This is a genomic window from Paracoccus luteus (assembly GCF_004522155.1).
GTDB lineage: Bacteria > Pseudomonadota > Alphaproteobacteria > Rhodobacterales > Rhodobacteraceae > Paracoccus > Paracoccus luteus.
This window is the reverse complement of record NZ_SDEA01000005.1, coordinates 56,968-113,371: the sequence shown is the minus strand read 5'-3', so window position 1 is coordinate 113,371 and position 56,404 is coordinate 56,968. Positions and strand designations below refer to the sequence as shown.

At 69.9% G+C, this 56,404-nt stretch carries 50 protein-coding genes and 2 tRNA genes (1 of these 52 cut by a window edge); 26 read left to right on the top strand and 26 right to left on the bottom strand.

Annotation, left to right across the window (positions count from 1 at the left end):
- Positions 1 to 96: 96 nt before the first annotated feature.
- On the bottom strand, positions 97 to 1,215 hold the full coding sequence (gene proB / locus EPA64_RS08700; protein WP_134725866.1) for a glutamate 5-kinase: 1,119 nt from the start codon (positions 1,213 to 1,215) through the stop codon (positions 97 to 99).
- On the bottom strand, positions 1,203 to 2,231 hold the full coding sequence (gene obgE, locus EPA64_RS08695; protein WP_134725865.1) for a GTPase ObgE: 1,029 nt from the start codon (positions 2,229 to 2,231) through the stop codon (positions 1,203 to 1,205). Before obgE ends, proB begins: the two co-directional genes overlap by 13 nt.
- A 131-nt stretch (positions 2,232 to 2,362) precedes the next feature.
- Between obgE and EPA64_RS08690 the strand changes: the two genes are divergently transcribed.
- The 5 genes from EPA64_RS08690 (at position 2,363) to EPA64_RS08670 (ending at position 7,159) form a co-directional block, all read left to right on the top strand.
- Entirely contained in the window at positions 2,363 to 3,787 is a 1,425-nt protein-coding gene (locus EPA64_RS08690) for a protein adenylyltransferase SelO (RefSeq protein ID WP_134725864.1), read from the top strand.
- Positions 3,788 to 3,839: 52 nt separating this feature from the next.
- Entirely contained in the window at positions 3,840 to 4,541 is a 702-nt protein-coding gene (locus EPA64_RS08685) for an endonuclease/exonuclease/phosphatase family protein (protein WP_134725863.1), read from the top strand.
- A gap of 61 nt (positions 4,542 to 4,602) precedes the next feature.
- A complete protein-coding gene (eno, locus tag EPA64_RS08680) occupies positions 4,603 to 5,880 on the top strand; it encodes a phosphopyruvate hydratase (protein ID WP_134725862.1) in 1,278 nt (425 codons plus the stop codon).
- 182 nt (positions 5,881 to 6,062) lie between these two features.
- On the top strand, positions 6,063 to 6,509 hold the full coding sequence (locus EPA64_RS08675) for a DUF983 domain-containing protein (RefSeq protein WP_134725861.1): 447 nt from the start codon (positions 6,063 to 6,065) through the stop codon (positions 6,507 to 6,509).
- Positions 6,506 to 7,159: an NUDIX hydrolase gene (locus EPA64_RS08670; RefSeq protein ID WP_134725860.1), complete on the top strand. Its 654-nt coding sequence runs from the start codon at positions 6,506 to 6,508 to the stop codon at positions 7,157 to 7,159. Before EPA64_RS08675 ends, EPA64_RS08670 begins: the two co-directional genes overlap by 4 nt.
- Here EPA64_RS08670 and EPA64_RS08665 read toward each other — a convergent pair.
- From EPA64_RS08665 to EPA64_RS08635, 7 genes are all read right to left on the bottom strand, one after another.
- Positions 7,147 to 7,611 (bottom strand): cytochrome c-type biogenesis protein, encoded by a 465-nt coding sequence (locus EPA64_RS08665; protein WP_134725859.1) that lies wholly within the window; start codon positions 7,609 to 7,611, stop codon positions 7,147 to 7,149. The two genes, EPA64_RS08670 and EPA64_RS08665, sit on opposite strands and share 13 nt — an antisense overlap.
- Complete coding sequence (locus tag EPA64_RS08660) at positions 7,608 to 9,563, bottom strand: heme lyase CcmF/NrfE family subunit (protein ID WP_134725858.1); 1,956 nt, start codon at positions 9,561 to 9,563, stop codon at positions 7,608 to 7,610. The genes EPA64_RS08665 and EPA64_RS08660 overlap by 4 nt, the downstream gene beginning before the upstream one ends.
- An 81-nt stretch (positions 9,564 to 9,644) precedes the next feature.
- Positions 9,645 to 10,250, bottom strand: a complete 606-nt coding sequence (locus EPA64_RS08655) for a holin family protein (RefSeq protein ID WP_134725857.1) — start codon at positions 10,248 to 10,250, stop codon at positions 9,645 to 9,647.
- Positions 10,241 to 10,852, bottom strand: coding sequence for a holin-associated N-acetylmuramidase (locus EPA64_RS08650; protein WP_134725856.1), 612 nt, complete (start codon positions 10,850 to 10,852; stop codon positions 10,241 to 10,243). The genes EPA64_RS08655 and EPA64_RS08650 overlap by 10 nt, the downstream gene beginning before the upstream one ends.
- Positions 10,853 to 10,927: 75 nt before the next feature.
- Positions 10,928 to 11,371 (bottom strand): cytochrome c maturation protein CcmE, encoded by a 444-nt coding sequence (ccmE, locus tag EPA64_RS08645; protein WP_134725855.1) that lies wholly within the window; start codon positions 11,369 to 11,371, stop codon positions 10,928 to 10,930.
- Between the two features lie 18 nt (positions 11,372 to 11,389).
- A complete protein-coding gene (locus EPA64_RS08640; protein WP_134725854.1) occupies positions 11,390 to 12,202 on the bottom strand; it encodes a glutamate racemase in 813 nt (270 codons plus the stop codon).
- Positions 12,203 to 12,322: 120 nt separating this feature from the next.
- Positions 12,323 to 15,745, bottom strand: coding sequence for an indolepyruvate ferredoxin oxidoreductase family protein (locus EPA64_RS08635; protein ID WP_134725853.1), 3,423 nt, complete (start codon positions 15,743 to 15,745; stop codon positions 12,323 to 12,325).
- A 142-nt stretch (positions 15,746 to 15,887) separates the two neighbouring features.
- Between EPA64_RS08635 and EPA64_RS08630 the strand changes: the two genes are divergently transcribed.
- The 3 genes from EPA64_RS08630 (at position 15,888) to EPA64_RS08620 (ending at position 19,573) form a co-directional block, all read left to right on the top strand.
- Complete coding sequence (locus tag EPA64_RS08630) at positions 15,888 to 16,781, top strand: LysR family transcriptional regulator (RefSeq protein WP_134725950.1); 894 nt, start codon at positions 15,888 to 15,890, stop codon at positions 16,779 to 16,781.
- Positions 16,782 to 17,084: 303 nt separating this feature from the next.
- Positions 17,085 to 19,265 (top strand): phosphoribosylformylglycinamidine synthase subunit PurL, encoded by a 2,181-nt coding sequence (gene purL / locus EPA64_RS08625; protein ID WP_134725852.1) that lies wholly within the window; start codon positions 17,085 to 17,087, stop codon positions 19,263 to 19,265.
- A 113-nt stretch (positions 19,266 to 19,378) separates the two neighbouring features.
- On the top strand, positions 19,379 to 19,573 hold the full coding sequence (locus EPA64_RS08620) for a hypothetical protein (RefSeq protein WP_134725851.1): 195 nt from the start codon (positions 19,379 to 19,381) through the stop codon (positions 19,571 to 19,573).
- A 25-nt stretch (positions 19,574 to 19,598) separates the two neighbouring features.
- Here the strand turns inward: EPA64_RS08620 and EPA64_RS08615 are convergent, their stop codons facing one another.
- From EPA64_RS08615 to gmk, 3 genes are read right to left on the bottom strand one after another with little or no spacing between them, the layout of a single operon-like run.
- Positions 19,599 to 20,726 (bottom strand): sensor histidine kinase, encoded by a 1,128-nt coding sequence (locus EPA64_RS08615; RefSeq protein ID WP_134725850.1) that lies wholly within the window; start codon positions 20,724 to 20,726, stop codon positions 19,599 to 19,601.
- Positions 20,727 to 20,741: 15 nt separating this feature from the next.
- Positions 20,742 to 21,263, bottom strand: a complete 522-nt coding sequence (locus EPA64_RS08610; protein ID WP_134725849.1) for a gamma carbonic anhydrase family protein — start codon at positions 21,261 to 21,263, stop codon at positions 20,742 to 20,744.
- Entirely contained in the window at positions 21,260 to 21,889 is a 630-nt protein-coding gene (gmk, locus tag EPA64_RS08605) for a guanylate kinase (protein WP_134725848.1), read from the bottom strand. Before gmk ends, EPA64_RS08610 begins: the two co-directional genes overlap by 4 nt.
- 209 nt (positions 21,890 to 22,098) lie before the next feature.
- Here gmk and EPA64_RS08600 point away from each other — a divergent pair, with 209 nt between their 5' ends.
- Positions 22,099 to 22,878, top strand: a complete 780-nt coding sequence (locus EPA64_RS08600) for a PAS domain-containing protein (protein WP_134725847.1) — start codon at positions 22,099 to 22,101, stop codon at positions 22,876 to 22,878.
- Between the two features lie 132 nt (positions 22,879 to 23,010).
- Here the strand turns inward: EPA64_RS08600 and EPA64_RS08595 are convergent, their stop codons facing one another.
- Entirely contained in the window at positions 23,011 to 24,435 is a 1,425-nt protein-coding gene (locus EPA64_RS08595; RefSeq protein ID WP_134725846.1) for a class II 3-deoxy-7-phosphoheptulonate synthase, read from the bottom strand.
- Positions 24,436 to 25,077: 642 nt separating this feature from the next.
- On the opposite strand from EPA64_RS08595, the gene EPA64_RS08590 reads away from it, so the two are divergent.
- The 6 genes from EPA64_RS08590 (at position 25,078) to EPA64_RS08565 (ending at position 31,637) form a co-directional block, all read left to right on the top strand.
- The gene (locus EPA64_RS08590; RefSeq protein ID WP_246026680.1) at positions 25,078 to 26,079 is read left to right on the top strand and encodes a GlxA family transcriptional regulator; all 1,002 of its coding nucleotides are present in this window, start codon (positions 25,078 to 25,080) and stop codon (positions 26,077 to 26,079) included.
- Between the two features lie 166 nt (positions 26,080 to 26,245).
- The gene (locus tag EPA64_RS08585; protein WP_134725844.1) at positions 26,246 to 27,430 is read left to right on the top strand and encodes an ABC transporter substrate-binding protein; all 1,185 of its coding nucleotides are present in this window, start codon (positions 26,246 to 26,248) and stop codon (positions 27,428 to 27,430) included.
- Positions 27,431 to 27,581: 151 nt separating this feature from the next.
- On the top strand, positions 27,582 to 28,364 hold the full coding sequence (locus EPA64_RS08580) for an ABC transporter ATP-binding protein (protein ID WP_134725843.1): 783 nt from the start codon (positions 27,582 to 27,584) through the stop codon (positions 28,362 to 28,364).
- Positions 28,361 to 29,182 (top strand): ABC transporter ATP-binding protein, encoded by an 822-nt coding sequence (locus EPA64_RS08575; RefSeq protein WP_167626633.1) that lies wholly within the window; start codon positions 28,361 to 28,363, stop codon positions 29,180 to 29,182. The genes EPA64_RS08580 and EPA64_RS08575 overlap by 4 nt, the downstream gene beginning before the upstream one ends.
- Before the next feature lie 99 nt (positions 29,183 to 29,281).
- Positions 29,282 to 30,283, top strand: a complete 1,002-nt coding sequence (locus tag EPA64_RS08570; RefSeq protein ID WP_134725842.1) for a branched-chain amino acid ABC transporter permease — start codon at positions 29,282 to 29,284, stop codon at positions 30,281 to 30,283.
- 10 nt (positions 30,284 to 30,293) lie between these two features.
- Entirely contained in the window at positions 30,294 to 31,637 is a 1,344-nt protein-coding gene (locus EPA64_RS08565; protein WP_134725841.1) for a branched-chain amino acid ABC transporter permease, read from the top strand.
- Positions 31,638 to 31,687: 50 nt separating this feature from the next.
- Here the strand turns inward: EPA64_RS08565 and purN are convergent, their stop codons facing one another.
- Together purN and purM are read right to left on the bottom strand one after the other, a co-directional pair.
- Entirely contained in the window at positions 31,688 to 32,275 is a 588-nt protein-coding gene (purN, locus tag EPA64_RS08560) for a phosphoribosylglycinamide formyltransferase (RefSeq protein WP_134725840.1), read from the bottom strand.
- Positions 32,272 to 33,321 carry a phosphoribosylformylglycinamidine cyclo-ligase gene (purM, locus tag EPA64_RS08555; RefSeq protein ID WP_134725839.1) on the bottom strand — a complete coding sequence of 350 codons (1,050 nt, stop codon included), beginning with the start codon at positions 33,319 to 33,321 and terminating at the stop codon, positions 32,272 to 32,274. The genes purN and purM overlap by 4 nt, the downstream gene beginning before the upstream one ends.
- Before the next feature lie 158 nt (positions 33,322 to 33,479).
- Here purM and EPA64_RS08550 point away from each other — a divergent pair.
- A tRNA-Ile gene (locus EPA64_RS08550) sits at positions 33,480 to 33,555 on the top strand.
- Positions 33,556 to 33,746: 191 nt separating this feature from the next.
- A complete protein-coding gene (locus tag EPA64_RS08545; protein WP_167626632.1) occupies positions 33,747 to 34,373 on the top strand; it encodes a DsbA family protein in 627 nt (208 codons plus the stop codon).
- Positions 34,374 to 34,384: 11 nt separating this feature from the next.
- On the opposite strand, the gene EPA64_RS08540 is transcribed toward EPA64_RS08545, so the two are convergent.
- From EPA64_RS08540 to EPA64_RS08510, 7 genes are all read right to left on the bottom strand, one after another.
- The gene (locus tag EPA64_RS08540; RefSeq protein ID WP_134725837.1) at positions 34,385 to 34,744 is read right to left on the bottom strand and encodes a YigZ family protein; all 360 of its coding nucleotides are present in this window, start codon (positions 34,742 to 34,744) and stop codon (positions 34,385 to 34,387) included.
- A 46-nt stretch (positions 34,745 to 34,790) separates the two neighbouring features.
- Positions 34,791 to 36,455: a formate--tetrahydrofolate ligase gene (locus EPA64_RS08535; protein ID WP_134725836.1), complete on the bottom strand. Its 1,665-nt coding sequence runs from the start codon at positions 36,453 to 36,455 to the stop codon at positions 34,791 to 34,793.
- Positions 36,456 to 36,723: 268 nt separating this feature from the next.
- Positions 36,724 to 40,356 (bottom strand): vitamin B12-dependent ribonucleotide reductase, encoded by a 3,633-nt coding sequence (locus EPA64_RS08530; RefSeq protein WP_134725835.1) that lies wholly within the window; start codon positions 40,354 to 40,356, stop codon positions 36,724 to 36,726.
- Between the two features lie 408 nt (positions 40,357 to 40,764).
- Positions 40,765 to 41,313, bottom strand: a complete 549-nt coding sequence (locus EPA64_RS08525) for a 5-formyltetrahydrofolate cyclo-ligase (RefSeq protein WP_134725834.1) — start codon at positions 41,311 to 41,313, stop codon at positions 40,765 to 40,767.
- A complete protein-coding gene (gene mgtE / locus EPA64_RS08520; RefSeq protein ID WP_134725833.1) occupies positions 41,298 to 42,680 on the bottom strand; it encodes a magnesium transporter in 1,383 nt (460 codons plus the stop codon). Before mgtE ends, EPA64_RS08525 begins: the two co-directional genes overlap by 16 nt.
- A 69-nt stretch (positions 42,681 to 42,749) precedes the next feature.
- Entirely contained in the window at positions 42,750 to 43,544 is a 795-nt protein-coding gene (hisN, locus tag EPA64_RS08515) for a histidinol-phosphatase (RefSeq protein ID WP_134725832.1), read from the bottom strand.
- 80 nt (positions 43,545 to 43,624) lie between these two features.
- Positions 43,625 to 43,981 (bottom strand): helix-turn-helix domain-containing protein, encoded by a 357-nt coding sequence (locus tag EPA64_RS08510; protein ID WP_134725831.1) that lies wholly within the window; start codon positions 43,979 to 43,981, stop codon positions 43,625 to 43,627.
- Positions 43,982 to 44,135: 154 nt separating this feature from the next.
- Between EPA64_RS08510 and EPA64_RS08505 the strand changes: the two genes are divergently transcribed.
- Together EPA64_RS08505 and EPA64_RS08500 are read left to right on the top strand one after the other, a co-directional pair.
- Positions 44,136 to 45,101 carry an NADPH:quinone oxidoreductase family protein gene (locus tag EPA64_RS08505; RefSeq protein ID WP_134725830.1) on the top strand — a complete coding sequence of 322 codons (966 nt, stop codon included), beginning with the start codon at positions 44,136 to 44,138 and terminating at the stop codon, positions 45,099 to 45,101.
- 120 nt (positions 45,102 to 45,221) lie between these two features.
- Positions 45,222 to 45,968, top strand: a complete 747-nt coding sequence (locus tag EPA64_RS08500; protein ID WP_134725829.1) for a Bax inhibitor-1/YccA family protein — start codon at positions 45,222 to 45,224, stop codon at positions 45,966 to 45,968.
- A 53-nt stretch (positions 45,969 to 46,021) separates the two neighbouring features.
- On the opposite strand, the gene EPA64_RS08495 is transcribed toward EPA64_RS08500, so the two are convergent.
- The 3 genes from EPA64_RS08495 to EPA64_RS08485 form a co-directional block, all read right to left on the bottom strand.
- Positions 46,022 to 46,098, bottom strand: a tRNA-Arg gene (locus EPA64_RS08495).
- 77 nt (positions 46,099 to 46,175) lie between these two features.
- Entirely contained in the window at positions 46,176 to 48,044 is a 1,869-nt protein-coding gene (locus tag EPA64_RS08490) for a Hint domain-containing protein (RefSeq protein WP_220443728.1), read from the bottom strand.
- 317 nt (positions 48,045 to 48,361) lie between these two features.
- Complete coding sequence (locus EPA64_RS08485; protein ID WP_134725827.1) at positions 48,362 to 48,838, bottom strand: GNAT family N-acetyltransferase; 477 nt, start codon at positions 48,836 to 48,838, stop codon at positions 48,362 to 48,364.
- A 360-nt stretch (positions 48,839 to 49,198) separates the two neighbouring features.
- On the opposite strand from EPA64_RS08485, the gene EPA64_RS08480 reads away from it, so the two are divergent.
- The 5 genes from EPA64_RS08480 to EPA64_RS08460 all read left to right on the top strand — a co-directional run bounded on the left by EPA64_RS08480 (position 49,199) and on the right by EPA64_RS08460 (position 54,253).
- On the top strand, positions 49,199 to 49,681 hold the full coding sequence (locus EPA64_RS08480) for a DUF411 domain-containing protein (protein ID WP_134725826.1): 483 nt from the start codon (positions 49,199 to 49,201) through the stop codon (positions 49,679 to 49,681).
- Between the two features lie 185 nt (positions 49,682 to 49,866).
- Positions 49,867 to 50,637, top strand: a complete 771-nt coding sequence (locus tag EPA64_RS08475) for a 5-oxoprolinase subunit B family protein (RefSeq protein ID WP_342773361.1) — start codon at positions 49,867 to 49,869, stop codon at positions 50,635 to 50,637.
- Positions 50,634 to 51,665, top strand: a complete 1,032-nt coding sequence (locus EPA64_RS08470; protein WP_134725825.1) for a 5-oxoprolinase subunit C family protein — start codon at positions 50,634 to 50,636, stop codon at positions 51,663 to 51,665. The genes EPA64_RS08475 and EPA64_RS08470 overlap by 4 nt, the downstream gene beginning before the upstream one ends.
- Positions 51,662 to 52,441, top strand: coding sequence for a LamB/YcsF family protein (locus EPA64_RS08465; RefSeq protein ID WP_134725824.1), 780 nt, complete (start codon positions 51,662 to 51,664; stop codon positions 52,439 to 52,441). Before EPA64_RS08470 ends, EPA64_RS08465 begins: the two co-directional genes overlap by 4 nt.
- 237 nt (positions 52,442 to 52,678) lie before the next feature.
- Positions 52,679 to 54,253: a 2-isopropylmalate synthase gene (locus EPA64_RS08460; protein WP_134725823.1), complete on the top strand. Its 1,575-nt coding sequence runs from the start codon at positions 52,679 to 52,681 to the stop codon at positions 54,251 to 54,253.
- A 38-nt stretch (positions 54,254 to 54,291) separates the two neighbouring features.
- On the opposite strand, the gene EPA64_RS08455 is transcribed toward EPA64_RS08460, so the two are convergent.
- Complete coding sequence (locus tag EPA64_RS08455; RefSeq protein ID WP_134725822.1) at positions 54,292 to 54,672, bottom strand: rhodanese-like domain-containing protein; 381 nt, start codon at positions 54,670 to 54,672, stop codon at positions 54,292 to 54,294.
- Between the two features lie 214 nt (positions 54,673 to 54,886).
- Between EPA64_RS08455 and EPA64_RS08450 the strand changes: the two genes are divergently transcribed.
- The gene (locus tag EPA64_RS08450; RefSeq protein ID WP_134725821.1) at positions 54,887 to 55,921 is read left to right on the top strand and encodes a rod shape-determining protein; all 1,035 of its coding nucleotides are present in this window, start codon (positions 54,887 to 54,889) and stop codon (positions 55,919 to 55,921) included.
- A gap of 11 nt (positions 55,922 to 55,932) precedes the next feature.
- Positions 55,933 to 56,404 carry the 5' end (the start) of a rod shape-determining protein MreC gene (mreC, locus tag EPA64_RS08445; protein ID WP_134725820.1) on the top strand. The gene runs 494 nt beyond the window's last position, so the window shows 472 of its 966 coding nt (coding positions 1-472); its start codon is at positions 55,933 to 55,935; the stop codon falls past the right edge of the window.

Sequence of the window (56,404 nt, the reverse complement as noted above, 5' to 3'; positions counted from 1 at the left end):
TTGGCCGACACCCGCCGGTTGCGGTGGGGGGGACGGGACGGATCAGGCAGCGGAGCGATTCCCGATCCCCGCCGCCGGCACCCCGATCCGGCGCTGTCAGCGCCCCACGGCCATGTCGTCGCGGTGGACCAGCGCGCTGCGGCGGTCGTGGCCAAGGATCGCGCCGATCTCGTCGCTGCGGCGGCCCGCGATCTGCTGGGCCTCGGTCGAATCATAGCGGGTCAGGCCCTGCGCCAGCGCCGCCCCCTGCGGGCCGCGGATCGTCACCGGGTCGCCGCGGTGAAAGACGCCGGCGATGCCCGTGACACCCGCCGGCAGCAGCGAACGCCCCGCGGCCAGCGCGGCGGCGGCGCCCGCGTCGATCACCACCTCGCCCCGCGGCTTCATCGCGGCGATCCAGCGCTTGCGCGCCGCCCGCGGGTCGCTTTCCGGCAGGAACCACGTCACTTGCGCGCCACCCGCCACCGCCGACAACGGCCGCAGGACCGATCCTTCGGCAATCGCCATCGCGCAGCCGCCGCCGATGGCGGTGCGGGCGGCCATCAGCTTGGTCTTCATGCCCCCCTTGCTGAGGCCGCTGACCGGGTCGCCGCCCATCGCCTCGATCTCGGGGGTGAGGCGGTCGATCACCGGCAGGTGGCGGGCGTCCGGGTCGGTCTTGGGGTTGGCGGTGTAAAGCCCGTCCACGTCGGACAGCAGAGCCAGCTGGTCGGCCCCGCAGGTGACGGCGATGGCTGCCGCCAACCGGTCGTTGTCGCCAAAGCGGATCTCGTCGGTGGCGACGGTGTCGTTCTCGTTCACGATGGGCACGACGCCAAGGCCCAGCAGCGTCTCCATCGTCGCGCGGCTGTTGAGGTAGCGGCGGCGGTTCTCGGTATCCTCGAGCGTGACCAGCACCTGCGCGGTGGTGACGCCGTGGGGGGCCAGCATCTCCTCGTAGGCGCGGGCCAGGCGGATCTGGCCCACGGCGGCGGCGGCCTGCGACTGTTCCAGCGTCAGCGTGCCCGCGGGCAGCGCCAGCACCCGCCGCCCCAGCGCGATGGACCCGGAGCTGACCAGCACCACATCGGCGCCGCGCCGCCGCCAGTCGGCCACGTCGGCGCAAAGCCCGCGCAGCCAGTCGTCGCGCAGCCCGTCGGGGCCGACCAGCAGCGCGCTGCCGATCTTGACGACCAGCCGGCGCGCGGCCGCGATGTCGGGGGTCAGGGCTGCCACGGCGCGGGGTTTTCCACCTTGCGCACGCGGGTCGGCGCGACCTTTTCCCAGACTGCGCGCAGCACCTCGGTCACGCCGGTTCGGGCGACGCCCGACATGACCATGACCGGCGCGCCCAGCTCGGCCTCAAGCGCGGCGCGGCGTTCGGCCAGCATCTCGGGCGTCAGGGCGTCGATCTTGTTCAGGACGGTGATGCGGGGCTTGTCGGCCAGCACGGCGGAATAGGCCGCAAGCTCGGTCAGGATGGTGCGGGCGTCGGCGGCGACGTCCTCGGCCGTGCCATCGACCAGATGCAGCAGCACGTTCGACCGTTCGACATGGCCCAGGAACTGGTCGCCGAGACCCCTGCCCTCGCTTGCCCCCTCGATCAGCCCCGGAATGTCGGCCATGACGAATTCATGCCCGTCGATGCCGACGACGCCCAGGTTCGGGACCAGCGTGGTGAAGGGATAATCCGCGATCTTGGGCCGGGCGTTCGACACCGCCGCAAGGAAGGTGGACTTGCCCGCGTTGGGCAGCCCGACCAGCCCCGCGTCGGCGATCAGCTTAAGCCGCAGCCACAGCGTCCGTTCGACCCCCGGCAGGCCGGGGTTGGCGTGGCGCGGCGCGCGGTTGGTCGAGGATTTGAAGTGCAGGTTGCCAAAGCCGCCGTTGCCGCCCTTGGCCAGCAGGACGCGCTGTCCCGCCTCGGTCAGGTCGGCGATCACCGTCTCCTGATCCTCGTCCAGGATCTCGGTCCCGGCCGGCACCTTCAGCACGATGTCATCGCCCGACGCGCCGGTCATCTGGCTGCCCATGCCGTGCTGGCCGGATTTCGCGAAGAAATGCTGCTGATAGCGGAAATCGATCAGCGTGTTCAGCCCGTCCACCGCCTCGGCCCAGACATCGCCGCCGCGGCCGCCGTCGCCGCCGTCGGGACCGCCGTATTCGATGAACTTCTCGCGCCGGAACGACACCGACCCCGCGCCCCCGCCGCCCGAGCGGATATAGACCTTGGCTAGATCGAGGAACTTCATGGCACTCTCCGCGCAGCAAGGGGCAGGGATACGCGCGCGCGGCCCGCGCCGCAAGCGGGCTGGTCGTTGCGGAAGGTCATCGCTGGCGCGCGGGTCTTTCATTTGCCGCCGCCCTTCCCCACATCGCTGTGATGACCCAAAGCCACGCCCCCATCGCCTTCGACAATTCCTATGCCCGGCTCGGGCCGGGGTTCTTTGCCCGCACCGCGCCCACGCCGGTCGCCCAGCCGGGGCGGATCGCGCTGAACCGGCCGCTGGCCGAACGGCTGGGGCTGGACGCGGACTGGCTGGACAGCGACGCCGGGCTGGCGATGCTGGCGGGCAACGCGTCGCCGCAGGGCGCCGACCCCATTGCGCAGGCCTATGCCGGCCACCAGTTCGGTGGCCTGTCGCCCCAGCTGGGCGACGGGCGCGCCGTGCTGCTGGGCGAGGTCGTGGCACCCGACGGGGCGCGCTTCGACATTCAGCTGAAGGGTTCGGGACCGACGCCGTTTTCGCGCCGCGGCGATGGGCGGGCGTGGCTGGGGCCGGTGCTGCGCGAATACGCGGTCAGCGAGTTCATGGCCGCCGCCGGCGTGCCCACGACCCGCGCGCTGGCCGCCGTCACGACGGGCGAGCCGGTGTGGCGCGAAACCGCCCTGCCCGGCGCGGTGCTGACGCGGGTCGCGTCCAGCCACATCCGCGTCGGCACCTTCGAATATTTTGCCATCCGCGGCGACATCGACCGGCTGCGGACGCTCGCCGACCATGTGATCGCCCGCCATTATCCCGATGCGGGCGACGCGCTGGGGATGCTGCGCGGCGTCATCGCCCGTCAGGCCGAGACGGTCGCGCAATGGATGGCGCTGGGATTCATCCACGGGGTCATGAACACCGACAACATGGCCGTCAGCGGCGAGACCATCGACTATGGCCCCTGCGCCTTCATGGATGCCTATCATCCCGACACCGTGTTTTCGTCCATCGACCGGGGCGGGCGCTATGCCTGGGCCGAACAGCCGCAGGTGGCGGTCTGGAACCTGGCGCAGCTGGCAAGCTGCCTGATCCCGCTGATGGGCGATGACACGGACCGCGCGGTGGCGCAGGCGACCGAGGCGGTCCACGGATTCCCGGCGCTGTATCAGGCCGCGTGGCTGCGCCGCTTCGCGGCCAAGCTGGGGCTGGCGAACCCGCGCTCTGACGACCGGGCGCTGGTGGAACGGCTGCTGACGATCATGGCGAACGCGCGCGCCGATTTCACCCGCACGTTCCGCGGGCTGGCCACGGGCGAGGCCGCGGCCGGGTTCACCGACCCCGCGCCTTATCGCGCGTGGGAACGCGACTGGCAGGCCCGCAGGCCCGACCTTGCCGTCGCGGCCGCCGCGAACCCCGCCCGCATCCCGCGCAACCACCGCATCCAGGCGGCCATCGACGCGGGCGTGACCGGCGATTTCACCCCGTTCCACCGGCTTGTCGCCGCGACCGGCGCGCCCTTTGACGACCGGGCCGACTGGCGCGACCTGTCGCAGCCCCCCGGCGACGGCGAGGCGGTCCGCGTCACCTATTGCGGCACCTGAGCGCGGCTGCCCGGACTGGAAACGCGGGCGCAGCCGTGGCAGCAATCACCCCATGACCCCGACCCGAACCCTGCGCGTCGCCAGCTATAACCTGCACAAGTGCCGCGGCATGACCGGGCCGCACGCGCCCGAACGCAACCTGCAGGTCATCGCCGATCTGGGCGCCGATATCGTGGCCCTGCAAGAGGTCGATTTCCGCTTCGGCGCCCGCCCCGAGGCGCTGCCCCGGCGGCTGATCCAGGACATGACCGGCATGGTCCCCGCGCCGCATCTGACGACCAGCGAACAGTCGCTGGGCTGGCACGGCCAGACCATCCTGCTGCGCCCCGACCTGGCCGAGGGCGCGACCGTCCGCCGCCTGCCCCTGCCGGGGATCGAGCCGCGGGGCGCGCTGGCGCTGCGGCTGGCGGAGCTGACGGTGGTGGTGGTCCATCTGGGGCTTGCCCGATCCTCGCGCCGCGCGCAGCTGGCGCGGCTGGCGGCCAAGGTGGCGCGCATCGGCGGCAACCGATTTGTCCTGACCGGCGATTTCAACGAATGGCGCGACGAGCGCGGGCTCGAATCACTGTCGGGGCTTGAGGTGCTGGCGCCGGGGCCAAGCTGGCCCGCGCCGTTCCCGCAGCTGCGCTATGACCGGATTGCCCTGTCGGCGGGGATCGAGGTCACCGACAGCGGCGTCCACGACAGCCCGCTGGCGCGGCGCGCGTCCGATCACCTGCCGATCTGGGCGGATATAGCGCTATCAGCGCCCTGACCGGGTTCCCCCCTGCCCGCCGCGGGGCTATGACGCAGCAACCTTCGGCAAAGGAGCCCCCATGACCGCCATCATCGACATCTTCGCGCGCGAAATCCTGGACAGCCGTGGCAACCCCACCGTCGAGGTCGACGTCACGCTGGAGGACGGCACGATGGGCCGCGCCGCCGTGCCGTCCGGCGCATCGACCGGCGCGCATGAGGCCGTCGAGAAACGCGACGGCGACAAGGGCCGCTATCTGGGCAAGGGCGTGCTGGACGCCGTCGCGGCCGTCAACGGCGAACTGGCCGAGGCGCTGATCGGCGAGGACGTGACCGAACAGCTGGCCATCGACGGCATGATGATCGAACTGGACGGCACCCCGAACAAGAGCCGGCTGGGCGCGAACGCGATCCTTGGCATCTCGCTGGCCGTGGCCAAGGCCGCGGCGGACGCGACCAGCCAGCCGCTTTACCGTTACGTCGGCGGCACCGGCGCGCGGCTGCTGCCGGTTCCGATGATGAACATCATCAACGGCGGCGAGCACGCCGACAACCCCATCGACATCCAGGAGTTCATGATCATGCCGGTCGCCGCGGAAAACATCCGCGACGCGATCCGCATGGGCTCCGAGGTGTTCCACACGCTGAAAAAGGAACTGTCGTCCGCCGGTCTGGCGACCGGCGTGGGCGACGAGGGCGGGTTTGCCCCGAACCTCTCGTCCTCGCGCGATGCGCTGGATTTCATCCTGCGGTCCATCGAGAAGGCAGGCTACAAGCCCGGCGACGACATCATGCTGGCGCTGGATTGCGCCTCGACCGAATATTTCAAGGGCGGCAAGTATGAGATGACGGGCGAGGGCAAGTCGCTGACCCCGGCCGAGAATGTCGATTACCTCGCCGCGCTGTGCGCCGACTATCCGATCCTGTCGATCGAGGATGGCTGCGCCGAGGACGACTGGGACGGATGGAAGCTGCTGACTGACCGCCTGGGCGGCTCGGTCCAGCTGGTCGGCGACGATCTGTTCGTGACCAACCCCGAACGGCTGGCCGAAGGCATCGCGCGCGGCTGCGCCAACAGCCTGCTGGTCAAGGTCAACCAGATCGGCACGCTGTCGGAAACGCTGGATGCCGTGCGCATGGCCGACCGCGCCGGTTATACCAGCGTGATGTCGCACCGCTCGGGCGAGACCGAGGACGCGACCATCGCCGACCTGGCCGTCGCCACCAATTGCGGGCAGATCAAGACGGGATCGCTTGCGCGCTCGGACCGGCTGGCGAAATACAACCAGCTGATCCGCATCGAGGAGATGCTGGGCGCGACGGCCGAATACGCCGGGCGTTCCATCCTGCGCGGCTGATCGCGCGCGCGCCGTCGCACCCGGGGGCTGCCGGCCCCCGGACCCCCCGGGGATATTTGCCGCCAGAAGATCGGACCTTTGCGGCGACCCGCGGCTTTCGGCGCAGTTTGCGCGCCGGGCGCTGGCAAAACGGGGCGGCAGTTCCTATCTATGGGCTGTCGCATTCAGTGCCGAGGTTTCCCATGCCCGTGTCCACAGCCATCCCGACGCCCTCGCAGGACCGCCACGCAGGACAGGCCATGCGCCGCGGCGCGGCCGGCCGCTGCCCTTCGTGCGGCGAGGGGCGGCTGTTCACGGGATATCTGCGGGTCAAGGACGAATGCCCGTCCTGCGCGACGGAACTGCACCATCATCGCGCCGACGACGGGCCGGCCTATGTCACGATCCTGATCGTGTCGCATCTGGCGACGGTGGTGATGCTGGCGATGTTCACCATGTATCGCCCGTCGACCACGGTGATGCTGACGGTGCTTTGCGGCGGGACGCTGGTCCTGTCGCTGCTGATGCTGCCGCGCATCAAGGGCGCGTGGGTCGGGTTCCAGTGGGCCAAGAGGATGCACGGCTTCGGCCACGGGCACGAGGATCGTTCCACCGCGGACGACCCGCAGGCCACCGGGGCCGCGCGGTGACGGCAGCGGCGGCTGCGCTGGCGCCCGACCGGCTGCGCGATGCGGCGACCGTGATCCTGCTGGACCGCGACGCCCCCGGCGGGCCTGCGGTGCTGATGGGGATGCGGGGCGCGGCCGCGGCCTTCATGCCGTCGAAATATGTCTTTCCCGGCGGCGCCGTGGACCCCGAGGATCGGGACGGCGGCCCCGCCGCGCTGTCGCCCGCCTGCGCGGCCCGGCTGGCGGCCGAGGCGCGGCCCGAATCCGACGCGACCCCCGCCGCGCTGGCCCGCGCCGCCCTGCGCGAGATGGACGAGGAAACCGGCCTGCGGCTGGACCCCGCCGCACAGGATTCGCTGATCTTTGCCTTTCGCGCAATCACCCCGCCGGGCCGCCCGCGCCGGTTCGACGCACGGTTCTTTCTGGTCGATGCGCGTCACATCGCGGGCGACCGGCATGATTTCTCGCGCGCCTGCGACGAGCTGAGCCACCTGCACTGGGTTCCCCTTGCGCAGGCGCGGGCGCTGGACCTGCCCTTCATCACCGAGGTCGTCCTGGCCGAGATCGAGGCGCTGGCCACGGCCGCGGGCGACGGTCCCCTGACCGCGCCGTCCACCGTGCCGTTCTTTGACAACCGCGGGACCGAGCCGCGGTTTGTTCAGCTGTCCTGATCCATCAGCCTGCTGAGGCGCGCCCGCTCGTCCCCCGTCAGCGCGGCGGGTGCGGCGGCCTCGCGCCGGCGGCCGCGCAGGAAGCCCCATGCGCCAAGCGCCGCGACCAGCGCCATCAGCGGCCCCGCCGCATACAGGATCAGGTTGCCCCCTTCGGCGCGCGGCTCGAACAGGACATATTCGCCGAACCGCGTCGTGACCGCGTCGATCACCTGCGCGTCGCTGTCGCCACCCACCAGCCGTTCGCGGACGTAAAGCCGCAGGTCGCGGCTGATCGGGGCGTTCGATTCGTCGATGTTCTCGCCCTGGCAGACGGGGCAGCGCAGGGACTGGCTGATCTGGCGCGCGCGGGATTCCAGCGCGGGATCGGCCAGCACCTCGTCGGGCTGCACGGCCAGCGCCGGGGACGACGCCAGCAGCATCATTGCAAGGGCAAACGCGGTCCGGTTCATTCCGCGGCCACCAGGCCGGGCTTGCGCCGGGCGGCCGCGGCGACGCGCCAGCGGCGGTCGGACAGGCTGATCAGCCCCCCCAGCGCCATCAGCCCGCTGCCCAGCCAGATCCAGAAGGCGAAGGGCTTGATATAGCTGCGCACCGCCCAGCCGCCGTTCTGCTGCGGATCGCCGATGACCAGATAGATGTCGCCGAACGGCCCGCTGTGGATCGCGGCCTCGGTCGTGGGCATCGCCTGCACGGGGTAGACGCGCTTTTCCGGGTGCAGGGTCGCCACCTGGCGGCCGTCGCGGGCGACCTGCATCACGGCGGTGGTCGAGATATAGTTCGGCCCGGGCATTTCCTCGACCTCGGCCAAAGTGATGTCATAGCCGGCGACGGTGAAGGTCTCGCCGACCTGGGCCACGCGGATATCCTCGACCTGCCAGGCCATCAGCAGGCTGATCCCGATGAACGTGACGCCCAGCCCCGCGTGCGCGGTCACCCGGCCCCAGTCGGCGCGTGGCAGGCGCGTCAGCCGGCCCGCCTGGCGTCCGGCGCGCTGCCAGATGTCGATGGCGGCCCCGCCGATCAGCCACCCCCCCAGCGCCGCGCCGACGACGGCAAGCGCGGAATGCCCCGTCGAGACCGCGAAGGTCAGCGCAGCGACTGCGACCGCCAGGATCGCGGCCGGGCGCAGCGTGGCGACCGCCCGGCCGACGCGGCCGCGCTTCCACGGCAGGATCGCCCCGATGGGCAGGGCCACGGCCAGCGCGATCATGAACGGGGTGAAGGCCTGTTCAAAGAACGGTGCGCCGACCGACAGCTTGCGACCCCACGCCATTTCCGCGACCAGCGGCCAGATCGTGCCGACGAACACGACGAACGCCGCCACCGCCAGCAGCAGATTGTTCAGCAGCAACGCGCCCTCGCGCGAGACGGGGGCGAAGACGCCGCGCGCCGTCATGCTGCCGGCGCGCGCGGCGAACAGCGTCAGCGCGCCGCCGACGAAGAACGCAAGGATCGCCAGGATGAACACGCCACGCGACGGGTCCGACGCAAAGCTGTGGACCGAGGTGATGACGCCCGAGCGCACGATGAACGTGCCGATCAGCGAGAACCCGAACGCCATGATCGCCAGCAGGATCGTCCACGCCTTCAGCGTCTCGCGCTTTTCCACCACGATGGCGGAATGCAGCAGCGCGGCGGCCAGCAGCCACGGCATGAAGGATGCGTTTTCCACCGGATCCCAGAACCAGAACCCGCCCCAGCCAAGCTCGTAATACGCCCACCACGACCCCAGCGCGATGCCGACCGTCAGGAACATCCACGCGGCCAGCGTCCACGGCCGCACCCAGCGTGCCCATGCGGCGTCCACCCGCCCCTCGATCAGGGCGGCGACGGCAAAGCTGAACGACATCGAAAGCCCCACATAGCCGAGGTAGAGGAACGGCGGATGGAAGGCGAGGCCGGGATCCTGCAGCAGCGGGTTCAGGTCGCGGCCGTCAAAGGGCGCGGGGCTCATCCGCAGGAACGGGTTCGAGGTGAAGATGATGAAGATCAGGAACGACGCCCCGATCGCGCCCTGCACCGCCAGCACGCGGGCGCGCAGCGCGGGCGGCAGGTGTTCGCCAAAGCTGGCGGCCGCCGCGCCGAACAGCGCCAGGATCAGCACCCACAGCAGCATCGAGCCTTCGTGGTTCCCCCAGACGCCGGTGATCTTGTAGAGCATCGGCTTGGCCGAATGGCTGTTTTCATAGACCAGCGCGAGCGAGAAATCCGAGGTGACAAAGGCCACCGTCAGCGCCGCGAAACTGATGCCGACCAACCCGAACTGGGCCAGCGCGGCGGGCCGGGCCGAGTCGATCCAGGCGGGCCAGCCACGCGCCGCGCCGACCAGCGGCACCACCGTCTGGAACAGCGCCACTGCCAACGACAGGATCAGCGCGAAATGGCCAAGCTCGGCGATCATGTGAAAAGCCCCCCGGAACGTCCGGGGGGCAAGTTAATCCTTTGGGCGGCCGGGGGCCAGTCCTCGCGCTGCGGCGTGCCGTCACGGGGCCGGCATCGCGGCCCTCCAGTCGCGCAGGGCGGCGTTGTCGGACAGATCGTCGTCCGGGTCGGGTGCGGGCGTTGCCGGGACACCGGCCGGTGTCACCGCAGCACCCGCCTCGGCCAGCGGCGGCGGGGCGGGGGCGCGCCAGCCGCCATCGTCGGCGGGCGCCGCGGCGACGGCGGTGGACACCCGGGCGCGCGGCCACACCCGGCCGCGAAAGTAATGGGCCTCGCGCGCCCCGAAATAAAAGCTGACGATCGCCCCCATCAGCCACCACAGGGGCTCGGGCACCAGCGCCAGCCCCTGCATCCGCTGCGAGAAGCCGACCGGCTCGACCATCGAATAGACGAACAGGCCGATGGTCCCCAGCGTCAGCAGGGGCCGCGGCAGGCGGTTCAGCCCGTTCATCAGCTCGTCGAACCAGCCGCCGGGGACGCGGCCGAACTCGGCCTGCAACTGCGACATGGCCACCGCAAAGGCCTCTTCGTCCAGCTCCATCCGCCGGGTCGAGTTCGGGGTGAACACCTCGGCCACGCCGGTCGCGGCGTTCGACACCGCGGTGACTGTCGGGGCCATGTTCAGGAACCGGTCGATCATGCCCATGCTGCGGTCCTTTCGCGATGCTCGGCCGATGTCAGGTGATAGCGCGGCGCGATGAACTCTTCGGCGCGGGTGATCCAGCCGCCTTTGCCCCCGTCCTGCCGACGGGCATATTTGCGGCTGGCGGGACGCGCGTCCGCCAGCGCGTAGTAATAGTTGCGCCGGGCGATCCCATAGGCGTCGGCGAGGTGCCCGGGCGCCGCCAGCGCGGCCGCCCGCGCCGCGGCAACGGTGCGCGGGCCGACGATGCCGTCGTCGGCGCAGGCGAACCCCATGCGGGTGACCAGCCGCTGCAACAGCTTGACGGCGTTCCCGCCCGCATTCACCTGCATGTCGAAGACGCTGGCCTGCACCGCCTGCGGCAGGTGGTCCAGCCGGGGCGCACGGAAATAATGCTGCACATAGATCGAGGCGGCGCGATCCCCGGTCAGCAGCCGCAGGTCATCCCTGCCGACCGCGCCGTCGCCGTTCAGGTCCACCCCAAGCCGGCGCAGCGTGCCCAACGTGACGCCGTGTTTCGTGGCCCCGCCGGGATCGTCGGGGTCATCGACATACCCTCCCTCGCGCGCGACGATCTGCGCCGCGATCTGTTCGACCGTCTGCATGCCTGCCCCCTTTTCGCCTGAGGGGACACGGTGCATCCGGGTCGTTAACCGCCCGTTAACCGGGCGCGCGTTGCGTCACGAGCTTGGCCCCTTGTAAAGCCCCTGTTCCTTCAGCGAATCGGCCACCTCACGAGGCATATAGTTCTCGTCGTGCTTGGCCAGGATCTCGTCCGCGACGAACACGCCGTCCTGCATCCGGCCGGTGCCGATCATGCCCGCGTCCTCGGAAAACAGGTCGGGCAGGACGCCGGTAAAGCTGACCGGGACCGCCTCGGCGCCGTCGGTGACGGTAAACGTCACGGTCTCGCTTGCGCCGCGCACGATCGAGCCCGCCTCGACCAGCCCGCCCAGGCGGAACGTCTCGTCGGCGGCGGGCGGCTCGGACGCGATCTGGCTGGGCGAGCGATAGAGGTTGATCCCGTCGCGAAAGCCATAGCCGATCAGCCCGGCCGACAGCGCAAGCGCCACGGCGGCGACGGAAAGGATCTGAATGCGACGTTTTTTCTTCAGCGATTTCATGGGTTCGCCCCTTTGGTTTCAGGCGGATTCAAAGACGATGGGCCGGCGCAGGAACTGCGTGGCCTTGGCCGACACGCGGGCCGGATCGCCCGTGGTCAGACAGCGCGAGACGGTGCCCGGGCCCCTGAACTGCGGGCGGCGGATCAGATAGTCGGCCAGGCTTTCCGCGACCAGATCGGCCTGCGAAAAGACCCGGACGCCTTTCCCCAGCGCGGATTGAAAAGTCTTTTCCATCAGGGGGTAATGGGTGCATCCCAGAACCGCCGCCTCGGGGTGGGGCATCCGGCGCTTCAGCGCCTCGACGTGGGAACGCACCAGCGCCTCGGCCAGCATCTCGTCGCCGTCCTCGATCGCATCGACGACGCCGCCGCAGGGCTGCGCCTCGACATCGACGCCGATGGCGCGGAACGCCAGCTCGCGCTGGAACGCGCGGCTGGCGACCGTGGCGGGGGTGGCGAACAGCGCGACATGCTTGATCGCGACCTCGCGCGGGGGGGTGTTGTCGCCCCAGTGCCGTTCGGTCAGCGCCTCGATCAGCGGGACGAACACGCCCAGCACGCGCCGGTCGGGCGGGATGAAATGCTCCTGCATCCGGCGCAACGCGGCGGCGCTGGCGGTGTTGCAGGCCAGGATCACCAGGTCGCAGCCCTCGGCCCACAGCCGCTCGGTCGCGGCGCAGGTCAGCTGATAGATGTCGTCCGCCGTCCGCACGCCATAGGGCGCATGGGCGTTGTCGCCCAGATAGACCAGCGGCAGGTCCGGCAGCCGCGCGGCGATCGCCTGATGAACGGTCAGCCCGCCCAGGCCCGAATCGAACACGCCGACAGCCATGCACACCCCCATCCTTGCTGCGGGTTATCTAGGTGTTGGGGCCGCCAAGCGCCATGACTTCGATCAGGTTGCGCCATCAAAGTCCTGCGTGCCGGGGAAATGACGCCCCGGCACGCAAGGTCATTCGGCGGCGATCCGCATCGCCTCGGTCCCCTGCCCCTGCGGCCAGCCGCCGGCGCGGAACGCCGCCATCAGTTCGTCGCGGCGCACCTGCGCCCGGTCCGCGGCGGCGTCCTTGATGAAACCATAGCCGCGGATGCCCTGCGGCAAGGCCGCCAGCTCGCGCGCAATGTCCATCGTGGCCGGGGTCACGGCGGGCAGCACCTCGGCCATGTCACGCTCGAACCCGGCGATCTGGGCGCGTTCGCGCCGGCGTTCAGCCTGCCAGCCGAACACGTCCAGCGGCGTCCCGCGCAGGCCGCGCATCGCGGCGAGTCCGCGGAACACCGGCAGCATCCACGCGCCGAACGCACGCTTTTTCGGGCGGCCGTCCGCGTCCTTGCCGCCCAGGAAGGGCGGGGCCAGGTGGAAGGTCAGCGCCGTGTCGCCCTCGAAGGTGCGGGCGACGCCTGCGACGGTGGTCAGATGCAGGCGCGCGACTTCGTATTCGTCCTTGATCGCCAATAGCTTGTAATAGCTTTCCGCGACAGTTTCGCGCAGTTCGGCGGGGGCGCTGTCGACCAGCTTGAGGAATCGCCGCTTCAGCCGCTCGCCCTGATAGCCGACCAGCCGGTTCGCGCGATAGGCGACCGGGTCCGGCGCCTCGGCCAGCACCGGCACGGGCTGCGCCTGCTCGGGGAACAGCACCGCCCAACGCCCGATCTGGAAGGCACGCTTGTTCTCGTCGGCCTTGGCCCCGTTCAGCTCGATGGCGCGCATGATCGCCGCCTCGGACAGCGGGATCAGGCCCTGCTGCCACGCGGCCCCCGTCACCAGCATGTTGGAATAGATCGAATCGCCCAGATAGCGTTCCGCCAGCCCCGAGGTGTCGAGGAAGGCCACCCGCTGGCCCAGCCGCGCCTGCAGCGACAGCTTAAGCCGGTCGGAGGGCACGGCAAAGTCGCGCTTGCGGGTGAATTCGCCGGTGATGATCTCGTGGTCGTTGACCACCGCGCCGGTGCGGCCGTTGGTCATCAGGCCGATGGTCTTGGCCCCTGCCGTCACAACCAGATCGCCGCCGATCACCGCATCGGCCTCGCCCACCGCGACGCGGATCGCGCTGATGTCGCCGGGCGCGTTCGCCAGCCGCAGGTGGATGTGGACGGCGCCGCCCTTCTGGGCAAGGCCCGCCATCTCCATCATCCCGGCGCCCTTGCCGTCCAGTTGGGCTGCCTGCGCCAGCACCGCGCCGATGGTCACGACGCCGGTGCCGCCGACGCCGGTGATCACAAGGTTGTGGGTGCCGTTGATTGCGGGCAGCGCGGGCGCGGGCAGGTCGGGCAGCGCCAGCGCCTCGGCCGTGGGACGGCGCAGCTTGCCGCCCTTGACGCTGACAAAGCTGGGGCAAAAGCCTTTGACGCAGCTGTAATCCTTGTTGCAGGACGACTGGTCGATGGCGCGCTTGCGGCCCAGTTTCGTGTCGAAGGGCACGACCGAGACGCAGTTCGACTGGACCGAGCAGTCGCCGCAGGCCTCGCAGACCTCGGGGTTGATCCAGACGCGGCGGTCGGGATCGGGGAACGCGCCCTTTTTCCGGCGGCGGCGCTTTTCGGCGGCGCAGGTCTGGATATAGACGATGGCGGTCACGCCCTGCACCTCGGCCAGTTCGCGCTGAACGGCCATCATGCTTTCGCGTTCCTCGAACCGCAGGCCGGACGGGAACTGGCCGCGGTCGATGTCTTCCTTTTCGTCATACACGACGACGGTCGGCACCCCGATCGCCTGCAGCTCGCGCACGATCTGGGGGGCGGTCAGCTCGCCCTCGTTCGGCTGGCCGCCGGTCATGGCGACGGCGTCGTTGAACAGGATCTTGTAGGTGACGTTGGTGCCCGACGCCTTGGCCGCGCGGATCGCCAGCGATCCCGAATGGTTATAGGTTCCATCGCCAAGGTTCTGGAACACATGGGAAGTGTTGGAAAACGGCGCCTCGCCGATCCAGTTCGCGCCCTCGCCGCCCATCTGGGTGAAACCGGTGGTTTCCCGGTCCATCCACTGCACCATATAGTGGCAGCCGATCCCCGCATAGGCGCGGCTGCCCTCGGGCACCTTGGTCGAGGAGTTGTGCGGGCACCCCGAGCAGAACCACGGCGTCCGCACCGCGATTTCCGGCGCGTTGTCGTTGCGGCGGGTTTCGGTGATGCGCGTCATGGCCGCGTCCAGACGGTCGGTGCGGCGGCCTTCCTCGATCAGGATCTCGCCCAGGCGGGTGGCGATCAGCACCGGATCCAGCGCATAGCGGGTCGGGAACAGCTCGACCCGGCGGCCGTTTTCCCAGGTGTCGCCCTTGTGCCAGCCATAGACGCGGCGGCCGCGGCGGTCGTCGAAGATCGCCTCCTTGACCTGCACCTCGATCAGCTTGCGCTTTTCCTCGACCACGACGATCAGGTCCAGCCCCTCGGCCCATTCGTGAAAGCTGGTCATGTCCAGCGGCCACGTCTGCCCGATCTTGTAGGTGGTGATGCCCAGCCGCTCGACCTCGGCTTCGTCCAGCCCCAGCAGCGACAGGGCATGAACCACGTCCAGCCAGTTCTTGCCCGCCGCAGCGATGCCGATCTTGGCGCCCGGCTTGCCCCAGACGCGGCGGTCGATGCGGTTCGCGCGGGCGAAGGCCTCGGCGGCGAAGCGTTTATAGTCGATCATCCGCGCTTCCTGCGCGACGGGCGTGTCGCCAAGGCGGATGTTCAGGCCGCCGTCCGGCATCACGAAATCGTCGGGGGTCACAAAGCGCATGCGGAAGGGGTCGCCGTCCACGACGCTGGTCGCCTCGACGGTGTCCTTCATGGTCTTCAGACCGGTCCAGACGCCCGCAAAGCGGCTGAGCGCCCAGCCGTAAAGGCCATAGTCCAGGATTTCCTGCACGCCAGCGGGTGACAGCACCGGGATATAGGCGTCCACCATTGCCCAGTCCGACTGGTGCAGCACGGTGGACGATTCGCCCGTATGGTCGTCGCCCATCGCCATGACGACGCCGCCATGCCGCGACGACCCGGCCATGTTGCCGTGCCGCATCACGTCGCCGGACCGGTCCACGCCCGGCCCCTTGCCATACCACAGCGCGAAGACGCCGTCGTATTTCCCCTCGCCGCGCAGTTCGGCCTGCTGGCTGCCCCAGATCGCGGTCGCCGCCAGATCCTCGTTCAGGCCCGGCTGGAACAGGATGTTCGCAGGCCCCAGCAGCTTGCCGGATTTCATCATCTGCAGATCGACGCCGCCCAGCGGGCTGCCGCGATACCCGGTGCACAGCCCGGCGGTGTTCAGTCCCGCGGCCTTGTCGCGTGCAGCCTGCATCAGCATCAGCCGCACCAGCGCCTGCGTGCCGTTCAGCAGCACATGGCGCTTGTCCAAGTCGAAACGGTCTGTCAGCGAGATATCCTGAACGCTCATCTCATTCCCCCAAAGACGGCTGCGGACAGTATAGGTCAGAACGACTGACCGATAAAGCCTTTTATACGGTGGGCGCTCACCTGTATGCGATGCGTGCAATGCATGGCTGGCCCGCGCCCGCCGAATGACGGGGTCGATCATGGTGGACTGGGACAAGCTGCGGATTTTCCACGCGGTCGCGGATGCGGGCAGCCTGACCCATGCGGGCGACGTGCTGCACCTGTCGCAGTCGGCCGTCAGCCGCCAGGTCCGCGCGCTTGAGGAGGCGTTGGGCACGACGCTGTTTCACCGCCACGCCCGCGGCCTGATCCTGACCGAACAGGGCGAGATGCTGTTTGACGCGACCAAGGCGATGGCGCGCAAGCTGGACACGACCGCCGCCCGGATCAAGGACAGCGAGGAGCATGTCTTCGGCGAGCTGAAGGTGACGACCACCACCGGATTTGGCACGATGTGGCTGGTGCCAAGGCTGTCCAAGCTTTACGCGCGCTATCCCGACCTGAAAATCGATCTGCTGCTGGAAGAGCGCGTCCTGGACCTGCCCATGCGCGAAGCCGACGTGGCCATCCGCATGAAGGAACCCAGCCAGGCCGACCTGATCCGCCGCCGCCTGCTGAACATCCGCATGAAGCTGTTCGCCTCGGCCGAGTATCTGCAGCAGGTAGGGACGCCCCGGACGATGGCCGATCTGGGGCCGCACCGGCTGATCTGCCAAAGCCCGACCACGCCGCAGGTGATGTCGGGGGCGGTGCTGTCGCAGACCTTGCTGGCGCAGAACATGAACTCGGCCCTGTTGGTGAACAACTATTTCGGGGTGCTGCAGGGCGTGCTGAACCACGTCGGCATCGGCATCCTGCCCGACTATCTGGTGACGGATTTTCCCCATCTTGTCAGGGTGCTGCCCGACATCGAAAGCACCGAGGTGCCGGTGTTCCTGGCCTTTCCCGAAGAACTGCGCAGTTCGCGCCGCGTCGCGGCTTTCCGGGATTTCGTCCTTGAGGAAATCCAGCTGCTGCGCCGCAGTCAGGGCGAATAGGCGCGGCCGTGTCAGCCGCCCCTGCGGCAGCCATGCAACACCTGCATGGCAGAATTGCTGCATCTGCAGCGTCAACTTGCTTGTCATCGGGGCAGCCTGCCCATATCTGCATCCTCGAAGGGTCGCGGCAGGCAACTTCCGTTCCTTCAACCTCCCTGTTGGACTTGAGCCGGGCATTTGCCCGGCTTTTTTTTGGCCACCGCTCCGGGGCAGCGATTTTGCCCCGCGCGGTTCCTCCCCTTCCCTCACGGCGGTCCAGCCCCTAAAAGCCGGGCAGCAGGGGCACGGAAAAGGCGCAGGATCATGCAGGAACCGACCATCACCGACGATCTGATCGCCGCCCACGGCCTCAAGCCCGACGAATACCAGCGCATCCTGGACATCATCGGGCGCGAACCGACGTTCACCGAACTGGGCATCTTCTCGGCCATGTGGAACGAGCATTGTTCGTATAAATCCTCCAAGAAGTGGCTGCGCACCCTGCCCACCACCGGTCCGCAGGTGATCTGCGGCCCCGGCGAGAACGCGGGCGTGGTGGACATCGGCGACGGTCAGGCCGTGGTCTTCAAGATGGAGAGCCACAACCACCCCAGCTATATCGAGCCGCATCAGGGCGCGGCGACCGGCGTGGGCGGCATCCTGCGCGACGTGTTCACGATGGGCGCGCGCCCCATCGCCGCGATGGACGCGCTGTCCTTCGGGCGCCCCGAACATCCCCGCACCGCCCATCTGGTCAAGGGCGTGGTGGAAGGGATCGGCGCCTATGGCAACGCCTTCGGCGTGCCGAACGTCGGCGGCGAGGTGCGGTTCCACCGCGCCTATGACGGCAACTGCCTGGTCAACGCCTTTGCCGCCGGGCTGGCGCAGGCGGACCGCATCTTCTATTCCGCCGCGTCCGGCGTGGGGATGCCCGTCGTCTATCTGGGCGCCAAGACCGGCCGCGACGGCGTGGGCGGGGCGACCATGGCCAGCGCCGAGTTCGACGACACCATCGAGGACAAGCGCCCGACCGTGCAGGCGGGCGACCCCTTTACCGAAAAATGCCTGCTGGAGGCCTGCCTTGAGCTGATGCAGACCGACGCGGTGATCTCGATCCAGGACATGGGGGCCGCCGGGCTGACCTGTTCGGCCGTGGAGATGGGCGACAAGGGCGGCTTGGGCATCCGGCTGGACCTGGACCGCGTGCCCACGCGCGAAACCGCGATGACGGCCTATGAGATGATGCTGTCGGAATCCCAGGAACGGATGCTGATGGTGCTGAAGCCGGAAAAAGAGGCCGAGGCGCGCGCCATCTTCGAGAAATGGGATCTCGATTTCGCCATCGTCGGCCAGACCATTGCCGAGGACCGCTTCCTGATCCTGCACGGCAACGCCGTCAAGGCCGACCTGCCGCTGTCGAAACTGTCGTCCAGCGCGCCGGAATACGACCGCCCGTGGGTGGAAACGCCCCCCGCCGCCGCAATGCCCGCCCTGCCCCGGATCGCGCCGGTTGCGGCGCTGCGGGCGCTGATCGGATCGCCCAACTACGCCCACAAAAGCTGGGTGTGGGAGCAGTATGACAGCCAGGTGGGCGGCGACACGATCCGCAAGCCCGGCATGGGCGCGGGCGTCGTGCGCGTCCACGGCACCCGCAAGGCGCTGGCCTTCACCAGCGACGTGACACCCCGTTACGTCAAGGCAAACCCCGTGCGGGGCGGCCGGCAGGCCGTGGCCGAGGCGTGGCGCAACCTTGTCGCCGCGGGCGCGCGCCCGTTGGCTGCGACCGACAACCTGAACTTTGGCAACCCCGAAAAGCCGGAAATCATGGGCCAGCTGGTCGGCGCCATCAAGGGCATCGGCGAGGCGTGCATCGCGCTGGACATGCCCATCGTGTCGGGCAACGTCAGCCTTTACAACGAGACCGACGGGCAGGCGATCCTGCCCACGCCCACCATCGGCGCGGTCGGGCTGATCGCCGATCTGGATCAGCTGATCGCGGGCCGCTCCGGCCCCGGCGACGTGGCCGTGCTGGTCGGGACCACCGCCGGGCACATGGGCCAGTCGGCGCTGGCCGCCGAGGCCTGGGGGATCGAGGCGGGCGACGCACCGCCCGTTGATCTGGATGCCGAGCGGCGCCACGGCGACTTTCTGCTGGCAAACCGCAGCCATTTCCACGCCGCGACTGACCTGTCCGACGGCGGGCTGGCCTTGGCCGCGTTCGAGATGGCTGAGGGCGCGGGCATCGGCATCGCGCTGGACAGCGCCGACATCCCGACGCTGTTCGGCGAGGATCAGGCCCGCTATCTGGTCGCCTGCCCCCCGGCCAATGCCGAAACCCTGGCCGCCCATGCGGCGGCTGCGGGCGTGCCGGTGGCGGTCGTCGGCCGGTTCGGCGGCGCGACCGTCGATCTTGGCGGGGACCGCGCGCCGCTGGCTGAGCTGTCGGCGCTTTACCGTTCGGCCTTTGCCGCGGCCATCCACGGCGATCTGCCGGACCACGCCTGAGCGGGTCCGCCGGATAGTCGCGTCCTCGGACCGGCCGGTCCCCGTCGGGCCGCGCCGTGCAGGCGGGGACCGCGCGCCGCTGGCTGAGCTGTCGGCGCTTTACCGTTCGGCCTTTGCCGCGGCCATCCACGGCGATCTGCCGGACCACGCCTGAGCGGGTCCGCCGGATAGTCGCGTCCTCGGACCGGCCGGTCCCCGTCGGGCCGCGCCGTGCAGGCGGGGACCGCGCGCCGCTGGCCGACCTGTCGGCGCTTTACCGTTCGGCCTTTGCCGCGGCCATCCACGGCGATCTGCCGGACCACGCCTGAGCGGGTCCGCCGGATAGCCGCGTCCTCAGACCGGCCGGTTCCCGTCGGGCCGGGCTGTGGCGGACAGGGGCGGCGCGGGACTGGCCGCGGTTTCGGGCAGGATCACGGTGAACCGGCTGCCCCTGCCCTTTTCGCTGTCGATCTTCAGCCGGCCGCGGTGGCGGGCGACGATGTGCTTGACGATCGCCAGCCCCAGCCCGGTGCCGCCCTTTTCGCGCGACCGGTGCGTGTCCACGCGATAGAACCGCTCGGTCAGCCGCGGCAGGTGCAGCGCCTCGATGCCGTCGCCGTTGTCGGCCACCTCGGCCGCCCAGCCCGGCCCGCGCAGCAGCGGCTCGTGCGGGATGCGGCGCAGCGTGACGGTCAGCTGCCCGCCGCCATACTTGATCGCGTTCTCGAACAGATTGTGGAACACCTGCACGATCTGGTCGTGGTCGCCGGGCAAGCGGACCGCGTCCTGCGTGCCGTGCAGCGTCACCGTCACGCCGCTTTCGCGCGCCGCCGGTCCCATCGTCGCCGCGACGCTGCGGATCAGCCCGGCGAGATCGACGGTTTCGGCCGGGCGGCGCCGCTCGTCGCTTTCGACGCGGCTCAGCGACAAAAGGTCGGCGATCAGCCGGTTCATGCGTCCCGCCTCGCGTGCCATGATGTCCAGGAAACGCTGCTGCGCGGCGGGGTCGTTGCGCGCGGGACCGCGCAGCGTGTCGATGAACCCCATCAGCGCGGTCAGGGGTGTGCGCAGCTCGTGGCTGACGTTCGCCACGAAATCGCGCCGCATCTGTTCGGCCTGCTCGACGCCGGAGCTGTCCTCGATCACCACGGCGGCCCCGCGCCCGCCCTTGACCACCAGCGGCGAGACCGTGATCACGGCGCTGAGGTCGCGGCCCTGCGCGCTGATCGTCGCGGGCAGGCGTGCCGTGCCCCGGCTGGCGGGCGGGTTTGCGCCCGATGGCGGCACCGGCTGCTGCACCCGGTCCAGCGCCCTGTTCACGGCCGGATGGCGGACAACCGTGACAAAGGGCCGCCCCGTCGGGTCATGACCGAACATGGCCGCCGTCGCCGCGTTCGCCGCCACGACCCGGCCGTCCGGCCCCACGACGATCGTCGCAACCGGCACCACCTCGAACAGGTCGCGCAGCTCGCGGCTGTCCATCGCCGGCCGTTCCTGTCAGTCCAGCCGCCGCAGCCCGGCGCGGAACCGCGCGGCGTTGGCGCGGTAACGCGCGGCGGACTCGCGCAGCCCCGCGACGGCGTCCGCGTCCAGCATCCTCACGACCTTGCCGGGCGCGCCCATGACCAGCGCGCCGGGCGGGATCTCCTTGCCCTCGGCGATCAGCGCGCCCGCGCCGATCAGCGCGCCCGCGCCGATCACGGCGCGGTTCAGGATCGTGGCGCCCATGCCGATCAGGGCGCCGTCGCCGATGGTGCAGCCGTGCAGGATGGCGCGGTGGCCCACGGTCACGTCCTGGCCGATGGTCAGCGGGCAGCCGGGGTCGGTATGGAACACGCACAGATCCTGCACGTTCGAACCGCGCCCGACGCGGATCGGCTCGTTGTCGCCGCGCAGCACCGCGCCCCACCAGACGCTGGCCTCGGCGTCCAGTTCGACCCGGCCCATCAGCTGCGCGTCGGGCGCGACCCAGGCGTCGGCCGCGATGCGCGGCGCGATGCCGTCCAGTTCCCAGATCATGCCCGCTCCTCCATCAACGACTTCACGAACGGCCCCAGCGCCGGCCTGCGTTCGCGCCGCAGCCGTTCGGCCTTGAGGATGGCGCGCAGGTTGCTTTCGGTGGCGTCCAGGTCGTCGTTGACCAGGACATAGTCGTATTCCGCCCAGTGGCTGATCTCGTCGCGGCTTTTGCGCATCCGGTCGCGGATCACGGATTCGTCGTCCTGGTCGCGCGCCCGCAGGCGGCGTTCCAGTTCGGCAAGGCTGGGCGGCAGGATGAAGATCGACACCACCTGCGGCCCTAGGACCGAGGCGCGGATCTGCTGGCCGCCCTGCCAGTCCACGTCGAACAGCGTGTCGCGCCCCTCGGCCATCGCCAGCTCGACCGGGCTGCGCGGGCTGCCATAGAAATTGCCGAACACCTCGGCGTGTTCCAGCATCTGGCCCGCGTCGATCATGGCGCGGAACGCCTTGACGTCGGTGAAATAGTAATGCTGCCCGTTGACCTCGCCGGGGCGCGGCGCGCGGGTCGTGGCCGAGACGGAAAACCGCAGGCTGGGATCCCAGTCCATCAGCCGCCGCGCCAGCGTGGACTTGCCCGCGCCCGAGGGCGACGACACGATGATCAACAATCCGCTGCGCTGCATCCGGCCCTCCGCACTGAAATGCCCACTTGGACGACGGGGGCGGGGCAGGTCAAGGCCGCGGGTCCGGGCGCAACCGGGACGAGCATCGGGGCGCGGGCGCTCGCGTCTTAACCAGCGGTGAACTTGCGGCTCACGTCCGGCGGCGGTTCGGGCTAGGATGCGTGTGATCCCGGCGGTGCGACGCGCGGCCGGCCAGACAGGATGATGCGATGGACGACCGCAACGATCTGACCGACGGACCCGCCGATCCCGGCCGCGGGGCAATCGGCCCCGCAGCCGTTCCGCCGTGCGGCGACCGGGTGCTGCGGCTGGCCGATTTCGACCCCGTGCGGCCCGCGCGCATCGTGGCCGAGATGCGCGATTACTGGCAGTCGCTGCGGGTCGGGCGCGCGATTCCGGGCCGCGCCGACGTCGAGCCGCGGGGGCTGCGGCGGACGCTGGACTTTGCCTTCATCCTGGAACGCGTCGCCCCCGGCGCCGCCCGCTTTCGCCTTGCCGGCCGCCACCTTGTCGACCTGATGGGGATGGAGGTGCGGGGCATGCCGCTGTGCGCGTTCGTCGCGCCGTCGTCGCGCGGGCGACTGTCGGACGTGCTGGAAACCGTGTTCAAGGGCCCGCAGATCGTTGAGATGACCTTGTCTGCCGACGCGGGCTATGGCCGCCCGGCGCTGGCGGGGCGGATGCTGCTGCTGCCGCTGCGGTCGGATCTGGGCGACGTGACGCGCGCGCTGGGGTGCCTTGTCACCGAGGGAGAGGTTGGCCGCGCCCCGCGCCGCTTCGACCTGACGGCCGAGACCCTGACCCCGGTGATCGAGGGCGCGCGCGTGCTGGACCCCTCGCCGTCGGCTGCAGGCTTTGCCGAGCCGCCGGCGCCGTGGCGGGCCGATGCGCCGCCGCCCAAGCCGCAGCCGGGTCTGATCGACCAGCCCGTCACCACGCCGCAGGCCCGGCGCGCGGCCTTCCGGGTCATCACGCGGGGCGACGACTGACAGGCGGCCGAAAGCCGGCGCGCGCCAGCTGGGCGCGACGCCAGCCCTTCGCCTTGCCGCGCCATACCCCTCGCGCAAGAAAACGGCGCGGCCCCGACCGGGACCGCGCCGCAAACATGCCTTGGCCTGCGGTCAGACCGCGTCGCGCAGCCCCGCGGCGGTGCCGGTGCGGCGGGCGCGCAGTTCCTCGGCCACAAGGAACGCCAGTTCCAGCGACTGGCTGGCGTTCAGCCGGGGATCGCAGGCGGTGTGATAGCGGCTGGACAGATCCTCGTCCGTGACCGCGCGCACGCCGCCGGTGCATTCGGTCACGTCCTGGCCGGTCATCTCGAAATGGACGCCCGCGGGGATCGTGCCTTCGGCCGCGTGGACGGCGAAGAACTCGCGCACCTCGCGCAGGACCGAATCGAACGGCCGGGTCTTGTAGCCCGAGGCGGACTTGACCGTGTTGCCGTGCATCGGATCGCACGACCAGACGACGTTCGCGCCCTCGTCCTTGACCGCCCGGATCAGCCGCGGCAGGTGGTCGCCCACCTGCCCCGCGCCGAAACGCGCGATCAGCGTCAGGCGGCCCGGTTCGTTCCCGGGGTTCAGCCGCGCCACCAGCACCTTGAGGTCGTCGGTCGTGATCGACGGGCCGCATTTCAGGCCGATCGGGTTCTGCACGCCGCGGCAGAACTCGACATGCGCGCCGTCCACCTGCCGCGTGCGGTCGCCGATCCACAGCATGTGGCCGGACCCCGCGACGGGCAGGCCGGTGGTCGAATCGATGCGGGCCAGCGCCTCCTCATACTCCAGCAGCAGCGCCTCGTGGCTGGTGTAAAACTCGACGCTGCCCAGCTCGTGCGCGGTTTCGGCGGTGACGCCCGCCGCCTGCATGAAGGCCATCGCGTCGGAAATCCGGTCCGCGATGTCGCGATAGCGCGCGGCCTCGGCCCCGTCGGTGAAATCGGCGATCCAGCTTTGCACGCGATGGATGTCGGCATAGCCCCCGGTCGAGAACGCGCGCAGCAGGTTCAGGCTGGCCGCGGCCTGGGTATAGGCCTGCAGCATGCGCGTCGGATCCGGCACGCGGGCGGCGTCGGTGAAGTCAAAGCCGTTGATGATGTCGCCGCGATAGCTGGGCAGTTCGCGCCCGCCGATCACCTCGGTCGGGGCGCTGCGCGGCTTGGCGAACTGGCCCGCCATCCGGCCGACCTTGATGACGGGCATCTGCGCGCCCCAGGTCAGCACCACCGCCATCTGCAGCATCACCTTGAAGGTGTCGCGGATGTTGTCGGCGCTGAACTGCGAAAAGCTTTCGGCGCAGTCCCCGCCCTGCAGCAGGAACGCCCGGCCCTGCGCCGCATCGGCAAGATGGGCGCGCAGGCGCCGCGCCTCGCCGGCAAAGACCAGCGGCGGGTATTTCGCAAGCTGCGTTTCGACGGCGTTCAGCGCGGCGGTGTCGGGATAATCCGGCATCTGGACGCGCGGATAGGCCCGCCAGCCGCCACGCTGCCAGTCGGACGGCGCGGCGGCGCCGGACAGGGCACGGGGGGCTTGGGTGGTCTGGGCCATGACATCCTCCTTGGAACGCGGCGTATATAGGCCAGCGGGGGGCAAAGGGAAAGGCTGCAGGCGGGGCCGCCGGCGCGGCCGGCCGGCAGGGCGACTGCAGGACGCGGTGCGGACAGCGCGGACGACCCGTCGGGGGGCCAGCGTCGCCGATCGCGCCGCCGCGCCCCGCCGTCCAGCGCGTGCGCCCCATCGTCCGCCGCGCTCGCCCCTCGCGCCGCCCCCATCCCGCGCCGTCCGCCGCGCCCGTCGGATAGCGCGCGGTCCAGCGCGTGCGCCCCATCGTCCGCCGCGCTCGCCCCTCGCGCCGCCCCCATCCCGCGCCGTCCGCCGCACCCGTCCTGTCGCACGCCGCGCCGTCCGCCGCGCCCGTCGGACAGCGCGCGGTCCAGCGCGTGCGCCTCATCGTCCGCCGCGCTCGCCCCTCGCGTCGCGCCCTTCCCGCGCCGTCCGCCGCACCCGTCCTGTCGCACGCCGCGCCGTCCGCCGCGCCCGTCGGATAGCGCGCGGTCCAGCGCGTCCCCCCTCGTGCGCCGCGCTTGCCCCTCGCGCCGCCCCGCTGCGCTGTCTGCCCTGTCGCCAACCACTCGTCTTGCACCGGCTGTCCGATTTTCCTTATCTTGCCCGGTCGCCAGGATGCCGCCCATGCCCAGCCCTGCCCCCTTGCCTGTCCTGCCCGCCCAGCCCGCCGCCGACGCCCGGCCGCGGCGGTTCCTGTTCCTGCTGCTCGACCGCTTCACGCTGATCTCGTTCTCGGCGGCGGTCGAGCCGCTGAGGCTGGCGAACCGGGTCAGCGGGCGCGCGCTTTACGACTGGCGGCTGATCGGCCCCGAGGGGGGCAGCGCCACCTGCTCGGCCGGGGCGCGGCTGGCCACCGACCACGGGCTTGAAGCCGAGGCGCAGCCGGGCGATGTCGTGCTGGTCTGCGGGGGCGTGGACGTGGCGCGGGCGGTCACCCGGCCGGTGTTGTCGTGGCTGCGCCGCAACGCGCGGCAGGCGGGGGCGGTCGGCGGGCTTTGCACCGGGGCCTGGGCGCTGGCGCAGGCGGGATTGCTGGACGGCAGGCGGGCCACGATCCACTGGGAAAACCACGACGGCTTTGCCGAGGCGTTCGACCGGGTGGACCTGTATCGCACCGTCTTCGTGGACGACGGCACGCGGCTGACGGCGGCTGGCGGCACCTCGCCCATCGACCTGATGCTGCGGCTGATCGGACGCGACCACGGCCCCGAACTGGCGGCGCAGGTGGCCGACCAGCTGATCACCACCCAGATCCGGGCCGAGGCCGACAGCCAGCGCCCGTCCATCCCCACCCGCATCGGGGTGCGCCATCCCCGCCTTGCCGGCGTCATCGCCCGCATCGAGGGCAGTCTGGAAGACCCGATCAGCCCCGCGGTGCTGGCCCGCGACGCCGGCATGTCGATGCGCCAGCTGGAACGGCTGTTCGCGCGCTATCTGAACCGCACGCCCAAACGCTATTACATGGAAACGCGGCTGGCGCGCGCGCGCAACCTGCTGGCCCAGACCGACATGCCGGTGATCGAGGTGGCGCTGGCCTGCGGCTTTGCCTCGACCGCGCATTTCTCCAAATGCTACCGCGCGCAGTTCGGCACGACGCCGTTCCGCGCCCGCGGCGGGCGTGGCTGAGTCCGCGCCTCAGGCGCGCGGGGCCGAGTTCCGCGCCCCGCAGGCCGGACGGCCTGGCCCGGCGGAAATGCGTCCGGCGCCGGGCGCCGCATACAGGACACTTTCCTTTCGTTTCGCGCGATTCTAGGTTTCGCGCAGGACTTCGGTCCAACATGGGAGAGAGCGAATGAAAAAACTGCTGCTGGCCACCGCGGCTGCCGCCCTGACCGCCGGCGCCGCCGGGGCCGAGGACATCAAGATCGGTCTGTCGCTGGGCTTTACCGGGCCACTGGAATCGATGTCGCCGAACATGGCCAAGGGCGCCGAACTGGCGATGAAAGAGGTCAGCGACTCGGGCAAGCTGCTGGACCGATCGACCGTGACCTCGGTTCAGGCCGACAACACCTGCGCCGATGCCGCAGCCTCGGTCGCGGCGGTGGAACGGCTGGTGACGGCCGAGAAGGTCAACGGCATCATGGGCGGCATGTGTTCCGGCGAGACGATCGCCAGCCTTGAAAAGGTGGCGGTGCCGAACGGCATGGTGATGATCTCGCCCTCGGCGACGTCGCCCGCACTGACCGACATCGACGACAAGGGGTTCTTCTTCCGCACCTCGCCGTCCGACGCCCGCCAGGGCGAGGTGATGACCGATGTCATCATGGACCGCGGCATCAAGTCGGTCGCCGTCACCTATACCAACAACGACTATGGCAAGGGCCTGGCCGAGGCGTTCAAGTCCTCGTTCGAGGGCAAGGGCGGCACGGTCACGATCATGGCCGCGCATGACGACGGCAAGGCCGATTATTCGGCCGAGGTGGGCGCGCTGGCCGCCGCGGGCGGCGAGGCGCTGGTCGTCGCGGGCTATGTCGACCAGGGCGGATCGGGCATCGTCCGGGGTTCGATGGACGCGGGCGCGTTCGACACCTTCGTCTTTCCCGACGGCATGATCAGCGACGCGCTGGTGACCAGGTTCGGGACCGAGCTGGAAAACTCGTTCGGGCAGAACCCCTCGTCCGAGGGGCCGGGCCGCGACGCGTTCATCAAGGTGGCCGAAACCGCCGGCTTTGACGGCACCTCGGCCTTTGCCGCGGAATCCTATGACGCCGCCGCGCTGATGATGCTGGCCATGCAGGCGGCCAAGTCGTCGGACCCCAAGGTCTACAAGGACAAGGTGCTGGACGTCGCCAACGCCCCCGGCGAAAAGATCGCCGCGGGCGAGCTGGCCAAGGGCCTGGAACTGCTGGCCGCAGGGACCGACATCGACTATGACGGCGCAACCGCGGTCGAGCTGGTGGGGCCGGGCGAAAGCGCCGGCGTCTATCGCGAGGTCGATTTCAAGGGCGGCAAGCTGAACGTCATCGGGACGCGCTGAGGGCGAAGGGACGACGCGATCCGGCGCAGCCGCGCCGGGTCGCGGCATCAAGACAAGGACCGACCGCAAAGGACGGCGCCCCACGAACGGGCAGCCGACATGGTCACCCATCCGGCAGACGCGCGGCCGGGCGGGACAGGGGGGAAACGCGATGATCCGGGTCCACGACCTGCACCGGCATTTCGGCGGCTTTCGGGCCGTGGACGGTGCCAGCCTGCACATCCGCAAGGGTTCGATCACCGGGCTGATCGGCCCCAATGGCGCGGGAAAATCAACTCTTTTCAACGTGATCGCCGGGGTTCTTTCACCAACTTCGGGACGGGTCGAAATGGATGGCGAGGACGTCACCGGCCTTGCCCCGCATCAGCTGTTCCACAAGGGCCTGCTGCGGACGTTCCAGATGGCGCATGAGTTCGCCTCGATGACGGTGCGCGAGAACCTGATGATGGTCCCGCCCCGCCAAAGCGGCGAGACGCTGGTCAACGCCTGGCTGAAGCGCGGCGCGATCCGCGCCGAAGAGGCAGCACTGCGCCGACGCGCCGACGAGGTGCTGGACTTCCTGACCATCAGCCACGTCGCCGACGAAAAGGCCGGCAACCTGTCGGGCGGCCAGAAAAAGCTGCTGGAACTGGGCCGCTGCATGATGGTGGACGCCAAGATCGTCTTCCTGGACGAGGTGGGCGCGGGCGTGAACCGCACCCTGCTGGGCACCATCGCCGACGCCATCATCCGCCTGAACCGCGAGCGCGGCTATACCTTCTGCGTGATCGAACACGACATGGATTTCATCGGCAAGCTGTGCGATCCGGTGATCGTCATGGCCGAAGGCAAGGTGCTGGCCGAGGGGCCGGCTGCCCACATCATGGAAAACGAGGCGGTGATCGAGGCCTATCTGGGCCGCGGCCTCAAGAACAAGGACAAGGTGGGCGCATGAGCGATCCGTTCGCCAACCGCGGCAACCGCGACGCCTCGATCGTCAACCCGCGCGGGTCAGGCACGGTCGACGGCACGCGTGCCAGCGGACCGACCCGGCCCGGCCGCGCGGGCGACGCCTTCCTGATCGGCGAGGCCATGCGCGGTGGTTACGGCAAGGCCGACATCCTGAACGGCTGCACGCTGGCCGTCGAAAAGGGCCAGATCGCCGTGATCGTCGGCCCGAACGGCGCCGGCAAGTCCACCGCGATGAAGGCCATCTTCGGGATGCTGAACCTGCGCGAGGGCAGCGTGCGCCTGGACGGGCAGGACATTTCCGCCCTGAATCCGCAAGACCGGGTGCGCGCCGGGATGGGCTTTGTTCCGCAGGTCGCCAACGTCTTCCCGACCATGACGGTCGAGGAGAACCTGGAGATGGGCGCCTATATCCGCGGCGACGATTTCCGCCAGACGATGGCGCAGGTCTATGAGCTGTTCCCCGCAGTGGCCGACAAGCGCCGCCAGAACGCGGGCGAGCTGTCGGGCGGCCAGCGCCAGCAGGTCGCCGTCGGCCGCGCGCTGATGACACGCCCAAAGCTGTTGATGCTGGACGAGCCGACCGCGGGCGTGTCGCCCATCGTCATGGACGAACTGTTCGACCGCATCATCGAGATCGCGCGCAGCGGCATTTCCATCCTGATGGTCGAACAGAACGCCAAGCAGGCGCTGGACATCGCCGACATCGGCTATGTGCTGGTGCAGGGCGCGAACCGTTACACCGACACCGGGGCCGCCCTGATGGCCAACCCCGAGGTGCGCCGCACCTTTCTGGGGGGCTGACGCGATGGGCAATCCCGAAAACACCTGCCGGGTCTGCGCCGCAGCCCTCCGCCCCGCGCCCGCCCGCCCTGCACAGCCCACAGACCGGGGGACCGCCTGATGGACCTGCTGAACGCCCTCGTGGCGATCCTGAACTTTGTCGTGATCCCCGCGTCGGCCTATGGCGCGCAGCTGGCGCTGGGGGCGCTGGGGGTAACGCTGATCTATGGCATCCTGCGGTTTTCCAACTTTGCCCACGGCGACACGATGGCCTTCGGCACCGCCGTCACGATCCTGCTGACCTGGGGGTTGCAGGCGGGGGGCATCAGCCTTGGCCCGCTGCCGACCGGGCTGCTGGCGCTGCCCGTGGCCATCGCGTTGACGTCGGTTCTGGTGCTGGTCACGGACCGGCTGGTCTATCGCCATTACCGCCGGGTCAAGGCCAGCCCCATCGTGATTGTCATGGCCTCGGTCGGGGTCATGTTCGTGATGAACGGGCTGACGCGTCTGGTGATCGGCGTGGACGAGATCCAGTTCGCCGACGGGGCGCGGTTCGTCGTCTCGGTCCCGCAGTTCAAGGCGATGACCGGCCTGGACGAAGGGTTGGCGCTGCGCACGACGCAGGCGATCACGCTGGTCCTGACGGCGGCGGCGGTCTGGGCGCTGTTTGCGTTCCTGAACCGCACCCGGGCGGGCAAGGCTATGCGCGCCTATGCCGACAACGAGGATCTGGCCCTGCTGTCCGGGATCGACCCGGAACGGGTCGTGCGCCTGACCTGGATCATCGCGACCGCGCTGGCGGTGGCGGCGGGCACGCTCTATGGCCTCGACAAGTCTTTCAAGGCCTTCAACTACTTCCAGATCCTGCTGCCGATCTTTGCCGCCGCCATCGTGGGCGGTCTGGGCAGCCCGCTGGGCGCGGTCGCGGGCGGGTTCGTCATCGCCTTCTCCGAGGTGGCGCTGACCTATCCGTGGAAGAAGATCGCCCAGTATCTGGGGTTCGAGCCTGCGGGCCTGCTGCAGCTGCTGTCCACCGAATACAAGTTCGCCGTCAGTTTCGTCATCCTGATCGTGGTGCTGCTGGTCAAGCCGACCGGCCTGTTCCGCGGCAAGTCCTATTGAGGGGGCGCCCATGTCCAGCAACCGCCAGGCCGACGCCCCCTCCAGCCCGCTGCGCGCGCCGCTGCTGTTCGCCGCCGTGGCGGTGCTGTTCGTGCTGGAAGGCACGCTGTCGAACGCATGGTTTTCCGGTTCGTGGAACAGCGCGCTGACGATCCTGAACATGGGGCTTTTGTCGGCGGTAACGGCGCTGGGCGTCAACATGATCTGGGGTTATGGCGGGCTGTTCAACGCGGGCGTCGTGGGGTTCCTGGCGCTGGGCGGGTTGGCGCCGGTGCTGGTCTCGACGCCGGCCGTGCCCGGGGCCTGGGCTGCGGGCGGGCCGCGCATCCTGCTGGCGCTGGCCGCGGGGCTGGGCGCGCTGGCGCTGGCGACGCTGGTCGCGCGGCGCAGCCCGCCGCGCTGGCGCGTGCCGCTTGCCGCCGTCGTCGTGCTGGCGGGTTATGCGCTGTTCCGCACCGTCTTCGACCCCGCCGTCGCCGCGATCGAGGCCAACAACCCCGCCAAGGCCGGCAACATCGGCGGGCTGGGCCTGCCGGTGCTGCTGTCCTGGCCGGTGGGCGCGCTGTTCGCCGCCGCCGCCGCCTGGGCGGTGGGCAAGGTCGCACTGGGGCTGCGGTCGGATTATCTGGCCATCGCCACGCTGGGCATCGGCGAGATCATCATCGCCGTCCTGAAGAACGAAGGCTGGCTGGCCCGCGGCGTGCTGAACATGACCGGCGTGCCCCGGCCGGTCCCGTATGAACTCGACCTGCAGGCCGATCCCGATTTCGTCGCCCGCGCGGCGGGCTGGGGCATGGACGCGGCGACCGCGTCGGGCATCTGGGTCAAGCTGTGCTATGCGGGGCTGTTCGTCGTCGTGCTGGTCGCGCTGATCGTGCTGTCGGAACTGGCGCTGCGCTCGCCCTGGGGGCGGATGATGCGGGCCATCCGCGACAACGAGATCGCGGCATCGGCGATGGGCAAGGACGTCACCCGCCGCCATCTGCAGCTGTTCGTGATCGGCTGCGCGGTGATCGGGCTTGCGGGCGCGATGATGATCACGCTGGACGGGCTGATGGCGCCGGGCGGTTACAACCCGCTGCGCTATACCTTCCTGATCTGGGTGATGGTGATCGTCGGCGGGTCGGGGAACAACTGGGGCGCGGTGCTGGGCGCGCTGCTGATCTGGTTCCTGTGGATCAAGGCCGAGGTCTGGGGCCCCGCCGCGATGGCGCTGCTGACCGCGCCCTTCCCGGACGGGCCGATGCGCAGCCATCTGATCGACAGCGCCCCGCAGATGCGGTTCATCGCGATGGGGCTGGTCCTGCTGCTGGTGCTGCGCTTTGCGCCGCGCGGCCTGCTGCCGGAACGGTAAGAACGGGGGCGCTGCCCCCGCGGCCCCGGAGTATTTCAGCCAAGAAGATGCTAGAGATCCAGGCGTCCGGTCTGCCCGGCCGCGAAGCGGCGCAGCACGGCCGGGTAAAGCCGATGCTCGGCCGCAAGCACCCGCGCGGCCAGCGTCTCGGGCGTGTCGCCGGTCATCACCGGCACCCGCGCCTGTCCCAGGATCGGACCGTCGTCCAGCGCGGACGTGACCAGATGGACGGTGGCCCCCGCCTGCCTGTCACCGGCCGCCAGCGCGCGCGCATGCGTGTCGAGGCCCGGATACAGCGGCAGCAGCGAGGGGTGGATATTCAGCATCCGCCCGGCAAAGCGGTTCACGAATGACGGCGTCAGAATCCGCATGAAGCCGGCAAGGCAGATGATATCTGGCTGTGCTGCCAGCAGCGGTTCAAGCAGCGCCTCCTCGAACGCCGCGCGGTCGCCGGGAAAGGCGCGGTGATCGACCGCGGCGACGGGGATGCCGCGCGCCGCGGCCCGTGCAAGGCCCGCCGCCTTTGGATCGTTCGACGCGACCAGCACCGGGCGCGCGGGATGGTCGCCCGTCATGCTGTCAACCAGCGCGACCATGTTCGATCCGCCGCCCGAAATCAGGATGGCGGCGCGTTTCACCACGCGGCGCCCGCATAGCGGACGCCCTGCCCTTCGACCACATGGCCCAGACGGCAGACCCGCTCGCCCGCGTCGGAGAGGAGCGCGGCCAGCGCTTCGGCGCGGTCGGGTGCGACCGCCAGGATCATGCCGATCCCGCAGTTGAAGGTCTTGAGCATCTCGGTCTGCGGAATGTTTGCGATCCCGGCCATCCAGCCGAACACCGGGGGCGGCGTCCATGCGTCCAGATCGACCTCGGCCCCCAGTCCGGCGGGCAGGACGCGGGGCAGGTTCTCGGTGATGCCGCCGCCGGTGATGTGCGCCGCCGCGTGGACGCCGCCCGCGCGGATCGCGGCCAGCACCGGGCGCACGTAAAGCCGCGTCGGCGTCAGCAGCGCGCGGCCAAGCGGCGCGTCCGCGAACGGCGCGGGCGCGTCCCACGCCAGACCCGCGGCCTCGACCACCTTGCGGACCAGCGAATAGCCGTTGGAATGCACCCCGTCCGAGGCCAGCCCCAGCAGCACGTCACCCGCCGCGACGCCCTGCGGCAGCTGCGCGCCGCGTTCCATCGCGCCCACCGCGAAACCGGCGAGGTCGAAGTCGCCGCCGTGATACATGCCCGGCATCTCGGCCGTCTCGCCGCCGATCAGCGCGCAGCCGGACCGCCGGCACCCCTCGGCGATGCCGGTGATGACGCGGGCGGCCTGATCCACGGCGAGCTTGCCGGTGGCGAAGTAATCCAGGAAGAACAGCGGCTCGGCCCCCTGGCACACCAGGTCGTTGACGCACATCGCGACCAGGTCGATGCCGACGCCGTCCAGCTCGCCCGTGTCGATGGCGATGCGCAGCTTGGTGCCGACGCCATCGGTCGCCGCGACCAGCACCGGGTCGGCAAAGCCCGCCGCGCGCGGGTCGAACAGCGCGCCGAAGCCACCCAGCGCATCCATCACGCCGGGCCGCGCGGTCGCGGCGGCGGCGGGCTTGATCCGGTCGACCAGCGCGTTGCCGGCGTCGATGTCCACCCCGGCTTCGGCATAGGTCAGGCCCTGCGGCCGGCTGTCGGTCATGGTGGTTTCCCCTGCGCTGAACGGTGCGGCTGACGCGCGGCAGACATAGCGCAGGCCCCGCGCCGGGGCAATCACGCCGCCTCGGCCGGCGTCCGGCCAGCGCCCGCTTGACCGCCCGCGCGTCATTTGCGACAGCCTGTGACGGATGGCCCAAGGCGGGGCCCGTAGCTCAATGGTCAGAGCAGGGCGCTCATAACGCCTTGGTTGGGGGTTCGAGTCCCTCCGGGCCTACCACCCGCCTGAACCCGGGGGACTGTCCGTCGATTGGTCCGGCGAACCGCACCGCGCGGGACATGACCCTGGTGCAGCGCGCGCCAGCACACGCCCCGTTCATCATCTCTGACCAATCGTGAACGGCCATGCCCTCGCGTTCCGGGCGGTCCCGCAGCAGGATGGCGCGACCTTCCAGACCGACAGGATGCCCCATGCTGACCCGACGCCACGCCTTGACCGGACTTGCAGCCTTGACAGGATTGGCCGCCGTGCCCGCGATGGCCCAGGGCCGCGCGCCCGATCCGAACCCGGTCCCACCGGTCATCCGCAAGGCGCTGGAACAGGATCCGAACGCGCCTGCGGTCGGCGCCGCCAAGCCCACGGCGGTGATGGTCGAGTTCTTCGACTATAACTGTCCGTATTGCCGGACAGCGATGCCGACCGTGGCCCGGCTGTTGCGCGCCGATCCGGCGCTGCAGCTGGTGCTGCGCGAATGGCCGGTCTTTGGCGCGGGATCGGTGTTTGCCGCGCGGGCGGCGCTGGCATCGCGCGCGCAGGGGAAATACTGGGCGTTCCACACCGCGCTGCTGCAGATCCGGGGCCCGGCCGAGGAGGCGACGGTCATGCGGACCGCCCGCCGGGTCGGCCTGGACGAGGGGCAGCTGCGCGCCGACATGGACAGCCAGCCTGTGACGGACCACATCGACCAGTCGGAGCTGATGGCGACGCATTTCGGCCTGATCGGGACGCCCACCTTCATCATCGGCAGCCGTTCGACCTTTGGCCGCCCGGACGAGGATGAGCTGCGCGGGATGATCGCCGCCTATCGGCAGGGCTGAGCGCGAACCCGTCAGCCGTTCAGCGCCGCCAGATAGTGGCGCACGGCGGCGATCACATGGCGAAAGCGGTCGCCGCCCAGATGCTTGCCGCCATACCAGCGCGTCACGATGACGACGTGATCGTCCAGCCCTTCGGTTTCCAGCATCCGCAGGATGATGGCGCCCGCGCCCGCCTCGCCGTCGTCGGCCTTCAGGCCCGCGCCGCCGAGCCGGGCGGCCCAGCTGTGGTGCGTCGCCTTGGCGAAGCGGCGGACCGAGGTCAGCTCGGCCAGCATCGCGGCGATTGCCGCGCGGTCGGCGACCGGCCCGCCGGACACCGCATAGACCGACCCGCGGTCGGTGATGATGCGGTCGTGGACGGTCAGCGGCATGGCGCGCGGCCCGCGGGCGTCGGTGCGGGCGCGCGGCCCCGCACGGTCAGAACAGCCCCTCGATCCGGCCCTGCGCGTCGATGCCGATGCGTGCGGCGGCCGGGCTGCGGGGCAGGCCCGGCATGGTCATGATGTCGCCGCAGATCGCCACCACGAAGCCGGCGCCCGCCGCCAGCCGCACCTCTCGGATCGGGATGGTAAAGCCGGTCGGCGCGCCAAGGGCGGCGGGGTCGCTGGAAAAGCTGTATTGGGTTTTCGCCATGCAGACCGGCAGGCGGCCGTGCGTGTGCTGCAGTTCCTGGATGCGGGCGCGGACGGCCGGCGGCGCCTCGATCCCGTCGGCGCGATAGATGCGGCGCGCGATCGTCTCGATCTTGTCCCACAGCGGCATGGCGTCGGGGTAGAGCGGCTGGAAATCCGCCCGCTGGGCGGCGATGCCCACGACCTCGCGGGCCAGCGCCTCGGCCCCTGCCCCGCCCTCGGCCCAGTGGCGGCAGACGATGGCGCGGACCCCCGCGCCCGCAGCCGCCGAGTCCACCGCGGCGATCTCGGCGGCCGTGTCGCCGTCGAAATGGTTGATGGCGACGACCAGCGGCAGGCCGAACTGGCGCATGTTCTGGATGTGCCGGACGAGATTGGCGCAGCCCGCGCGGACGGCCGCCACATCCTCGGACCCCAGGTCGGTTCGCGCAACGCCGCCGTTCATCTTCAGCGCGCGGACGGTGGCCACCAGCACCACGGCCGCAGGCGCCAGCCCTGCCTTGCGGCACTTGATGTTCAGGAACTTCTCGGCCCCCAGATCGGCGCCGAAGCCGGCCTCGGTCACGACGTAATCCGAAAGGCGCAGCGCGGTCGTCGTGGCGATCACGCTGTTGCACCCATGCGCGATATTGGCGAACGGCCCGCCGTGGACCAGCGCGGGCGTGCCCTCGATCGTCTGGACCAGGTTCGGCTGCATCGCGTCCCTGAGCAGCACGGTCATCGCGCCCTCGGCCTCCAGGTCGCCGGCGGTCACGGGCGATCCGTCGCGCCGCCGCGCCACCTCGATCAGGGCCAGCCGCGCCTGCAGGTCGCGCAGGTCGGTCGCCAGGCACAGGATCGCCATCACCTCGGACGCGACGGTGATGTCAAAGCCGCTTTCGCGCGGGATGCCATGCGCAGGCCCGCCCAGCCCCAGCACCACCCCGCGAAGGGCGCGGTCGTTCATGTCCAGCGCCCGCCGCCAGCTGATCCGGCGCGGGTCGATGTCCAGCGCGTTGCCCCAGTGCAGGTGATTGTCGATCATCGCCGCCAACAGATTGTGGGCGCTGGTGATGGCGTGGAAATCGCCCGTGAAATGCAGGTTCATGTCCTCCATCGGGATGACCTGCGCCCGCCCGCCGCCCGCCGCGCCGCCCTTCATGCCGAAGTTGGGGCCAAGGCTCGCCTCGCGGATGCAGACCGTGGCGCGCGCCCCGATCCGGTTCAGCGCGTCGCCCAAGCCCACGGTGGTGGTGGTCTTGCCCTCGCCCGCAGGGGTCGGGTTGATCGCGGTGACAAGGATCAGCCGGCCCATCGGACGCGCCGCCAGCCCCGCGATGAAATCCTGCGAGATCTTGGCCTTGTCGTGGCCATAGGGCAGCCAGTCCTGCGTCCCCAGCCCCAGTCTCGCGGCGATCTCGGCCATCGGCCGCTTGCGCGCGGCGCGCGCGATCTCGATGTCGGTCGCCATTCGTCCCTCGTTTTGATGCAGGCTAGCGCGGCGGCGGCGGCCCGAAAAGATGCCGCCGCCCGGGTTTGCCCCGGACGGCGGCGACTGTCCCCGCGTTTTCCGCGCGTTCTGCTGCCCTCGACAGGTTCCCCGCCACTCCGGTGGTCGGAGATCGTGCAGCCCTCCCCCCGGTCGGGCCGGGTCGTGTCCCGGTCGCCCGGCCGCATGGTCCCCACCCGCGGCCGGTCCGGGCGCGGCAGCCGGGGATCGCCCGGCCGCCGGTCGTCTCTCAGCTGCAGCCCGACGTGCCGCCGCAGGTGTTGCATTTCATGCAGGTGCCGTTGCGGACCAGCGTATAGTTGCCGCATTCGCCACAGGGGTCGCCCTCGTATCCCTGCATCTTCGCCTTGGCGCGCGGGTCCAGGCTGACCGCGACGGTGGTCGTCTCGAACACGGCGGCCTGTTCGGCCATGCCGGTCGCCATCGCGGCGGATGACGCCCCGCCCTGCAGGACCATCAGTTCCTGCGGCAGGCGCTTGCGCAGATACCCGGTCGAGCTGATCTGGCGCAGCATTTCCAGCGAGCGCGACTTCTCTTCGCTGACCGCGGCCACGTTGCGGCCCTCGGCCTCGCCGCCGCCCAAGCTGTCAAAGCTGGTGCCGTTCGGCTTGACGTGGGCCAGGTCGGTGCGGTCCAGATAGCTGACCGCCAGTTCCCGAAAGATGTAATCCAGGATCGAGGTCGCGTTCTTGATGCTATCGTTGCCCTGCACCATCCCCGCCGGCTCGAACCGGGTGAAGGTGAAGGCGTCCACGAACTCCTCCAGGGGCACGCCGTATTGCAGGCCGACCGACACGGCGATGGCGAAGTTGTTCATCATCGCCCGGAAGCCCGCGCCCTCCTTGTGCATGTCGATGAAGATTTCGCCCAGCTTGCCGTCGTCGTATTCGCCGGTGCGCAGATAGACCTTGTGGCCGCCGATCAGGGCCTTCTGGGTATAGCCCTTGCGGCGGGCGGGCAGCTTTTCGCGGTTCGACCGGATGGCCTCCTTGACGATGATCCGCTCGACGATCTTCTCGGCGATGACGGCGACTTTTTCGTGGGCGGTGCCGTTTTCCAGCACTTCGGCGGCCTCGTCGTCGTCCTCGACCAGCGCGGATGCCAGCGGCTGCGACAGCTTGGACCCGTCGCGGTAAAGTGCGTTGGCCTTGATCCCCAGCGACCACGACAGTTCATAGGCCGCCAGCGCATCGGTGATCGTGGCCGTGTTCGGCATGTTGATCGTCTTGGAAATCGCGCCCGAGATAAAGCTTTGCGCCGCCGCCATCATCCGGATGTGGCTGTCCACCGACAGATAGCGCGTGCCGGTCTTGCCGCAGGCGTTGGCGCAGTCGAAGACGCTGTAGTGTTCGGGCGCAAGGTGCGGCGCGCCTTCCAGCGTCATGGTGCCGCAGACATGGTCGTTGGCCGCGTCGATCTGGGCGCGGGTGAAACCAAGGTGGCGCAGCAGGTCGAAGGACGGGTCCGCCAGCTTGCCCGCGGGGATGCCCAGTGTGCCCTTGCAGAAATCCTCGCCCAGCGTCCACTGGTTGAAGACAAAGCGGATGTCAAAGGCCGAGGCCAGCGCCGCGTCCACCTTTTCCAGCTCGCGCGCGCCGAATCCGTGGCCGATCAGGCTTGCGTGGTTGATGCCCGGGCAGTTGCCAAGGCTGGCGTGGCCGACGGCATGGGCCACGATCTCTTCGATCTGGGCGCTGGGATAACCCAGCGTTTCCAGCGCCGCCGGAACCGATTGGTTGATGATCTTGAAATAGCCGCCGCCCGCCAGCTTCTTGAACTTGACCAGCGCGAAGTCGGGCTCGATCCCCGTCGTGTCGCAGTCCATGACCAGCCCGATGGTGCCGGTGGGCGCGATCACGGTCGTCTGGGCGTTGCGGAAACCATGCTCCTCACCCAGGGCCAGCGCCTTGTCCCAGGCGCGCTGCGCCATGGTCGCCAGCCGCGGGTCGGGGCAGTTGTCCACGTCCAGCGCGACCGGGTTGACGTTCACGCCCTTGTATTCGCCCGTGCCGTGGGCCGCCGCGCGGTGGTTGCCGATGACCCGCAGCATCGCATCGGCGTTGCGGGCATAGCCGGGGAACGGCCCCAGTTCGCCCGCCATCTCGGCGCTGGTCGCATAGGATACGCCGGTCATCAGCGCGGTCAGCGCGCCGCACAGCGCCCGGCCCTCGTCGCTGTCATAGCCGAGCCCGAGGTTCATCAGCAGGCCGCCGATATTGGCATAGCCAAGGCCCAGCGTGCGGAAGTCGTAGCTGCGCTGCGCGATTTCCTTCGACGGGAACTGCGCCATCAGCACGCTGATCTCCAGCGTGACGGTCCACAGGCGCGTGGCGTGGACATACCCGTCCGCGTCGAACTGGCCGCCCTGCAGGAAGGTCAGCAGGTTCATCGACGCCAGATTGCAGGCGGTGTCGTCCAGAAACATGTACTCGCTGCACGGGTTCGACCCGCGGATCGGCCCGTCCGCCGGGCAGGTGTGCCAGGCGTTCACCGTGTCGTGGAACTGGATGCCGGGGTCGGCGCAGGCCCAGGCGGCGTGACCGACCTGGTCCCACAGCTCGCGCGCCTTGACGGTTTTCGCAGTCTTGCCGTCGGTGCGGCGGATCAGCGCCCAGTCGGCGTCGTCGCGCACGGCGCGCAGGAAGGCGTCGGTGACGCGGACCGAATTGTTCGAGTTCTGGCCCGAGACGCTTGCGTAAGCCTCGGAGTCCCAGTCGGTGTCATAGGTCGGGAACTCGATCGAATCGAAGCCCTGCCGGGCATATTGCAGAACCCGGTTGATATAGGTTTCCGGGATCATCGCCTTTTTGGCCGACCGGATCGCCGTTTTCAGCGCCCCGTTCTTCGCCGGGTCGGTGGCGGCGTCCCCGGCGCCATCCCAAACCCGAATGGCTGCGAAGATCTCGTTCAGCTTCGCCTCATGCATCTTGGAACCGGCCACCAGCGAGGCGACCTTCTGCTCCTCGATGACCTTCCAGTTGATGAACGCCTCGATGTCGGGGTGATCCATGTCGCAGATCACCATCTTCGCGGCCCGCCGCGTGGTGCCGCCCGACTTGATCGCGCCCGCCGCGCGGTCGCCGATCTTGAGGAAACCCATCAGGCCACTGGACTTGCCGCCGCCCGACAGCTTTTCCCCCTCGCCGCGCAGCGAGGAAAAGTTGGTGCCGGTGCCCGAGCCGTATTTGAACAGCCGCGCTTCCCGGACCCACAGATCCATGATGCCGCCGTCGTTCACCAGATCGTCGCTGACCGACTGGATGAAGCAGGCGTGCGGCTGCGGATGTTCATAGGCGGTGGCCGACTTGACCAGCTTGCCGGTCTGGAAATCGACATAGAAATGGCCCTGCGACGGCCCGTCGATGCCATAGGCCCAGTGCAGCCCGGTGTTGAACCACTGCGGGCTGTTCGGCGCGCCCATCTGGCGGGCCAGCATGTGGCGCATCTCGTCGTAATAGGCGCGGGCGTCGGCCTCGGCGGTGAAATAGCCGCCCTTCCAGCCCCAATAGGCCCAGGCGCCGGCCAGCCGGTCGAACACCTGCCGGGCCGAGGTCTCGCCCACGAAACGGTCGGCTGCGGGCAGAGCGGCCAGCGCCGCCTCGTCGGGGACCGAGCGCCACAGGAACTCGGGGATGCCCTTTTCGCGCACGCGCTTCAGCACGGCGGGAACGCCGGCCTTGCGGAAATATTTCTGCGCGATGACGTCGGATGCCACCTGGCTCCAGCCCTGCGGCACCTCAACGGCCTCGTTGCGGAACACGATGGTGCCGTCCGGGTTGCGGATTTCCGACGTGGTGGTGACGAAGTCGATGCCGCCGTATGCGCCGGTCCTGTCGCTGGTGAAACGCCGTTCGATCTTCATCCTGTGCCCCCTGCGCGCGGCCTTGGACCGCCTGTTCTGGTCGTGGTGCCATCGGCCCCGCGCGTCATGCGGCGGGACCGGCGACCCCTTGGGGCCGCGGCGTCGGTTCTGGTCTGCTGCCGGGATTGGCACCAGATATGGTGGTCACGCTTCCGACAGCCCACAACCTGAAGCGGACGAGACCTGCGATCAAGAGGTTTATTTCAGCCCGCGCCGGACCTTCGCCGTTGACAAGCGAAGCGGGTGCGATCCGCGGCCGGCCGACTCAAATCCTTAACGGCGCGGGGGATGAAACGCGCGCGGACGGTTTCCCGTGCCAAGGGACGACTTAGCCCCCGCCGTTCAGCGATTATCCACAAGACCGTGCACAGCCGCACCCGCGGCCGGGTCCGGCCAGGGGCGGATGATTTATTTTTGACGCGCCATGATCCCGCGGTCCGTCACAAGCAGGTCCAATGGCTCGTCGGTCGGCTCGACGGGAATCGGGGCGACCTGCTGGCCGGCCCAGGCCAGTCCGATGGCCGTCACCGGCCCGCGCGCGCGCAGATGCGCCAGCGTGCGGTCATAGAACCCGCCGCCATAGCCCAGCCGGTTCAGCCCCGCGTCGAACCCCGCCAGCGGCACGATCAGGACGGTGGGGCTGACCTCGGGGCAGGTTTCGGGCGGATGGCTGGTGCCGAAGACACCGGGAACCAGCGCCTCGCCCCGCCACAGGCGAAAGCGCAGGGGAGTCGCGCGGGCCACCACCTCGGGCAGGCAGACGGGGCCGTCGTGGGCGGCCATCGCGGGGCGCGGATCGGGTTCGCCTCGCATCGGCCAGTAACCGGCCAGCACCGCCCCGCCATGCGGCGCCAGCGCCGCCGTCAGGTTGGCCGCCAGCGCGTCCGCGCAGCCCCCGGCCATGCGCGCGGCCAGTGCGGCATTGCGCAGCGCCGTCTTGGTCAGATCAGAACCCATGTCGCCAACCCCAGGAATGCCAGAAATCCGATCACGTCGGTCAGCGTGGTCACGAATGTCCCGGCCGCAAGCGCCGGGTCCAGGCCCATCCGTTCCAGCGTCAGGGGCACCATCACGCCCCCCAGCGCGGCGACCAGCAGGTTGATGACCAGCGCCGCCGCCAGCACCCACCCCAGCGCCGCCGATCCATAGGCGAGATAGCCGACCAGCCCCATGATGACGGCGAACAGCAGGCCGTTGACCAGCCCCACCACGGTTTCGCGCCAGACCACGCGCCCGGCGTTCGACCGCGTCAGATCCTTGGTGGCCAGCGCCCGCACCGCCACCGCCAGCGACTGCGTGCCCGCGTTCCCGCCCATCGACGCCACGATCGGCATCAGCGCGGCCAGTGCCACGATCGCCTCGATCGTGCCGGAAAACCGCGAGATGACGAAGGCCGAGACGTTGGCCGTCAGCAGGTTCACCAGCAGCCAGGGCGCGCGCCGGCGCACGGTGTCCACCACCCCGTCGGACAGCGAGTTTTCTGGCCCGACCCCCGCAAGGCGCAGGAAGTCCTCCTCGTGTTCCTCGTCCAGGACGGACATGGCGTCGTCCATCGTGATGACGCCGACCAGCCGGCCGTGGGCATCGACCACCGGCGCCGAGATGAGGTGATACTGGTTGAACGCATAGGCGACGTCGCCTTCCTCTTGCAGCACGTCGATGGTGCGGAAGCTGTCCTCGACGATGTCGCGCAGCCGCGTCGCGCGCTGGGACGACAGCAACCGGCCCAGCGTGACATAGCCGATGGGATGGCGGCGCGGATCGACCAGGATGACGTGATAGAACTGGTCGGGCAGAACCTCCTCGGTCCGCAGGTGGTCGATGGTCTCGCCCACCGTCCAGTGTTCGGGGGCGGTCACCACCTCGGACTGCATCAGGCGGCCGGCCGAGTACTCGGGATAGGTCAGCGACTGTTCCACGGCGACCCGGTCGGGATCGTCCAGCGCCGCAAGCACGGTCTCGCGCTCGGGGCCTTCCAGATCCTCGAGCAAATCGACGACGTCGTCGGTGTCCATCTCGCGCACGGCGTCGGCCAGCACGTCGCGGGGCAGCTGCTCGACCACCTCTTCGCGGATCGATTCGTCGATCTCGGCCAGGATCTCGCCATCGATCTCGCCGGAATACAGGCGCAGCAGCTCGCGCCGGCGCTGGGGGCCAAGCTGTTCGATCAGGTCGGCGATGTCGGCAGCGTGCAGGGGTTCCAGCAGCGCGTCCAGCCGGTCGCCGTCGCCCCGATCCAGCGCATCCGAGATATCGGCGATCACCGCCCGCGACGGGGCGAAATCGTCGTCATCGGGGTCGATGTCCGGGCGCTGGTCGGTCATCACGGTCCCCCTGTCCGGCTGTCGCGCGCAACCTAGCCGCGGGCCGCGGCGGCGACAACCGCCCCGCCCTCAGCCGGCCAGCAGGGCCAGCGCCGCGGCGTGCAGTTCGGGGGTGGCCGCCGCGATCACCCGGCCGCCGTCGTGCGCCGGGCCGCCCTGCCAGTCGGTCACGATGCCGCCGGCCGCCTGCACGACCGCCATCGGCGCCACGATGTCATAGGGCTGCAGCCCCGCCTCGATCACCAGGTCGATCTGCCCCAGCGCCAGCAGCGCATAGGCATAGCAGTCCATGCCATAGCGGGTCAGCCGCACCTGCGCCGCGACCCGGCGGAAGGCCGCGCCCTCGTCCGGGGTGCCCACCTCGGGATAGGTCGTCATCAGCGTGGCGTCGGCCAGCGCCACACCGCGGCGCACCGCCAGGTTGCGGTCGCCCTGCGGCGCGGTCAGCCGGGCGGCGCCCAGCCCCCCCTCGAACCGTTCGCCGGTCCAGGGCTGGTCGATGATGCCGTGGATCGGCCCGTCGGCGTCCGCGATGCCGATCAGCACCCCCCAGCTGGGCGCGCCGCACAGATAGGCGCGGGTGCCGTCGATGGGGTCCAGCACCCAGGTCAGCCCGCTGGTGCCCGGCTGCGCGCCGTATTCCTCGCCCAGGATGGCGTCGTCGGGGCGCTGCGCGCCCAGTATGGCGCGCATGGCGCGTTCGCTGGCGCGGTCGGCCTCGGTCACCGGATCAAAGCCGGTCGCCGCCTTGTTGTCGGGGGCCAGCGCCGGGCTGCGGAAATACCGCAGCGTCTCGACGCGGGCGGCGTCCGCAAGGGCGGCGGCGGTGGCGCGCAGCGCCTGGCTGTCGGGGCGCGGGGTCATGGCCGCCTTTGCATCGGTTGCGTCGCGGGCCTGTCTAGCGCCGCGCGACGGCCTTGGCCAGCCGCCGGTCCCCCTGCCCCTCAGGCGGCGTGGGACAACACGCGCGCCAGCTCATAGATCTGGCGGCGCTGCGCCTCGGGCATCGTGTAATAGGCGCGCACCAGTTGCAGCGCCTCCTTGTCGGCCAGCAGATCGACCTCGGCCTCGGTCGGGGCGTCGCCGCCCAGGCCCTCGAAAAAGAACGCCACCGGGGCCTCAAGCGCACGGGCGATATCCCAAAGCCGCGACGCGGACACGCGGTTCATGCCCGTTTCGTATTTCTGGATTTGCTGGAACTTGATCCCCACCGCTTCGGCCAGCTGTTGCTGGGTCATGCCGATCGTCCAGCGACGGTGGCGAATGCGTTTTCCAACATGTACATCGACCGTGTGTTTCATCGCTGCATCCCTACTCAATCTAAAGAGGCAGTAACCCGTCAGAACGCAATCAGCGAGACGATTCAGTGGTCATAGGTCCATATCTGACCAAAAGGACAGGTGCCGCAAGCTGTCTTGCGCCGTTTTCGCGACAACTCACGCAGAAAGCCAGAACATGAGCCGAATCATTCAGATAGCGCGGCAGGGCGCGGCCCCCGAACTGGGCCGCCGGGCGCCCCCCGAACCCGGTCCCGGGCAGGTGCGGCTGCGCCTGCACGCCGCCGCGCTGAACTTTGCCGACCTGCTGATGATCGAGGGGCGGTATCAGGACGCACCCCCCTTTCCCCTTGTCGCCGGGATCGAGGGCGCGGGCGTCGTCGAGGCCGCGGGCGAGGGCGTCGCCCTGACGCCGGGCACCCGCGTCGCCGTCACCGGCCCCGGCACGCTGGCCGATCACGGGGTGTTCGCCGCCGATCTGTGCATCGCGGTCCCCGACCGGATGAGCCTGGCGCAGGCGGCGGGGTTCCAGATCGCCTATGGCACCAGTCACCTGGCCCTGACAGGCCCGGGCGCGCTGGCGGCCGGGCAGCGGGTGGTCGTGCTTGGCGCGGCCGGCGGCGTCGGCCTGACCGCGGTCGAGATCGCCTCGGTGCTGGGGGCCGAGGTGGTGGCCGTCGTCCGCGGCGAGGACAAGGCCGCGCCCGCGCGGCAGGCCGGTGCGGCGGTGGTGATCGACAGCGCGGCGGAACCCGACCTGCGCGCGGCGCTGCGGGCGCACGGTCCCGCCGACATCGTCTATGACCCGGTGGGCGATGCGGCGGGGTTGGCTGCGTTCGGGGCGCTGCGGACCGGCGGGCGGCATCTGCTGATCGGCTTTGCCGGGGGCAAGCCGCCGGCCCTGCCGCTGAACCACGCGCTGGTCAAGAACATCGCCATCCACGGGTTCTATTGGGGCGGTTATCGCCAGCTTGACCCCGCCGCGCTGCGCGCCAGCCTGACGGCGCTGTTCGCGCTGTTCGATCAGGGGCGGCTGAACCCGACCCTGGGCACCGTCCTGCCGCTGGACCGCGCGGCCGAGGGCTATGCCCTGCTGCGCGACCGCCGCGCGGTGGGCAAGGTCGTCATCACGATGACGGAATAGGGCGCGGTCGCGCCCGTTTTCGGCCGTCGCGCGGTTGAAACGTGCCCGCCCTGCACCGATATTGTCGCTGGACGGCTGGGCCTGCGCCCGTTGCCGCAGGAACAGCAGAGGGAGAGTAACATGGCTGATTTCAACACGATGCGCCGAACGGCCACCGCGGCCGGGCACGGCGCGGTCTATGACCAGGGCCTGCGCGCCTATATGAACAAGGTCTATGGGCTGATGACGACCGGCATGCTGGTGACCGGCGCGACCGCGTGGGGCCTTGGGCAGGCGATGGTCGGCCCGGGCAACCAGCTGACCGGCTTTGGCCAGACGATGCTGCAGACGCCCCTGAAATGGGTCATCATGTTCCTGCCGCTGGTCATGGTGTTCGCCTTTGGCGCGGCGCTGCGGCGCCTGTCGGTGCAGGGCGCCACGATGCTGTTCTATGCCTTCGCGGTCGCGATGGGCGCGTCGCTCAGCTGGATTTTCCTGCGTTATACGGGCGTCTCGATCGCGACGACCTTTGTCGCCACCGCGGCCGGCTTCGCCGGGCTGTCGCTGTTCGGTTATACCACCAACCGCGATCTGTCGGCGATGGGCCGGTTCCTGATGATCGGCCTGATCGGCCTGCTGGTGCTGATGATCGTCAACTTCTTCATGCAGTCGCCGGGCGTCCAGTTCGCCATCTCGGCGGCGGGCGTGCTGATCTTTGCCGGCCTGACTGCCTATGACACGCAGAACATCAAGAACACCTATCTGGAGCTTGCGAACTCGGGCAGCGACTTTCTGGGCAAGTCCGCGATCATGGGCGCGCTGACCCTGTATCTCGACTTCCTGAACCTGTTCATGTTCCTGCTGAACTTCATGGGCGAGCGCGAGTAACCGCGCCGTCCTGCCACGACAAAGGGCCGGCGCTTGCGCCGGCCCTTTTTCATTGGCGACCCCGGGAGGGCTCGAACCCCCAACCTTGGACTTAGAAGGTCCCTGCTCTATCCAGTTGAGCTACGGGGCCAACCCGCCCCTGTTGGGCCAAACCGCCGCCGGGATCAAGACCGGCGGCGGTTCGTTCCGGCCGCAGGCCGTCGCGGATTACAGCACCAGCGCCTTGCGGTTCTGGGCGTGGCGCACGGCCAGCCTGCGGCCCATCCGCCCCGACAACAGCGGGCGGGCGGCGGCGGGCAGGTCGGCCGGGTCGCGGTCGCGCAAATCGGGGAAGATCGCGAAGATCTCGTCGCGCGCGGTGGCGCCCACGGCCTTCAGCGCCTCGGCCCCGGTATACAGCGACTCGGTCGGCGCCCCGTTCGAAAACACGACCTCGTGCCGGTCGCACAGAAAATGGACATAGGTCACCTCGGCCGCGTCGTCGATGTCGATGCCGTCGATCTGCAGCAGCTGCTTGGCCGCGACCAGAACCTCGGGGGCGCCGAACATCCGCTGGGCGATGGCCGAACGGACCAGAACCCGGTGCTGGGGGCTGACCACCAGATCGGCGCAGGGCAGGCCGTCACCCAGCGCGCCCTTGCGCAGCCGGATCGGCCGCAGGTTGGGGTGCTGCGCCAGCACCGTCGCGTCCAGCCGCCGCGCGCCCACCCAGCGCACCGGCTGCAGGCCGTTGTCGGCGGTCAGGACCAGATCGCCCGGCGCCAGATCCTCGGCCGCGACCTCGCCCCGGTCGGTGCGGATCAGGGTGCCTGCGGCAAAGCAGGGCACCCCCATCGCGAACAGTTCCGCGTTGGTATAGGCGCTGTCGCGCCCGACGCCGCGCAGGGTGACGCTTTCCCCGCCCGCGAAGGTCAGCACGACGTCGTCGAACTGTCCGTCGCCGTCGGAATCGACCAGCATCTGGGTCACATCGCCCACGTCGACCGGGTTGCCGTCCGCGTCGGTCAGCCCGCTGACGTCCAGGCGGTCGACCGAGCTTGCCACCCCGCCGGTGGTCACCGCCCCCTCGAAGTCGAAGACGTTGTCCGCGCCGTCGCCGTCGGCCAGCACCAGCACGTCCGCCGCCCCGTCGCCCCGCGCGCCGCCGGCGCCGCCCAGCAGGATGGTGTCGTTGCCCGCCCCGCCGGTCACGGTGTCGGCGCCGCTGCCCGCGTTGATGGCGTCGTTGCCGGCGCCTGCGTTCACCAGATCGTCCTGGCTGCCGGCGTTGATCGTGTCGCCATAGCCGCTGCCGGTGATCGTGTCGTTCCCGCCCGAGGTGCTGACGTTGAAACCGCCCGTCGCCGCGCTGCCATCGACGCTGTCACCGGATTCACCGGTCACGACCGTCTCGATCTCGCTGAAGGTGACGGTCGTCGCGCCCGCGGTCAGGGTGCCCGCCTCGGCCCCCGTGAACACCAGGTCCGCCCGGCCGGGCAGGACATAGCCGTCCAGCGCGTCGAAATCGTTGCCCGTCTCGCCGCCCATGACGGTCGCGGCGCCGCTGCCCGCCTGGCCCACGTCGATGGTGAACCCGTCGCGCCCCTCGCCGCCCTGCGCGAGGTCGCCCGCGCCGACCCGGAACAGGTCGTTGCCGTCGCCGCCGACAAGCGCATCCGCCCCGTCGCCACCGTCCAGGCTGTCGTTGCCCGCGCCGCCCAGCAGCGTGTCGTCGCCGGCGCCGCCCAGCAGCGTGTCGTTGCCGCCGCCATCCAGCCCGCCCAGCGTGTCGCCAAAGCCATAGATGACGTCATTGCCCGCGCCGCCGTCCACCACGTCGGACCCGTCACCGGCATAGATCGTGTCGTCGCCCGCACCCGCGCGGATCGTGTCGTCGCCGCCGAACCCCTGGATGACGTCGTCGTCCGTGCCCGCCGCATTGTCGCCCGCGTCGACCATGTCGCCTTCGGGATCGCCCGAATAGCCGCCGTCGATCAGGTCGGCGCCGGCCGTCCCCTCGACGACATTCGCCACCGCGGCGGGTTGGATGAGGCCATTGTCCTGATCCGCGCCCGGCGCGGCGTCCGCAGAGATCATGTGGTCAGAAAAGCCTTTTTCGGCCATTTCGATTGTCTCCGAATTGCGCCGGAAAACAGGCGCGGAAAATGACGCGGCCGGCGGAACCGGGCGCTTTGAATGTGCAAACTGCGATCGCGCGATAGGGTCGTTCTGCCCGTTTCGTTCGGACCGTGACCGGCGGGCATGGCCGGACCTGCGGCTTCGCTGACACAGATGCGCCGCATTCTGCGGACAAGGGGCAGAATTGCGGACCGGGGGGAATCGGACAACTGGTCCTTTTGGACAGGTTTGCCCGCCCGTCCCGGTATTGCGGGGGGCGGGCAATTCCGTCGGGATCAGCCCAGCGGCATCGACATGAAGACGCTGTTGGGGTCCGGTCCGTAACCCTCGAACGGGGGGCATTCCCGAAATCCGGCGGCGGCGTAAAGGCCGCGCGCGGCGACAAACGTGGGCTGCACGCCCGTTTCCAGCGACAGCCGCGCCAGCCCCGCAGCGCTGGCATGGTCGATCAGCGCCGCAAGCAACTGCCGGGACAATCCGCCGCCGCGTTTTTCAACCAGAACGTGCATCGACTTGATTTCGCCATGATCCGGCGCAATGCGCTTTATCGCGCCCATGCCGACCGGCACGTCGCCGTCGCGCAGGACAAGAAACGTGATCGCAGCGTCGTCCAGCGCGGCGCGCGGCATCATGTGGATGGATTCAGGCGGCGTGTCGGCGTGCATTGCCGCGACATGCCGTTCGAACAGCAGATCAAGATCGGCGCCCAGGGGGCTTTCGACCGCAATCGTGACGCCGTCGCGCCGCGTCATTGCGGAAACCGGAACGGGTGGCATTGCAATCCCGAGTTGTTTTTCGCGACCATGTTCATGCGCCTATCCAGACAGGTTCCACCGCGCGAACATAGCCGCCGGGGCGCAGTCGCGGAAGGTGCAAGGAACATGCGCCGGTCGCGTCGATACGGTCGACAGCGCGGGACAGCGGCGTCCGATGACGACGTGCGGGAATGTCCCTGCCGTTTGCGCGCCGGGCGCCGTTCAGGGCCGATCACGGCTGCCGCCGCGACGCAGGGCCGCAGGCCCGCCGCGGGATCGGGCCTGCCGCCGGGGGCCGGACGATGATAGATGCCGTTCCGTGGACAGCAGTTTGTCCCGGCCTGGACGAGGTTTCGGATGCAGCACATCATCAATCGCCGCGCGGTCCTGCGCGCCGCCGCCACTTTGCCGCTGATGCTGGGGCTGGCCCGGACCGCAGGCGCGGCCACCCTGCCGCTGGTAACGGTCACCAAGGATCCGTCCTGCGGGTGCTGCGGCGACTGGGTGCAGCATCTGCGCGCCGAGGGATTTCCGGTCCGGGTCATCGAATCGGCCGATGTCGACAGCCTCAAGCAACGGCTTGGGGTGCCGCCGGACCTTGCCTCGTGCCACACCGCCGAGGTCGGGGGCTATGTGGTCGAGGGGCACGTCCCCGCCCCCGCCATCCGGCGGATGCTGGCGCAGCGGCCGGACGCCACGGGGCTTGCGGTGCCCGGCATGCCGGCGGGCTCTCCCGGGATGGACTATCCGGGTGTCGCGCCCGAGCCTTATGACGTCATCCTGTTCGCCCCGTCGCGCCGCGCGACATTCGCGCGGTTCAACGGCAAGCACGAGGTCTGACCGCCGGGCGCCCCGGCATTTCCGCACGGGGCGCCGGCAGACGCGTCCCGGCAGCGCGCTGCGGTCAGCGCCATCCTCGCCGCGCCGCATGGCCGGTCGGCGGCGCACACGTCTGGACAGCCCCCCCCGTCCTGTCCGATGCTTTGCGCCCGTCCCGTCGCAGGGTTTCCCATGCCGCCCGACCTTTGCCGCCCATCGCCGCCGATCCCCTGCCCGAGGCAGGGATGAGCGGCGGCGACTGGCCGCGCATCGCCCTGTCCGGGCTGGACGGGCTGGCCGTCACCTTTGCCCCGCGGCTGACCGAGCCTGCGAACCGCGCGGCGCTGGCGCTGCGCGAGGCGATCGGGTCCGCCGCCTGGCCCGAGGTGGCCGAGACGGCGGCATCGCTCGTCTCAACCTATGTGCGGTTCGACCCGCTGCTTGATCCGGCCCCGCTGCGGGCGCGGGTCGCGGCGCTGGTCGCGGCGCGCGACTGGACGGCCGCGCCGCTGCCCGGCGACCGGCGGCTGATCCGCATCCCGACCTGCTACGACGGCGCACATGCGCCACAGCTGGACGAGGCGGCCGAGATGGCCGGGCTGACCCGCCCGCAGGCGGTCGAGCAGCTGGCCACCGCCCCCCTGCGGGTGCTGGCCATCGGCTTTGCGCCCGGCCAGCCTTACGTGGGCGAGCTGCCGCCGGCGTGGGACATCCCGCGCCAGCGCGCGCTGACCCCGCGCGTGCCGGTGGGGGCGCTGGCCGTCGCCATCCGCCAGCTTGTGCTGTTCGCTGCCCCGACGCCGACCGGCTGGCGGCAGGTCGGGCAGACCGCCGCGCGCCCGTTCGACCCGGCGGCGGCGGAACCCTTTCTGCTGCGCGCGGGCGATGCGCTGGCGTTTCCGCCCGTCGATGCCGACCGGCTTGCGGCGCTGGCCCGCACGCCGGGCGGCGGCATCAGCATCGGGGCGCTGGCATGACGCTGGTCGTGCTGTCCTGCGGTCCGGGCGTCACGGTTCAGGACCAGGGCCGGCCGGGCTGGCTGGCGCAGGGCCTGTCGCGCGGCGGCGCCGCCGATCCGGTGGCGCTGACCGAGGGTGCGGCGCTGCTGGACCAGTCGGCCGCGCTGGCGGTGATCGAGATGGCGGGCGCGCCGGCCCGCTTTCGCACGACCGCGCCCTTGCGGATCGCCCTGACGGGCGCGCCGTTCCGCGCCATCCTGCGCAAGGGGGCCGAGGACCGGCCGCTTGCCTGGAACGCCAGCCACCGCCTGCCTGCGGACGCCGAACTGCTGCTGACCCCCGGCGCGGGGGGCGGCTTCGCCTATCTGATACCCGGCGGCGGGCTGGACACGCCCACGGTGCTGGGCGCGCGGTCGGCGCATCTGGCCGCGGGTATCGGCGGACCGCTTGCGGTGGGGTCCGGGCTGCCGCTGGGCACCGACCGGGGCGGCCCCGTCGATCTGGGGCTGGATCCCCTGCCCCGGTTCGCGGGTGGCGTGATCCGGGTCGTCGAAACCCTGCAGACGGCGCTGTATCCCCCGGACGAGATCGCGCGCGTCCAGCGCACCGACTTCCGCCGTGACGCGCGCGGCAACCGCATGGGCGTGCGGCTGGACGCGGGCGACGCGGCGGGCTTTGCCGCGCCGGGCGGGCTGTCGGTCGTGTCCGAGATCGTGCAGCCCGGCGATGTCCAGATCACCGGCGACGGCACGCCGTTCGTCCTGCTGGGCGAATGCCAGACGACCGGGGGCTATCCAAGGATCGCGACCGTCCTGCCCTGCGACCTGCCGGTCGTGGCACAGGCGCCGCCGGGGGCCGTGCTGCGCCTGCGATTCGTTTCGCGCGAGGCCGCGCGCGCGGCGATGGCCGACCACGCCGCCGCGCTGGCCGGGCTGCGCGCGCGCATCCGGGCGCGGCTGCGCGATCCGGCGGCGATCGCGGACCTGCTGGCCTATAACCTCGTGGGCGGAGTCGTCAGCGCCCACTTTGACCGGGACGCGCCATGACGACCTTGTCCGTCGACCTGAACGCCGATCTGGGCGAAAGCTTCGGCCCCTGGCCGATGGGGGACGACGCGGCGCTGCTGCGGGTGATCTCGTCGGCGAACGTCGCCTGCGGGGTTCATGCGGGCGACTGGGACGTGATGGCGGGCACGATGGCCGCGGCGGTCGCGCAAGGGGTCGGCATCGGCGCGCATCCCGGATTTCCCGACCTGCAGGGCTTTGGCCGGCGCGAGATGCAGATCGGCCCCGACAGCGCCGCCAATCTGGTGCGCTGGCAACTGGGCGCGGCGCAGGCGATGGCGCGGGCGGCGGGGGGGCGGGTCCGGCACCTCAAGCTGCACGGGGCGCTGGCCAACATGGCGTCGCGCGACGCGGGTCTGGCGCGGGCCTGTTTTCAGGGCGCGCTGTCGGTCGATCCCGACATCGTCCTGATGGTGCTGGCGGGGACCGCGCAGCAGGACGCCGCCCGCGAACTGGGCGCGCGCGCGGCGTGCGAGATCTTTGCCGACCGCGCCTATAACCCCGACGCCACGCTGGTGGACCGCCGCCTGCCCGGCGCGGTGATCCACGACCCGGCGGCCGCCGCGGCGCGCGTGGTGCGGATGGTCTGCGCAGGCGCGATCCTGCCCGAGGGGGGCCATCCGATCCCGACGCGCATCGACACGATCTGCCTGCACGGCGACACGCCGGGCGCGGTCCAGATCGCCCGCGCCGTGCGCGCCGCGCTGGCGGATGCCGGCATCGCCGTCGGGCGGTTCACGGGCGCGCGGCTGGACTGACCGGCCGCGTCGATTGCCCCCTTTCCTTCGCCGGACGCAGCGTTATAGTCGCCGTCATGACGCGGACCCGCATCCTTGCCTCGACCCACACCGCCGACGCCCGTCCGGCCGGCGCACGGTTCGTGAACCTTCGCGGCCTGCTGCTTCTTACGCTGCGCTGAGCGGGTCCAGCCGGGCCGCCGCTCACTTGGCGCAGCGCCCGGCAACCCCCGCAGACCAGCCAGAAAGAAGCGACAGATGACCCAGACCCGTGACCCCAGCCGCGTCCTGATCTTCGACACCACCCTGCGCGACGGCGAACAATCGCCCGGCGCCACCATGTCCCATGCCGAAAAGCTGGAAATAGCAGGGATGCTGGACGAGATGGGCGTGGACATCATCGAGGCGGGCTTTCCCATCGCCTCGGAAGGCGATTTCGCCGCCGTATCCGAGATTGCGAAACAGGCGCAGAACGCCGTGATCTGCGGCCTTGCCCGCGCCCAGATCCCCGACATCGACCGCTGCTGGGAAGCGGTGCGCCACGCCCGCCAGCCGCGCATCCACACCTTTATCGGCACGTCGCCCCTGCACCGCGCGATCCCGAATCTCGACATGGACCAGATGGCGGACCGCATCCATGAAACCGTGACCCATGCGCGGAACCTGTGCGACAACGTGCAGTGGTCGCCGATGGACGCGACGCGCACCGAACACGACTATCTGTGCCGTGTGGTGGAAATCGCGATCAGGGCAGGCGCCACCACGATCAACATTCCCGACACCGTGGGTTACACCGCGCCCCGCGAAAGCGCCGCGCTGATCGCCATGTTGCTGGAACGGGTGCCCGGCGCCGACGGGATCGTCTTTGCGACCCACTGCCACAACGACCTGGGGATGGCGACGGCCAACAGCCTTGCCGCGGTCGAGGCGGGCGCGCGCCAGGTCGAATGCACCATCAACGGGCTGGGCGAACGCGCCGGCAACACCGCGCTGGAAGAGGTGGTGATGGCGCTGAAGGTGCGCCACGACATCATGCCGTTTTCCACCGGCATCGACACGCGCCGGATCATGGGCCTGTCGCGCCGTGTGGCGCAGGTGTCGGGCTTTCCGGTGCAGTTCAACAAGGCCATCGTCGGCAAGAACGCCTTTCTGCACGAAAGCGGCATCCATCAGGACGGCGTGCTGAAGAACGTCGAGACGTTCGAGATCATGCGCCCCGCCGACATCGGCCTGAACGAGGCCAACATCGCGATGGGCAAGCACTCCGGCCGCGCCGCGCTGCGGTCCAAGCTGGCCGACCTGGGGTATGAGCTGGGGGACAACCAGCTGAAGGACGTGTTCGTGCGGTTCAAGGCGCTGGCCGACCGCAAGAAAGAGGTGTTCGACGACGACCTTGTCGCGCTGGTTCAGGACAGCGCGGCCAACACCGACAGCGACTATCTGCAGGTCAGGACGCTGCGCGTGGTCTGCGGCGGGGGCGAGCCTGCGACCGCCACGCTGACGATGGTGGTGGGCGACGGCGAACAGACCATCGAACGGCAGGGCGACGGGCCGGTGGACGCGGCCTTCAACTGCGTGAACGCGCTGTTCGCGCATCAGGCGACGCTGCAGCTTTACCAGGTTCATGCCGTGACCGAGGGCACCGACGCGCAGGCCACCGTCAGCGTCCGGCTGGAGGAGGACGGCCGCATCGCCACCGGCCAGGCCGCCGACACCGACACCATCCTGGCGAGCGTCAAGGCCTATGTCGGCGCGCTGAACCGGCTGAAGCTGCGGCGCGAAAAGACCTCGCCCGACAGCGACACCCGGTCGATCAGCATGTATTCGCACTGAGGCACGGGCGGCGGCAGCGCCGCCCCTTTCCCACCGCCTCAGGGCTGCTCGGTCTCCATCCCGGCGTCCGCGGCGTCCTTGAAACCGCCGAGGTTATAGACCCGGCCATAGCCCATCTCGGCCAGGGTCTTTCCCGCCAGCGCCGCCCGCCCGCCCGAGGCGCAGTAAAGCACCACCGGGCGCGCGGGATCGAAGGCGGGATCGTGATACTTGCTGCCGGGGTCGGCCCGGAACTCGAGCATTCCGCGCGGCACCGTCGCCGCGCCCCTGATGCGGCCCGTCGCCTCGATCTCGGCGCCCTCGCGCAGATCGACGATCAGGGCGCCTTCCTCGCGGGCCAGCCGCCGCGCCTCGTCGGCGCCGATCTTCGGGACGACGGCATTGGCGGCGTCGAGCATCTGCTGGACCGTTCTGGTCATCGGGTGTCCTCCTCTGTGCTGGCCGGATGATCCGGCGGCATTGATCCTATCACGCCGCGGCCCCCCTGACAGGGGCACGGCGGGATGCTGCGGTCACGTCCAGAATCGGCTTTTCCCTTTGGGGGCGCTTGCCTATATGGGGCGGCGGCCAGGGTCGGGGCGAACCCGATTCACCGGCAAGGCCGCATCCGGGCAGGCACGGAAGGACAGGATAATGGCATTCGGCGGTCTGTTTTCGACGGATATCGCAATCGACCTGGGGACGGCGAACACGCTGATCTATGTCAAGGGTAAGGGCGTCATCCTGAACGAGCCCTCGGTCGTGGCCTATCACGTCAAGGACGGCAAAAAGCAGGTGCTGGCCGTGGGCGAGGACGCCAAGCTGATGCTGGGGCGCACGCCCGGCAGCATCGAGGCGATCCGCCCCATGCGCGACGGCGTCATCGCCGATTTCGACAGCGCCGAAGAGATGATCAAGCACTTCATCAAGAAGGTGTTCCGGCGCACGACATTTTCCAAGCCCAAGGTCATCGTCTGCGTGCCGCACGGCGCGACCCCGGTCGAAAAGCGGGCAATCCGCCAGTCGGTGCTGTCGGCGGGCGCGCGCAAGGCCGGTCTGATCGCGGAACCCATCGCCGCGGCCATCGGTGCGGGGATGCCGATCACCGAACCCACCGGCAGCATGGTCGTGGACATCGGCGGCGGCACGACCGAGGTCGCGGTGCTGTCGCTGGGCGATGTGGTCTATGCCCGTTCCGTCCGCATCGGCGGCGACCGCATGGACGACGCCATCATCAACTATCTGCGCCGCAACCATAACCTGCTGATCGGCGAACAGACCGCCGAGAAGGTCAAGACCTCGATCGGGACCGCCCGGATGCCCGACGACGGGCGCGGGGCCACGATGATGGTGCGCGGCCGCGACCTGCTGAACGGCGTCCCGAAAGAGGTCGAGATCACCCAGGCCATGATCGCCGAGGCGCTGGCCGAGCCGGTCCAGCAGATCTGCGAGGCGGTGATGATCGCGCTTGAAGCGACGCCCCCCGACCTTGCCGCCGACATCGTGGACCGCGGCGTCATGCTGACCGGCGGCGGCGCGATGCTGGGCGAGATGGACCTTGCGCTGCGCGAGCAGACCGGGCTGATGATCTCGATCGCCGACCAGCCGATGAGCTGTGTGGCGCTGGGGACCGGCAAGGCGCTGGAATACGAAAAACAGCTGCGCCACGTCATCGACTATGACAGCTGAGGCCGCCTGCGATGGCGCGCCGCGGCTACGACTATGCCACGCCGGTGCGCCGGATACTGGTGGCGCTGCTGGTGCTGTCGCTGCTGGCGCTGCTGATGTTCTGGCGCATCGACAGCCCGCGCGCGGAACGGATGCGCGCGGCGTTCGTGGACCGGTTCGTCCCATCCTTTGAATGGGCGATGGTGCCGGTGACGCGGCTCAGCCGGATGGTGGCGGGCTTCCAGTCCTATGCCCGGCTGCACGAGCAGAACCAGGAACTGCGCCGCGAACTGCAGAAGATGTCGGCGTGGAAAGAGGCGGCCGTCCAGCTGGAACAGGAAAACGCCAAGCTGCTGGCGCAGAACAACGTCCGCATCGACCCGGCGCTGACAAGCGTTTCGGGCGTGGTGATGACCGACAGCGGCACCGCGTTCCGCCAGTCCGTGCTGCTGAACGTGGGCGCGCGCGACGGCATCCTTGACGGTTGGGCCACGATGGACGGGC

Bases quoted from the DNA above. Each gene is read 5' to 3' on its own strand.
- obgE (WP_134725865.1), bottom strand. From the start codon at position 2,231: ATGAAGTTCCTCGATCTAGCCAAGGTCTATATCCGCTCGGGCGGCGGG.
- EPA64_RS08690 (WP_134725864.1), top strand. From the start codon at position 2,363: ATGACCCAAAGCCACGCCCCCATCGCCTTCGACAATTCCTATGCCCGG.
- EPA64_RS08685 (WP_134725863.1), top strand. From the start codon at position 3,840: ATGACCCCGACCCGAACCCTGCGCGTCGCCAGCTATAACCTGCACAAG.
- eno (WP_134725862.1), top strand. From the start codon at position 4,603: ATGACCGCCATCATCGACATCTTCGCGCGCGAAATCCTGGACAGCCGT.
- EPA64_RS08675 (WP_134725861.1), top strand. From the start codon at position 6,063: ATGCCCGTGTCCACAGCCATCCCGACGCCCTCGCAGGACCGCCACGCA.
- EPA64_RS08665 (WP_134725859.1), bottom strand. From the start codon at position 7,611: ATGAACCGGACCGCGTTTGCCCTTGCAATGATGCTGCTGGCGTCGTCC.
- EPA64_RS08660 (WP_134725858.1), bottom strand. From the start codon at position 9,563: ATGATCGCCGAGCTTGGCCATTTCGCGCTGATCCTGTCGTTGGCAGTG.
- EPA64_RS08655 (WP_134725857.1), bottom strand. From the start codon at position 10,250: ATGGGCATGATCGACCGGTTCCTGAACATGGCCCCGACAGTCACCGCG.
- EPA64_RS08650 (WP_134725856.1), bottom strand. From the start codon at position 10,852: ATGCAGACGGTCGAACAGATCGCGGCGCAGATCGTCGCGCGCGAGGGA.
- ccmE (WP_134725855.1), bottom strand. From the start codon at position 11,371: ATGAAATCGCTGAAGAAAAAACGTCGCATTCAGATCCTTTCCGTCGCC.
- EPA64_RS08640 (WP_134725854.1), bottom strand. From the start codon at position 12,202: ATGGCTGTCGGCGTGTTCGATTCGGGCCTGGGCGGGCTGACCGTTCAT.
- EPA64_RS08635 (WP_134725853.1), bottom strand. From the start codon at position 15,745: ATGAGCGTTCAGGATATCTCGCTGACAGACCGTTTCGACTTGGACAAG.
- purL (WP_134725852.1), top strand. From the start codon at position 17,085: ATGCAGGAACCGACCATCACCGACGATCTGATCGCCGCCCACGGCCTC.
- EPA64_RS08615 (WP_134725850.1), bottom strand. From the start codon at position 20,726: ATGGACAGCCGCGAGCTGCGCGACCTGTTCGAGGTGGTGCCGGTTGCG.
- EPA64_RS08610 (WP_134725849.1), bottom strand. From the start codon at position 21,263: ATGATCTGGGAACTGGACGGCATCGCGCCGCGCATCGCGGCCGACGCC.
- gmk (WP_134725848.1), bottom strand. From the start codon at position 21,889: ATGCAGCGCAGCGGATTGTTGATCATCGTGTCGTCGCCCTCGGGCGCG.
- EPA64_RS08600 (WP_134725847.1), top strand. From the start codon at position 22,099: ATGGACGACCGCAACGATCTGACCGACGGACCCGCCGATCCCGGCCGC.
- EPA64_RS08595 (WP_134725846.1), bottom strand. From the start codon at position 24,435: ATGGCCCAGACCACCCAAGCCCCCCGTGCCCTGTCCGGCGCCGCCGCG.
- EPA64_RS08590 (WP_246026680.1), top strand. From the start codon at position 25,078: ATGCCCAGCCCTGCCCCCTTGCCTGTCCTGCCCGCCCAGCCCGCCGCC.
- EPA64_RS08585 (WP_134725844.1), top strand. From the start codon at position 26,246: ATGAAAAAACTGCTGCTGGCCACCGCGGCTGCCGCCCTGACCGCCGGC.
- EPA64_RS08580 (WP_134725843.1), top strand. From the start codon at position 27,582: ATGATCCGGGTCCACGACCTGCACCGGCATTTCGGCGGCTTTCGGGCC.
- EPA64_RS08575 (WP_167626633.1), top strand. From the start codon at position 28,361: ATGAGCGATCCGTTCGCCAACCGCGGCAACCGCGACGCCTCGATCGTC.
- EPA64_RS08570 (WP_134725842.1), top strand. From the start codon at position 29,282: ATGGACCTGCTGAACGCCCTCGTGGCGATCCTGAACTTTGTCGTGATC.
- EPA64_RS08565 (WP_134725841.1), top strand. From the start codon at position 30,294: ATGTCCAGCAACCGCCAGGCCGACGCCCCCTCCAGCCCGCTGCGCGCG.
- purM (WP_134725839.1), bottom strand. From the start codon at position 33,321: ATGACCGACAGCCGGCCGCAGGGCCTGACCTATGCCGAAGCCGGGGTG.
- EPA64_RS08545 (WP_167626632.1), top strand. From the start codon at position 33,747: ATGCTGACCCGACGCCACGCCTTGACCGGACTTGCAGCCTTGACAGGA.
- EPA64_RS08540 (WP_134725837.1), bottom strand. From the start codon at position 34,744: ATGCCGCTGACCGTCCACGACCGCATCATCACCGACCGCGGGTCGGTC.
- EPA64_RS08535 (WP_134725836.1), bottom strand. From the start codon at position 36,455: ATGGCGACCGACATCGAGATCGCGCGCGCCGCGCGCAAGCGGCCGATG.
- EPA64_RS08530 (WP_134725835.1), bottom strand. From the start codon at position 40,356: ATGAAGATCGAACGGCGTTTCACCAGCGACAGGACCGGCGCATACGGC.
- EPA64_RS08525 (WP_134725834.1), bottom strand. From the start codon at position 41,313: ATGGGTTCTGATCTGACCAAGACGGCGCTGCGCAATGCCGCACTGGCC.
- mgtE (WP_134725833.1), bottom strand. From the start codon at position 42,680: ATGACCGACCAGCGCCCGGACATCGACCCCGATGACGACGATTTCGCC.
- hisN (WP_134725832.1), bottom strand. From the start codon at position 43,544: ATGACCCCGCGCCCCGACAGCCAGGCGCTGCGCGCCACCGCCGCCGCC.
- EPA64_RS08510 (WP_134725831.1), bottom strand. From the start codon at position 43,981: ATGAAACACACGGTCGATGTACATGTTGGAAAACGCATTCGCCACCGT.
- EPA64_RS08505 (WP_134725830.1), top strand. From the start codon at position 44,136: ATGAGCCGAATCATTCAGATAGCGCGGCAGGGCGCGGCCCCCGAACTG.
- EPA64_RS08500 (WP_134725829.1), top strand. From the start codon at position 45,222: ATGGCTGATTTCAACACGATGCGCCGAACGGCCACCGCGGCCGGGCAC.
- EPA64_RS08490 (WP_220443728.1), bottom strand. From the start codon at position 48,044: ATGATCTCTGCGGACGCCGCGCCGGGCGCGGATCAGGACAATGGCCTC.
- EPA64_RS08485 (WP_134725827.1), bottom strand. From the start codon at position 48,838: ATGACGCGGCGCGACGGCGTCACGATTGCGGTCGAAAGCCCCCTGGGC.
- EPA64_RS08480 (WP_134725826.1), top strand. From the start codon at position 49,199: ATGCAGCACATCATCAATCGCCGCGCGGTCCTGCGCGCCGCCGCCACT.
- EPA64_RS08470 (WP_134725825.1), top strand. From the start codon at position 50,634: ATGACGCTGGTCGTGCTGTCCTGCGGTCCGGGCGTCACGGTTCAGGAC.
- EPA64_RS08465 (WP_134725824.1), top strand. From the start codon at position 51,662: ATGACGACCTTGTCCGTCGACCTGAACGCCGATCTGGGCGAAAGCTTC.
- EPA64_RS08460 (WP_134725823.1), top strand. From the start codon at position 52,679: ATGACCCAGACCCGTGACCCCAGCCGCGTCCTGATCTTCGACACCACC.
- EPA64_RS08455 (WP_134725822.1), bottom strand. From the start codon at position 54,672: ATGACCAGAACGGTCCAGCAGATGCTCGACGCCGCCAATGCCGTCGTC.
- EPA64_RS08450 (WP_134725821.1), top strand. From the start codon at position 54,887: ATGGCATTCGGCGGTCTGTTTTCGACGGATATCGCAATCGACCTGGGG.